This is a genomic window from Sulfolobus sp. A20, assembly GCF_001719125.1.
Classification (GTDB): Archaea; Thermoproteota; Thermoprotei_A; order Sulfolobales; family Sulfolobaceae; genus Saccharolobus.
Genome location: NZ_CP017006.1, coordinates 2,244,042 through 2,301,712, shown reverse-complemented (window position 1 = coordinate 2,301,712; position 57,671 = coordinate 2,244,042). Strand labels below are relative to the sequence as shown.

Here is a 57,671-nt window from a genome sequence, read left to right as displayed (position 1 = left end):
TTAACATAAATAACGTAGAGCTGATGTGATAAAGGGGAATATACAGTAAATCCTAAAGGTGTTATCAAGTTGTTAGGTGTATCCGTCCTTATTCCTACATAAGAGAAATTCCAAAGTACAGGGGTCAAGTAGTTTATTACAAATTCCTTACCATTTATAAACATATCTTTTACAAACGTAAGTCCATTATGCTCCTCAAGAACTACTGCATAGTTTACTAGAGTACTAACATTAATCCAATTGTCTATAACTGAACCGTAATAAGGTAAAGAAGATAAAGGGTTATACCAGCTCCCATTAATATGGTACCATAACCTCCCATTAAAAGCAATAAGTACTAAACTAAAATACCTTTGATCTCCTTCAGGTAAAGGTGGTTTAAAATTACCTCCATAAAGAACAATTCCTAGATTAGTGAAGTAGTAAGTATGATACTCGCCAACAAACGTTACGATTAGTTCGGTTGTATTGTTAGATATGTTTGCTGGAAACAGCAAATAGCCACCACCAGGAGGAGTCCCAGTGTAAGCTACTTCGCTACCGTTGTGAATGACCTCTACGCCAGAGGAAATTATTGGGAAATCAGTGGAGTTGATATAACTGTTCAAGAGCTGGAAGTATATGGTGATCTCTTGCCCTAAATATGCGCTACTGGGGTAATTAACTACTATAGTAGAGGACAACGTGATTATACTGCCAGCAACAAGCAGTAAGAGGGCAAAAGTCAAGATAAACCTCATTTTCATTAGCTAAAGTTACGCGATGAGGTTATTAAAAGTTTTCCGTGAGGTTAGATTGCCTAATTAAATATGCCGTTTTGTAGGCTGATAACGAGAAGGTATACTTTGTAATGAAACACCACTTTACCAATAGAAAACCTTTAATTTATTGAAGGTAAGAGGAAAAGAGAATGAACCCGATAAAGAACTGGCTTAAGTCCTTGAGCGTTACTACAGTTAACGTAATAGTCGCACTGTTCTTCTTCGTCGTTACTGCAAAAATCACTAACCCACAGTTCTTTGGTAAAGTGGCGATCATACAGCTATTGGAAGTAATTGTCTCCGCCGTGTTCTTCTTCATTCCTGGTTCCATTGTAACTAGGGAAGTGGCTTACACTTACGCTAGAAACGAACATAAGCCCTACGTTGAGAAGTTCCTAGCTATACCCTTCCTTGCCTTACCCTTCCTCCTCGTCTTATTATTTTTACCGACTTACGTGAAGTTAGCAATCCCTTACCTGTTCCTTTACTTGTTCACAGCCGTTGAAAACTCAATAATGGTTGGGATGGACATGTTCACTGAAAATGCAATCACTGGCATTACATTCATCATCATCAGGTGGGGAGTAGCAATTATAGCGGTACTAATGCGTGACATCTACATGTTTATAGGTGTATGGACTACAGGAGGAGTGATATCTGTATCTCTAAACTACATCTTCTTAACGAGGAAGTTGGGCGAGCTAATTGCCCCTCACTTCGACTTCAACTTCTTAAAAAGAGCGTTCAGGGAGGGTCTACCGTTGTTCCTATCTAACACCGCTGGTTTTTTGTCATCACAGGGTGACAGGGTCACTACTGCATACCTCTTGGGCTCTTATTATTTAGGCATCTACCAGTTCTCAGCCTTAGTCGCCTCAGTGCCATCAATGTTCTTAAGCTCTCTGTCTAACGTCATTTTACCGACCGCGTCCTTTTACAAGGCTTTAGGTAAGGATGAGAGGAGAATGAGTTCCATCTCCTTTAGGGTTACATCTCTCCTCACTTTACTTATTATAATGTTATCCGTACCTTTAGGTGAGATAATTATTACCCATTTCTTCCCAGACTACGCCTCTGGAATTCCCGCCTTCACCTTATTGCTTATGGCCTCAGTTTTGCCTTTCCCTATTAGCTCTTTGACTAATTTCATTGTGGCTTTTAAGAGGGATTTACGCCCGTTCCTTGTCCTCACTGTGCTAAACGCCTCAACTGTCTTGATCACCTCATTTCTGCTCATACCTAGGATTGGAATAATTGGTGGGGCTATTTCTCAAGTCATTGTGGCTATAGTCAGCTCTCTCTTCACTGTCTTTTACGCCTTGAGGACTAAGGTCTTCTTTCCGACTTTTAAAGAATACGTAATTCTATCTATCATTCCCCTAGTTGGGGTTTATGAGGTCTTCATAGACCCTAGGTGGTTGGACTTAATACTCTTCTTGACATTAATCTTAATTTTCAAGTTCTTGGGAATAATTGAGAGGGATTACGTTGAGTTGATAAAGGGTTTTTTGCCTCAAAAGTTAGCGTTTGTTTATAAGGTCTTAAGGGTTTTGAGTAAATAGAAAAGGTGTGCAGTTTTATAATTGTGGTTTACTGTTAACTGGGTGAGGAGTTAAGGCTATGTTCTGGACGGTGAATGGAAAAACATTTTTGTTTATTAAGAGTATTAAACAACATGAAGGTTCTGATACTGGGGGCTTCTGGACAGTTAGGCTCTGAGCTTTCTAAGCTCTTCCCCAACGCTATAAAGACTTATTCCTCTTCAGAAGTCATAGGTGGGGTAAAGATCGACGTCACTGACTTCCCCCTCCTAGAAAACTTTATACTTAAGGTCAAGCCAGACGTTATAATAAATGCTGTAGCTTATACAGACGTTGATGGGTGTGAGAGGGATAAAGATAAGGCCTTTGAGGTTAACGCTGAGGCGGTAAAGCACATAGTTAGGGCTTCTAGGGTAACAGAGGCATACTTAGTCCACGTGAGTACCGACTATGTCTTTGACGGAGAAAGGGGTAACTATGCAGAATCTGACACACCTAACCCAATAAACTACTACGGTATTTCAAAGTTAGTGGGTGAGGGCTATGCTTTGTCTTATGATGATTCTCTCGTAGTTAGGACTTCAGGCGTCTTTAAGCATAAGGGCTTTCCGATATTTGTTTACAAAACGCTTAAGGAGGGGAAAGAAGTCTTAGCCTTCAAGGGCTATTATTCCCCTATTTCAGCAAAGTTATTAGCTGAGGCTATAAAGGAGTTGATAGAGATAAGGAAGACTGGTGTTATAAACGTTGCAGGTGAGAGGGTCTCACGTTATGAGTTAGCCTTAAGGATAGCAGAGGCTTATAATTTGCCGAAAAACGTAAAGGAAACTGATGAGATAAAGGGTTGGGTAGCTAAGAGACCTTTCGACTCCTCTCTGGATATAAGCAAGGCTAAGAGGTTAGTCTCTATAGACTTCTATTCATTAGAGGAGAACTTAAAGTATATGGTGGTGAAATGAAGGCAGTAATTCTCCACGGTGGGCAGGGGACTAGGCTTAGACCTTTAACTCATACTGGACCAAAGCAGTTGATTAAGATTGCTGGAAAGCCCATATCTCAGTGGGTATTGGAACAAATACGTGATGCGGGGATTCACGATGTCATCGTCGTATTGGGGGATAATATGCCCAACAAAGTAATAGAGTACTACGGAGATGGGAGGGGTTTTGGCGTAAACATAACGTACATTTATCAAGGTAAGGCTAGGGGGTTGGCTGACGCTGTCTATAAGGTTAAGGATTTGGTGAAGGAAGAGAAGTTCATAGTGTATTTAGGGGATAACATAGTGAACTACGACTTGAGGAAGTTCTCCTCCTTTGGCTCAAATGCCTCAATATTGCTGGCTAGGGTGCAAGACCCCTCCCGATTTGGTGTTGCCGTGATAAGGGAAGGTAAAGTGGTCAAGCTCGTAGAGAAGCCTAAGGAGAGGCTATCTGACCTAGCCTTAGTCGGCGTTTACGGTTTTGATAAGAACGTCTTTGACGTGATAGAGACGCTTAAGCCCAGCTGGAGGGGTGAGCTGGAGATAACTGACGCGATCCAAGGTCTCATAGATAGGGGCTTTGATGTAAGCTATGAAATAGTTGAAGGATGGTGGAAGGACACTGGTACCCCTACAGACATACTTGAGGCTAACGCTTTCCTCTTAGACAGCAAGATATCGAGGAGTTTGAGTACCACATCGAGGGTAATAAACTCAAGCGTGGAGGGAAGGGTCTTCATAGACGATAATGCTACAATAGAGAACAGTACTGTGAGGGGTCCTGCATATATAGGCAAGGGGTCTAAAATTGTAAACTCATATATAGGACCTTACACCTCAATAGGGGATAATTGTTCGATAAAGGATAGTGAAGTTGAACACAGTGTGGTCTTGGATAACGTGAGTGTTGAAGGAGGGGTCTATCTGATGGACTCCTTGATCGGGAGTAACGTGACCATAAAGAGGGGTAATAGGTGGCAGAAGTTAATAGTGGGTGAAAACTCATGGTTAACTTTGTAGTCCTAGGAGGGGCAGGGTTCATAGGCTCTGCCTTCGTAAGGGAGCTGAACAAGAGGGGGATAAGACCATATGTCTTTGACGCCTTAACTTATGCAGGGAGATTAGAGAACTTAAAGGGGACTGAGCACGTTTTCGTAAGGGGAGATATTAGGGATATAAGTTCCCTCGATGTGGTGTTCTCTAAAGGGGTAGATGTGGTAATAAACTTCGCAGCTGAGACGCACGTAGATAGGTCTATTTACTCCCCAAAGGATTTCGTGGAGACTAACGTCCTAGGTGTTATAAACGTTTTGGAGGCTTCTAGGAAATACGGTTTCAAGTACGTTCATATTTCGACTGATGAGGTATACGGAGATGAACAGTGTGCAGATGAGAGTTCACCCCTAAGACCCTCTTCTCCTTACAGTGCGTCAAAGGCTTCAGCTGATATGTTCGTAAAGGCTTACGTTAGGACTTATGGGGTTAAGGCAGTCATTGTGAGACCTTCAAACAACTACGGACCTAGGCAATTCCCTGAGAAGTTGATACCAAAGACGATAATTAGGACTTTGCTGGGTCTTCCTATACCTATTTATGGTGATGGGAAACAAGAAAGGGACTGGATATACGTTGAGGACACTGCGAGGATAATCGCTGATATAATAGAGAAGTTCGCTAAGTGGGATGGTGATGTCTACAATTTACCTGGGAAACAGGTTATGACTAACCTATCCGTTGTGATGACGATAGGTGAGATAATGGGCAGGGAGGTTAGGGTGAAGTTCGTTGAGGATCGACCCGGGCATGATAGGAGGTACTGTATGAAGCCATCGATAGAATATGAGGTAACTCCTTTGAGGGAAGGGCTGAAAAAGACAGTGGAGTGGTATCTTAACAATAAGTGGTGGTGGGAGCCAATGTTGAGTGATAAGTTCTTCAAGGACGATTTACCATGGAGGTGACTTAAATGCCTTTTAAGTTTAAGCGTTTAGAGATACCGGAAGTTATCTTAGTAGAGGCTAAGCAGTTCTCTGATGATAGGGGCTACTTTGAGGAGTTATATAAGCAGAGCGAGTTCAAAGAGTATATTCCCTGCAACTTCGTACAGATTAATCACTCCTTTTCGAAGAAAGGAGTGTTAAGGGGGTTACACTTTCAGATAAAGCCAATACCTCAAGGTAAGTTGGTTACTGTGATATCTGGTAAAATATTCGATGTTGCTGTTGACTTAAGGAAAGGTTCGCCTTATTATAAAAAATGGGTTTATGCAGAGTTAACGCCGGGTAAGCTTTTATGGATACCCGTTGGTTTTGCACATGGGTTTTTGGCATTAGAGGACTCCCATGTAGTTTATTTAGTTACTAGGGAATTCGCTAAGGAGTACGATTCTGGAATACGTTATGATGATCCGGAAGTTGGCGTGAAGTGGTATAAGGTTGAAAATTTTATATTATCGGAGAAGGATAAGAACTTACCATTGTTGAAGGACTCTAACGCTAACTTTAACTATGGTGATGACTTGTGTTAATTTTTTATTATCTGACTTTTTCAAGAGATATATCCCAGTTGTCTTAACTCCCCAGCTTGGAATGACAAAGTTAAGGAAAGCCTCGCCCTTTAGGCAGTGAGGAGTATAATTTTAATGTTTGATGGGACTTGCACTAATTTGTGTTATTTTTATTTCCTCAGAAACTTTTATTAAATGATATTTCTATTAATGACCGAAATCCTTTTTAAATGTTATTCACATAAAAAATTGAGATGTCGAGCAGTTCAAGTGATGATAGAGTAGCATTTTCAGCTTTCATAGCAGTGTTTAGTTTTATCTATACTACTTTCTATTACATTGTCTCGGGCTTCTTACCAGCAATAGTTAGCGGTTCAATTAGGGGTGACCTTTTTAACAACGTTCTTAACGTCGTGAACACTACAAATAGCCCGATTATATATTCTAGTAGTGTAGTTAACAATAATGAGATCGTTAGGCTTAGCTTAATTGTCTACGCTATATTCGAAAACCCAGTGAGTGTATTAAATTTATCTATTTTACAACTTATACGAGGAAACAGTTTTCTTCTTCAATTAGGAGGGTTAGTTAACTTAATCTCTGGGTGGATATTTGCTTACCTTTATAGGAGGTCTAAGGGAGTTCTCATATCATCAATTTCATTAATAAGCAATAGTATTATACAAGCGTTTATCGTATCGAATATCTCCTCTGATCCTACATTTTATTCACTCTTTTCGATATCTGAAGCTCTACTTTTCGTTATTGGGCAAGTCATAGCAGGTATTGAGTTTTATAGAGAGAATAAGGTTAAGGCTATGCTGGTTTCCTTCCCCTTCTTCTCCTTATTAAATATTATAGGCTTCGGTTGGCTGGTTTTTGACGCATCTAATGGGAGTCAAACTTACTCAATTGGGGGACAGTCTTCTGTCTCATCTAGTATGACGCAAAACTATGACGTTTATAACGCTCTGATTCAAGCATTACGTAATAGAAATTACGCAGCGGCTAGAATGTACATTTCTGAGTTGGAGGCTAATGGATTTGCAATAGAGAATATATTCTCTCAATTGGTTGATGATGGGGAGTGTGGAGGGGCAATATGGGTCATGAATAATTATACTTTAGATTATAAAAAAATAACGTGTAATTTTAGTAGTATAATTGATTGTATAATCAATACTGGAAGAGTTCCTAAGAGCGCAGATAGTTTTCTAGAGTTCTTGGATAAGATTAGTGTGAATAATGCGATAAGGTTAGCTAAGTATATTTATTATAATCCTAAGATAAGGGATAATAGAAGGGATAAGGCTGAGGAAATATTAGTCAAGCACTCAATAATTCAAAAAATCCCTTCTCCATCTTCAATCCAACCTTCTCCTTTACCTAGTCTTGATAAGTGGGATGCTAATCTATGGGTTGGGAAGGAGGTTTATGGTTATACTGTTGAGAGTGTTTTGGGGATGGGTGGGACTTCTTATGTTTTGTTGGCTAGGTCTGGTAATGATTATTATGCTATTAAGATTCCTATACTTTCTTATTCGCCTACGCAAGCTACGAGGGTTAGTAAGCTGACTTTTGAGGATATTTATAAGGAGTCTTCGAATTTACAAAGGTTGTCTGAGGGTAGTGGTAATGTTGTTAGAATATTTGGTATTTTCCTTGATATGAATTTGTTGAAAAGGATTGAGACGGGTGAGGTTAAGTATTATTTGTCTAATCCTCCTGCTATTGTTATGGAGTACATGGGTGGTGGGAGTTTGAGTGGTCTAATTAATGAGGATGTGATATTCTTCTCCTCCCGTTGGGTTGATATTCTCAGGGTTGTGTTCTTTAAGGTTGGTAAGGCTTTGGATTATCTTCACAAGAGTGGTTATGTTCACTTGGACGTTAAGCCTCAGAACGTTTTCTTTAGTAGGCCTTTGGGTAGGACTGGTGAGGAGGTTTATAATAGTTTGATTAATGGTAATGCTGAGGTTAAGTTGGGGGATTTGGGTTCTGCCAAGAGGGTTGGGGAGAGGGTTACGCAGTATACTGCACAGTACTGTTCTATTGATCAAGTCAAGGCTATTATACTTGGCAAGGCTGACCCATCAATGGATGTGTTCTCTTTTGGGGCTTCTCTTTACACGGCTTTGACTAGGAGGTCTTTTAATCCCCCAGAGTTGGTCAAGTTGATGGATGATGCTTTAGATGATTATATGAGGAATGGGAGTAGGTTCTTGAATATCTTGAAGGAAGCTGAGGAGAAGTACATGAGATATTATAGTGGTGGGTTAATAGCCTCTCTTTCCGCTTATCCAGATAATTTTAGAAAGGTTATTTTGCTCACTACTAATCCAGATCCTAGTAAGAGACCTAGAATGGATTATATCATAAGCATATTCTAAAGGGTTTGAGGAAAGATTATTAATTATAAGTCTTGATTATTTATTAATTTTTATTTATAATGAAGTGTACCATTGAAAGTCTTCACTAGGGCTAAAAAGTGTTCTTCAATTTCTGACCTTCTCCCCGCCATAAATGACGAGGTCTAACCTTTGTGGGAGTTACTCCATTAGAAGAGACTAAAAAGGAAGAGGTTTTTTCCAATACGTTAACAATTTTCTTTATTTCTCTCTTCATTATGTTTTCCCTTAACGTCACTGTGTTAACAACAATTTCATAAAATTTTATTCTCACAAAGGAAGCCCTGCTATTTATGCTAAAGGAATTCTTATTTGTTCAACCAGTTGTCTTAACTTCCCACCTTAGAATGACCAGCTAAGGACGCGACAATTCCTATGCTAAGCATGGCTAAATGCTGATTTCCAGAGTAGAAGATAGTTGGACCTACAGCACCTCCTAAGTGACCTATACCATCAGCAATACCGTGAGGTTCTGATTCTGATCCGAAATACCTCTGAGGTATACGAATACGTCACAAAAGATAAGGAGCCTTTATCCTTTAGGGTGGGGAGGAAGTCAGTTTAGATAAAAAAGGAAGATCTCACGAAGAATAGGTCGGGAAACACTCCTTTTTCTCTCTTTTAAACCTTCTAGTGGAGAAAATATGAGAAAAGTTTAAATAAGTACATGGGGGTGTTTAAATAAATGGCGGGGGGTCAGGCTCACACGGGATCTTCACAGCTCGCTAACCTCTCATCATCCCCCCGCCACATCTGTGCGTTTAGATGAGTTGAATCAGCCTTCAGTTACCATATCGTGGTTGTCGCTAAGTGAGATGCCGTCACGTTTTTTGTCTAATTAGCGTACATCAAATAATTTACTGAAAGAAAAACGGTAATACATTTTGTGATCTGAAAAACAGAATGTCGTTTTAGGTAATCAAGGGATGCTATACCACTCCTTAACTCTCCTTGTACTACTCCTCATTATCTTCAGATCCACGTGTTATATACCTCACTACAAGTAGTCCTGCCAAACTGCTCCAGATGTCGACGTAACTTGGTTTATGCTATAAATTCGTCGAGTTTTCCCTTCTGACCTCCTCCGAAGAGCTGGTAAGGTTTGAGAAAGCTATTATTAGTATCTGACTTCCTCCGGCTAGGCTTTCGTCACTTCGCAAATAGTGGTTCTTTCTATTTATTAAACTTCTTATGTCTATACGTCTCTATGTTATACTCTTACCATAAACCGTTTATATCATTTAAGCTTAAATTTTGTGTTTCCAATAATAAAATGGGTAATTTGAGTCTTACTTCAATCATTAGAGCCGGTTTCGCAAGGGTTATAGTTGAAGCCATTCCTATCCCGAAAGACTACTTTCAAGGCTCTAGGAATTGCATAGTCGAACCTAAGACTAAAAATTACTCTATAGTAGGTACAGCTTTTGATTACCTCTTGAGGTCCTACCTTAAATTTCTGCACCCTGATGCCGTGGAAGTCTCAATAATAGGATTACATAGCTTTAAGTACGTTGAAAACGTAATAAAACTATTTGGAAAAGTAGAATTGAAAAATAAAACTCTAGGCAAAGACGATCTGAGGTCAATAGAGAGAGTAGTGAAAGAATACCTTAAGGAAAAAGAGGAATACTTGGCTAACGGTAAATTAACCAGACGATACGTGGAGCTGACCATAAGTTTCGCTAGGCTTGACTCAATATATAGGGCAAGTATGTACGATGACGTAGATGCGCCAGTAGATGAGAGGGATATAGACGACCTCATAGATCTGTACAACATTGTCCCAGACGAATTAAAGAACGGTAAAGGAAAATACTTGTTAAATCCAGACTTTAGGGAAGTATCTAGTCTAGTTGGGGGAGCAGACGTCGACTTGATAATTGGGAATACGATGATAGACGTAAAGACAACCAAGGAAATGAAATTAGATGAATACACTTGGTCCCAATTAGTAGGTTATTTAATGTTAGCTGACGAGGCTAGGTCAAGGTATAGCGATTTTCCTTATATAGAAAACATTGGGATATACTATAGTAGGTATGGTAAGCTATGGACTATTGGGGCTGATTATGTTAGGAGTAACTCAGATTACCAAGAGGTTAAGGAGAAGCTCCTTTCATATTATAAGGTTGAAAAATCTAAGCCTTCGTAGTTAAATTACTATTAAGGAGACTATTTCATTAACTTTATTGTCATTACTCTTGTGATAGGTATAGTCTGCTGAGAGTTACAGAGTTGATGAAAGCCTCTCTAGCGGGGAGGTCAGATTCTCGCTTTTTAAACACTTATTAGTACTGCGTAGTAGACGATGTATGATGCATTCAGTCCCAGTTGAGAGGATCTTCAGATTAATTTAATGTTGTGGAAAAACCTTTTTAGCCTGATCCTTAACTATGATTTGCTCAATATTTTTGCCATTAATTTTTAAGTCAAAAGCTGAAAGAGCCAAATGATTACAGAATAATCCCTTAAAGGGGTAAGTCACTAATCCTGACAAAAGGAATGACAAGCCTCGCCTTTAGGGCGGGGAAAAGGTCAGAATACACTGTGGTGAGTACGATGAAATTGCAAGTATTGCAGATGAGAAGAATGTTCAATACGGTAGCGAAAACTTCGTGAATCTCATGCGAGAGGTTCATTCACCGATGGTCATTGCTTTTGATCCGATGGGATTCCGATAGTGTCTACTAACGTGAGAGTAAGTAGGGCTAACTTTTTGAAGAAGAGATCAGTACAAATTACGTAAAGGGGTTCATTGAGTATGAAAAGAGTATGATAATAGGACTATACATTTCGGAACCCCTCTCTCTGAAATATCTTTATTAACTTTGATGAGAATTTATGAGTGTGGGTGTTGCAAGAGAACTATTAGATGAGATAAGCAAGGATGAGAAGTTGTATGATGAGTTAGTGAGGAAAGTTGCAATTGGGATTGCTAGGAATGATGAGGTTAGAATGTTAATACTTAATAGTATTATAAGGGACATCGCTACAAAGAAGGATATAGAAGATCAAGGTAACTCAATGAGGAATGAGATACAGAGTCTAAAGGAAGAGATGAGGAAAGAAATAGAGAGTCTAAGGAATGAAATGAAGCATGAGATACAGAGTCTAAAGAGTGAGACTGAAAAAAAGATTGATGCTTTGAGGGTTGAGTTGAAGAGGGATATAGAGGAAATAAAAAGTATGCAAAAGAAGGATATAGAGGAATTGAGGAATGAAATGATTAAGAAGATTGAAGATCAGAGGAGCGAGACTAGAAAAGATATCGAGAATCTTAGAATTGATACTAAGAGTGAAATAGAGAGTTTGAGGAGTTATGTTGATGCTAAGTTTGATGGAATTAATAAGAGGATAGATGATTTAAGAAGTGATATGAGAATGTATTTCTTCGGATTTTTAGGGAGCATATTAGCGACTCTTATAACGATAATACTAACAAAAGTATTCTAGATAAGTTTTTATAGAAACATGCTTTGAAATAGTCCAAAAGTCTATAAAAAGAGGATAAGCTAATCTGACCAACCCTAAAGGGTGGTGCTTATCATTTCTCTTTCAACGTGCTTGAGGAAATTATGTATGGATACATTGTTATCATACTGATAACTAAACTGCTATGGTTTTTTAAATTTTGACCCCATTTGTTTTAAAAAGAAACTTATGAAAAAGTTTAAATATAATTATCTGGTTATATTTCCATATGGGAAGATATGTAAGGTTGGTAATAATATTGGTATTAACAATGATATTGCTTCTATCTTCTTTAACGCCAGTAGTATCTCAGACAGTCTCTGCAATAAATATAGGGGGTAACCCTAGTTATGGGATTTACTATGACGGTAAAATGTATGTCGTGTTACAGGGAGCTTCAAAGCTAGCTGTAGTCCAAGATAACTCTGTTGTATCGACTTATAATTTACCAAGCTATTCTGGTGCCGTACCCTTTAGGATAGCTGCGGGAGGAGGACTTCTATACGTAGTTTATCAGAAAGGTCCAGTAATTAGGCTAACACCTAACGGGCAAGAGGTAGGTGTTGTGAATATATCTCATATTGGAAAATACCCTGCAGTATGTTACGCTGACGGTTACCTAATTGTTACCGCGTCCTATGGAAATACTGTATGGTTCATTAAGAACTTGAGTACGGAAAAGGTTAACGTTATGCCGGGTCCTCAAGCTCTAGCCTACGATAATTATACTAATGTTGTTTATGTTGGGGCTTATCAGAGTAATCTAATCTACGGTATTTCCTTGTCGAATTTTAAGATAGTTGACAATTTCACGATAAACGATACTACGGTTGATGCCATGGCTTTCGTACCTCCAGATATATTAGCTATTGCGACTTATGAACAACAAGTGGAATTCGTTAACCTTACCGACCATAAGATAATAGGAGTAGCTACCTTTATCTCCGGTGGGATAAACGGGTATAGCCAGATGATTTACGATCCAGCTGACCACTACGTAGTATTGTCATTAGCCCATAACGGCGATGAAGTGGCTTTCATTAACTATAGTGGAGACGTGAAGTATCTAATAACAGTGGGACAATCCCCTAACGGGGTAGTTTACGATCCCCAGAATCACTACGTGTACGTTATGGATTATGGGTCTAACCAAGTAAGTTACTTTCCCTCACTCGGAGTAACTCCTTCGTCTGTTAACACTGGTGTGAGCTTTACCTTTTATTACATAATAATCGGCGTAGTAGTAGCGATATTAGTGGTCATTGGAGTAGTCCTGTGGTTAAGGAGTAGAAACTGACTTATTCCCCGCCATAAATGGCGAGGGTTCCCCTCATCGATTCGGGACTACATCTCTCATATGAGGGGCAGTCGAGAGGGTCAGAGAACCCCTCCCATACAAGTTCACAATCGCAATTACATCCCTATCGTTCTCATAACCACAACTTGGACAATGGTAGCACCTATGTCCCGCTTCTTCCATTTCTTTCCCGCACTTAGGACAGCGAGTAGAGGAATGGTGTGGGTCAACATACACTACCTTCAGCCCATGTTTCTTAGCCTGCCACTCAATCCAGTACTGAAGTCTACGGTACTGCATCAAGTAGAGTTTATCCCTAAACTCTGTTGGTAACTTCTTCACGCTCTTTATGAGGTTGTTTAAGTCCTCTAAGAAGATGGCTGAAACACTAAATGACTTTGCTATCTGACCTCCTCCCCGCCCTAAAGGGCTAGGCTTGTCCTTCCTTTGTTAAAACGTGAGGGTTGTTCTATAAGAGTATTATTAAATTCGGAAAAAAGGTCTTTTTCCATCATAGGCTAAAGGTAGTGTATGTTGACCCTCTACTTATTGCGGTAATAAGATGGTGGAAGTAGCCCAAAGGTTGTATTGATTGTGAGAACGACCGTGACGTCATTGCGGTAATGAATTTATATGGTTCTCTTACCCTCTCGACATATGAGAGATGTAAACACGAATCGATGAGGAGGAAGTCAGCTCTTCCCGCTCTAATCGCTCTTTTGCAATTCGAATATTAATTCCTTCATCCACTCCATTGCTCTAAAGTAATCCTCCTTATATATGTGCTCGTTGAAAGAATGTATGTTCGAACCGGTATAATCAACTCCTACTCCATCAGCTACCTGATTGTTGTTCAAGATTCTCGCAAATGATTCCATAGGTCCAGTTCCCGGAGAATTAGGTAAAACTGTAGGTTTAACCTTGTAGACCTTCTCTGCTGATGATATTAATGATTTGGCTATTTGACTGTTTATCGAAGTCCTATATGGTCTGACCTTACCCCAAACCTTGAGCTCTAAGTTATTGGGCAATATTCTTCTCAGCTCGTTAAGTATCTCCTCTGGATCTTGATCTGGGACTAACCTAAAGTCTATTTTGGCGAAAGCGTAAGATGGTATTACGGTCTTTGACCCCTCTCCAGTATACCCGGCGTAAATACCGTCAATGTTACATGTGGGGTTCTCTACGAGTTTTCTCATGAAGTCATCCTCTATCCTTTGTCCTAACGCTTTTTCCATCTCCTCCTTTAGACCCTTTAAGTACTTCACCTCGTCTTCACTTAGCCACTTCACTCTATCGTAAAACCCCCTTATGTTGACTTTTCCATCTTCCTGCCTTATCTTAGATAAGAAGTAAACTATTTCCCACGCTGGGTTTCTGACTATTGGAGCGTACATCGAATGTAAGTCCTTTTCTGTTCTAGCCCTAATTTCAACGTAAAGTAGTCCCTTAACTCCTAACACTATTTCTGGTGAATTATCAGCCCCCCTTCCAGCCCCCTCCCATAGTATGTAGTCAGCCTTAAGCCTATCCTTATAATCGTTTAAGAAGTCGTCAATGAACGGACTTCCAATCTCTTCAACTCCTTCGTAGATGAACTTAATGTTCATTTTTAGCTTTGAATCTTTCATCAAATCTATTATTGACTGTAACCTAGCCATCAGAGTCCCCTTATCGTCTGCAACTCCTCTAGCGAAAATCTTACCGTCCTTTTCTGTTGGGGTAAAAGGGTCAGTGTTCCACCTATCTAATGGTTCTACTGGTTGTACATCGTAGTGGTTATAGATGAGGAGTGTTCTCTTCGCTTTTAGGTTTATCTCCCCTATAACATATGGATTAACTGCTTTATGTCTTATTATCTCAGCCTCTATTCCGTGGTCATTCATGTAGTCTGCAATGAATTTAGCGCCCTCTTCTCCCCTTCCCTTAGCTGAAACTGTGTCTATTTTTAAGAACTCATACAGTTCTTGGATCTTGTCCATGTATTTAATGAGATGAGAGAGTTGAAAAATCTTGTCCTCGAGATTTTTGTTAGAAGAAATATTTTAAGGGCTTTGGATTAACTTTCTTTACGACTCACTTTGAAAAATATGAGTAGAGATATTCCAACATAGAGCACTCCTACAAGGAAGAGAACCATTAAGCTATTACCATTGGGAATCCCCAAGTAAGCTAAGGCTATTACACCAATGGCTATTATAGTAACCACTAAGGGTACCAACATTTTATCGGTATTATTGTCCTTCCAACTCATGTGAGGAATACTATTAACTAAGTATATAAATATGCGTATACGGTTAGAATTTATTGTCACATTGAATATAACCGTTTTATAATAGTAGCTATTTCAAATTATAGGAAAAGCCTTCTAAACTGCTAATATTTATACGAAATGAAAAATTTTCATTGTCGCATAGCTTCTTTATTCATTATTCAATTCTCATAGATCTTATCTGATCATTTTTTATCTTTTTTCCCTTGTCAATTAAGGTTTAGAAATTTTTTAAGTGTAGGTGGTAAAACTCAGTTGAGTTTAACTTATGCTGAATGTCCTTTAGAGCCTTCTCTTTGAGCTCATTAATCCTAACCTTATCGAGTTTTTCATTTTTCCCTAAGCACTTAACGTTAAATAAATAGGTATCCCTCATATTTCCCAACTCTTGTGAAATCTCCTTCAGTAAAGAGGAGTCTAAGTTCAGACTTTCCATTAAGAACCTCGTCTCCCTTATTATTTTCCTAATAGAGTGAAACTCTTCCTCTACCTTTAATGTATTGTAATTCAAGAAAATTTTTTCAGCTATGATCAATCTACTTCCGAAAATTTTTGGTAAGTAACAGTTTCTCAAAGAGATGAAGGAATTAACAACTTTTTTAGCTAATCTGTCCCTTTCATTGAGCTTTACGCAGAACATTATGTCCATGTCTCTCACTTTTCCTAATCCTCTCATTATCTTTTTAGCTCTTATTATACACTCTGCTTTCAAGTGCAATTTATAGGTTGCTTTAGCAATGGTTAAGTACTTTCTTAACTCTACTCTAGCATCATGTATCTCGTCCTCAGATATTCCAGAATAGGAGAGGAACTCGCTTAAGTGTAAGTTAGCGTATTCCTCAGGTTTCAATTTCTAATACCTCTTTCACGTATTTTTGTATACTATCATTTACTTCGTCTACATTTCCCTTAGTTACGATTACGTTTTTTGAGATTGACTTCAAGTAAAGCTGGAATTCGTTAATGTACTTCTTGTAAGAGAGAAATACGTCATCTTTAATGCTCAAGTCAATGCTCTCACTTAAGGGGTCTAAAAAGCCTTTCTTTTTAATTATTCTTCTTATTATTTCCATTGGTGGAGATATCAGTGAGATTGAGAGATTAGCTACTGGTAGAGCTGAGAGGACTCCTTCAACCCACTCCTTATCCAGTTTCCTCGTTAGAGCCCAAGCCTCTAAGGTTAAAGTGTAGCCATCGGCAATTGCTATAAAACCGGAGTCTAAGGCTGGTTTAACAACGTTTTCAATTTGGTCAGCTAAGTCAGTTACGTAAGCTAGGAATAACGTTCTTCTCTGGTAAAATATTTCCCTCTTAACGTTAATTATTGCCTCAGATAAGAGCTTTGAGGAGAGTATTCCGAAAGTTATTACACCATAACCTTTATCTTCAAGGAAATCCTTAAGGCTAAGCACGTGGGTAGTCTTACCAGAGTTGGTAATCCCTTCAATGGCTATTATTTTTCCCATATTTCCATCACTTTCCTTCTTATCTCCTTTTGGACTTCTCTAGGATTTCTAACCCCTTCTATAATTGTAAAACCGTTTTCCTCAGCTATCCTATCGTAAACCTCAGTTATAGCTGACTGATATTTTAGAAAACCCTCTTCTGGGGTTAAGTTTGGGAAGACGTCAGCTCCAGCCTCAGCGGGTTTTATTTGCCTTCTAGCATTCTTTAATCTCTTTAACGCTATCTCCGGGGGAACTCTAATGTAAAAGATTATATCTGGCTTAATGGCGAAACTATATAACTTCTTAACCCATTCCATGTTCACTCCCCTAACAGTATCTCTAGCGTAGGCAGTGTAAATGTATCTATCAGCGATTACTATAAAACCACAACTCAACATGGGTAAAATGTACTTCTCATACCTATCAGCGAAGTCAGTGGCGTGGATTAGACTAAAAGTTAAAGGGGTTAGTAAGTTCTTCTTCTTAGCCTCTTTTATTATATCGTGAATCCACTCTGAGGAGTTCCACTCAGTCAAATACGTATATTTCTTCTTTGATAACCAATCCCTTAGCAATGAGGCTTGGCTAGATTTCCCAGAACCGTCTATGCCTTCAAACGCTATGAGCATACCTCTCATAAGACACCAGCCACAGATGACTCTACTATTTTCCTTATTTCCTTACCTTTATCTAGAAGTTTGTTCTTATTCAACACTTTTCTAAGAGGTCCTAAGTTCTTCTTCTTCAGTTTCCCAGACGAGGCTTTACATAATAAGGATATCATGAGTATTTCCTTCGCTGTAAAGCCTGGAATAGTTATATCTCTTAGCAATTTGTAACAAGTGTCGTAAGGATCTAAAAATCCGGTCATCTTGATAACTGCCAGTATATATGAGGTTACCTTCATATAAAAATCGTCAAAGTAATTATAAACTTCCCACGGAGGATCAACGTTAAACCAATTAGCAAAAGCTTCAAGCCATTTCTCTCTAGGATTTTCTATAATACTCTCCATTAGTACGCCCTCTCTTAAACCAAAGGACGAGATGAGTATGGTTGAGCTATCTAAAATTTTTCCCAACTCCTCAATTATCACGGAGGCAGTATGTACCGTGTAAGATCTCTCCTTACCAATGCCGGGCAAATTGCTCCTCTCTTCTGCATCAAGATTCATGAGAACTTTGGAGTACTTTGAAACTTGTTTAATGTATAGCTCGTACCCGTGAATTGACTTTATGGGAAAAGCTGAGAGTTTTGCGTCCATCTTTCCTAAAGCCCTAACATTACCTCCAGAACCAATAATAACCCCATTACTGGGTTTCAGAATTGAAAGCTCATTTCTTACCTTCTTCCTCAATTCATTCTCATCACTGAAGTCCTTAGCTAACTTCAAGGCTCCGAGAGGAAAGTGATAAACTTCCTTAATTTGCCTTGAAGAGAAGTAAACTACCTCTAGGGATCCTCCACCTAAGTCAAATATAACTCCGGAATCGACTGGTAATGTGTTTAAACTACCCATTGCTGAGAATTTGCCCTCTTCCTCACCAGATAATAATTTCATCTTAGCTCCTATAATTTCTGACAATAGTTCAGCCACTTGATTTCCATTTGACGCATATCTAAAGGCACTCGTCCCGACTAGTTTTATGTTGTTAATCCCCTTCTTGTCGAGTATCGTTTTAAATGACTTAAATACCCTCTCAGCTTCACTTACTTTTTCCGCTGGTATTGGTAAACCTTCCTTAACTCCTTCTCCCAATCTTAGATAGGCTTTCTGTGAGCCTAAAATCCTGAACGTCTTATTTGGAAATAGATCATAAATACATAACCTAGTTGAATTATACCCAGTATCAATTACTGCATATCGCATTTAAACCAGCTTCAAAACCTTTTGGTTTAGGAGTAACTTTAGCTGACCCCTCCCTTCTTTAGAGTCATACTCCACTATTGCTAATCCTCCCTTCTTGATCTCAACGTTTCCCCCTGATATACTTTTAATGAGTTGGGATAAGTAGGGCTCATGACCAACAATAAGAAGGGTGGAATTGTCCATTTCCTTGAGTTTACCTAAAAACTCCATTGGATCCTTATCTGGGTTTAGCTCCTCTAAACTCTCTATCTTTTTATCATCTTCACCCAGCTCATCTAAAATTATTTCTGCCGATTGGTAAGCCCTAATCAAAGTGCTGGTCATGACTCTATCAATTGTGTAATCCATCTCATCTAGGAAGTTAGCTATCCTTCTCATCTGCTTTATTCCTTTTTTAATCAATTTTCTATCTTTATCATTAACCCCATCAACTTGAGGTTCAGCTTCACCGTGTCTAACAATTATTAAGTTTAGCATATGATAGTAAGAGTGTCGAAAAGTAATAAGCTTTTTCTACATATTTTCTATAGAACTAAATTCGATATAGAGAAATATGAGAAAGAACTATGCATGAGTGTAATGAAGTCTTATGGATCTGTCCTCTTCCCCGCCTTAAAGGTTTTTTCGTGTGTAAAAATGCGTAAGATAGGATTACGTTACCTATAAAAAGATTTAAATATTATATTTTCATAAAAATATTTTGGTGAAAATATTACCACGGAAATATTGCGAAGAGAATATAAAGAGCTTGAGAAGATTGACTCGTGGACTTTGATATATGGGAGGAGGAAGGTGGGAAAATCCTTCCTTGTAAGAAAGTACGTTAAGAGCGACATCTACTTTATAATAACCAGAGACCTTCAAGCATACTACTTAGATGGAAGCTTCAAGAGACTTGACGAAGCTTTCTCCCATGCGATAAAATACCTAAATAATGATAAGGTAGTAGTAATTGATGAGTTTCAGAGGATGCCGGAGAAGTATTGGGATGGGTTAGCTGGGGCTCACCCTAAAGGTAGGTTAATATTAGTTGGTTCAAGTTTTAGGATTTCTAGGCAAGTTCTCGATAAGAAGAGTCCTCTATTAGGTCTCGTTTTACCTTTCAAGATTGATATCATAAAATATTCCGATACTCTAAGCCAAGTTAAAGACCCTCTTCTCTCAATGATCTATAGAGATCCTTGGACTATAAACTTCGTAAGGGGGATCGATGATTTAAGGGATAAGGCTTACCAACTCTTCACGGTCACAAAAGCGTTAATTGGGGAGATATTTGAGGAAGAGGAGAGGCAGTTGACAAATTTATACGAGGCAGTACTGTTATCTTTAGCAGAGGGGGAGTGGAATACCTCGACGATTTCGGGGGTCCTAACGAGTAGAGGGTTTAACGTTACTCCTTCAACTATTAGTAGTTATTTAGAAACGCTAGTAAATATGGGTTTAGTGGAGAAGCTTCCAATATATGGGGAGAAGAGGAGGGCTAGGTGGTACTATAAGATCACATCCCCAATCATCTCACTTATGTTTTACGCTGAGGCAAAGTATAATGTATCCTTTACTCAAGATGTTGGAGAACTACCTCTGGGCAGAGAAATCCAGTTCTCCATTGGTGAACTTTTGGCTGAAAAATACAATGCGACCTTTGCGTATTCTCCTTATGAGGATATAGACGTAGTGTTGTTGAAGAAAAATAGACCAATTATAGGGTATGAGGTAAAGATCGGTGAGTTCAGCAGGGCTGATGCGGAGAGGGCTATAGAGAGGATAAGAAGTGCTGGAATTCCTAAAGCTGGTTTAATAAGTTTAAAGGAGAGGCCGAACTTTAATGCTGATGAAGAATTAGGACCTGAGGAGTTGATTAATTACGCTGAAGAAGTATTTAAGCGAAATGTTTCAGAGCTTATTTATTAAGGATTAAAGGCTAAGGAAACGCTCCTAATGAACTTATCCTAACTTCCTCAACGCCCTAAAGATCCCCTTAGGGCGGTTCACATTGATTTGTTCATTTGGGGCTTTAACGTCCACCTTACTCTATTAGTTCAGCGATAGACCAACAGCTGGGATAATCTCTCCACTTTCCTCTGGAATTAGCAAGGAGAGGGGAACATGTTATAAAATTGGGAAAAAGAAAATTAAAGAAAACCGTTAACGTACTGAAAACCTCTTTCCTTCCTCGTAACGTCAGACGAAGTGACAAAGGGGAATAGAGCTTCAGACCTCTGCAGAACCCCTAGCCCTTTATAGCAGGAGGGAGATAATACCAAATCTGTATTTTTAAAATTTAAAAACGTTCATTCGGATGTAAGTAGTATGGATAAAGAGAATAGACGACCGGAAACTATGCTTCCGGAATCACAAAAAATACTCAATATAATAAATGATATAAGAGCGAACCTCGCCAGGAAGAACTTCGACGGCGTTGCTGATGGATTAATACAACTATATAGTTATCTCAACCGGAAATTTGATGTTTTGTACGAGCTTTTAAATAAGTTACCTCTTGAAGTGTTGAAGAAATATGAGGAGCTTTCGTCGTTGCTTGAAAGGATTGAAAAAGTCCCTGTCACTCTCGTTGACTTCGTTCTTCCCTCGCAAGACCTTGCTGCGGAGGTTGAGACAAAAGAGGACGAAGATACCGAGAAAATTACGAAAGTGAGAAATGCTGAGTACTCGAGACAGATAACCAGACTAAGGAAAAGGTTCTTTGACACGTTGAAGAAGATCGCGGATAACTACAATTCTACAAGAGGTTCAAAGGGCATCTGGATCCTAAAGCAAGGTATAGATAAAAAGGTATTGCGTGATACACAAGACGAGCTCAACTCGATACTCCAAGAGATGTATAAAATAGTGAAAGAACAGTATATCGCAGTAAATGCAAAAGTCCTTGAGAAGTTGTTGAAGGAGAAGACGATAGATGAAGAGACGTACAAACTTGCGTTGAATGAACTGCCAAGGGTCGCAGATAGGGAATTAAGCATAAAATACGTGATCCGGCTGATCGACACCACGATGTCGGCGCGCGAGCTCTATCTAGATAGACTTAAATCCTTCCTGGGCTCATACGTGACTAAAGGCGTGACATCCCCATTCTTCATACTTCTGAGCGACCTGGTTAATAGTGAGCAGCTTAAGGAGTTAGCGGAAGAGTCGTTGGCAGACTTCATTAAAGACAATCCATCTAGGCAGAAAGAGCTAGCAGAGTTTTTATCGCAAGCAGGAGATGGAATAATCGCTACGGTAAACTACATAGATGAAATAATTAAGATAATTCAGAAGATTTTAGGAGAACAAGGAAGAGAAGGACAAACAACATAAGAAAGGAAAAATAAGGACGACAAAGACTTATTATTAGCTTAGATCGTTTTAAAGGCCAGATTTAAACTTTTTCCCATAATTACTATTTGGTATAATTACGATGAACGTGATAAAAGAACGGCAAACCTCGCCTTTTAAGGCGGGGTAAATGTCTTTAAACTCTTTTTCCCACCTTTTCCTATGACACTCCCTTCTGGTCAACTTCAAGAAGATGAGGAGCCGATCATTACTCCTGCAATATCAGAGCTTCCGCACAATCGTAGTTAGACTATTCCCTAACAGTTTTCAGTAAAGGAAACTAATTAAGTTAGCTGACGTATTTGCTAAGATGTGGAACGAGGTAAACTACGAGAGAAGACAACAGTTCTTCCAACAGAAAAAGAGTAGGACTTCAAGGGTACTTGGGACAAGTATTATGAGAAGTATAAAGGTGAATTAGGCGTTGACGCTCAAGCAGTATTGCAGAAAAACAATGAAGTTTTATTCTTTTCATTACTGAAGAAGAAAGGCTTACCACCCTTCATTCAACAGGATCTAACGTTACCTCCTCAACTATTAGCTGTTATTTAAAAACGCTAGTAAACATGGAGAAGCTTTCAATATATGGGGAGAAGAGGAGGGCTAGGTGGTACTACAAGATCACATCCCCAATGATCTCGCTTATGTTTTATGCAGAGGCAAAGTATAATGTATCATTTACATTTTATTGTCATATCGTAATACATTAACCCTTTAAGGAATTAAAAGGTCTTATTTAAAACTCGCAGGTATAAGATGAGGTTCGCCCTTAACGCAGGAATTAAAAGTATTTAAACTCCCTTTTCTCTCTTCTTTGTGAGTAGTAGAGCTATTAGTAATGTTGAGTTAGGAATAATTAGGCTAGTGATTAGCTCTAAAGAGAGGAAGTTTTTTAGGAAGGGGAAAATAAGGCATTGTTAACCTCAACACGGATCCTTGTCTAGTTTGATGTTAACCAAGTACATATTATTGGCATAACGCTTAAAGTTGAGGAAAGGGCTATTTTTAATACTTCTTTTTACTATATACATTAACATGGAGTTTGATGACCTCTTCAAGTTAAAGCCCGTATATGACTTTGATGTCATTAAGGGAAAGTTAGCTTACGTAATTTGGAAAGATAAACCTATAGCATATATACATAATGAGGGAGAGATCAGTGTTGATGGATATGTTGATGAAGTTAAGTGGGTTAATGATAAGAAGTTAGCTTTAGTTATAGACCCTAATGGAGGAGAGGTTAGGCAAATATGGTTAAGAGAGAAGGACGGAAAGTTAGAGAAAATATTGACTGATAAATATGATAATTCATCACCTTACTTTATAGATGAATATAAGTTCCTCTTTATATCAAATAGGGATGGGAAAACCCTACACTTATATTTGTATGATAATGGAGAAATTATGAAAATTAGTGAAGGAGAACTTCCCGTAACGGATTACTGTTCTGACAAAAACAAAGTAGTTTATTCTCAAGGGATATATGATAATGACTTAATCATATTCGACTTGAAGAGAAACGTTAGAGAGAATATAATTTCATTTCCCAACTCTGAGGAGTACCCTGCAAGTAATAATTGTGTTGGAGATGATGGGAGTATTATCTTCATTTCTAACAAGGATGACTTCTTTAACGTAGGTATGTGGAAGGAAGGAGAGAAATGGCTGATTAAATCCAATCATGATAAGCTCGAAGCTACGTTCTTTAAGGGTAAGTTATTTTATGTAGAGGACATTGAAGGAACATTTATGCTTAAGAGTGATGATAAAGTTATTTTCGAAGGTGGTTTGATAGGCTCTCTGAATGTTGATGAAAGCTTATACTTCTTAGCATCTACTTATAATAGGAGCTATGACTTATATCGTTATGATGGAGTTAAAGTTATGAGAATAACTGATTCGATGAATGGTATTAAGACAAGCGAATTCGTAAAGCCGAATAAGGTTAAGTATAAGTCATTTGACGGTTTAGAAATAACCGCATTACTTTACTCAAAGGGAAACGAAGATAAGGGAGTAGTTTATATTCACGGTGGACCGGATTGGGAGTGCACTGAGTCATTTAATACGGACATACAGTTTCTAGTTAAAGCCGGTTTTAAAGTAGTATGCCCAAATTATAGGGGTTCCACTGGTTATGGAAGGAGATTTAATCACCTTAATGATAAGGACTTAGGTGGAGGAGATTTAAGAGATGTAGTTGAGGCTGTTAAAGTGTTAGGAGTGAACAAGGTAGCAGTAGTTGGAGGGAGTTATGGTGGTTATCTAACCATGATGGCTATAACTAAGTATCCAGAGATTTGGTGTTCGGCTGTTGCAATTGTGCCTTTCGTTAATTGGTTTACTGAAAAGCAGTTTGAAAGGGAGTATTTAAAACAATACGATGAGATAAAAATAGGTAATGATGAGGCTTTATTAAGGGATAGATCTCCTATATTCTTTGTGGACAAGATAAGGTCACCCCTATTGTTATTAGCGGGGGAAAACGATCCTAGATGTCCTGCTGAGGAAACAATGCAGGTTGTAAATAAGTTAAAGGAATTGGGAAGGGATGTTGAATATAAGATATATAAGGATGAGGGGCACGGATTTGCTAAGAAGGAGAATGAAGTTGATGCCGTTAAAAGAATTGTAGAGTTCGTCTCCTCCCACTGTAAGCGTATGGATTAAAGTTATTTAGGAACTTTTTTAAGTGATAATTTTCCAAAAGACTCTTCGCAATCACTCTTAAAAGGGCTACAATTACTGATAAGAAGTATTGATAAAAAGAAGGTAATGCGGGAGGGGATCAAAAGTACAGTAGAAAGGGCTTCATGTTTGTTGAAGAGCTTTATTGTTAGTTTCAAAAGAGTTTAAGAGCAAACTTTTTAATTTTTCAAAATTCTTATCATCTCGTGATATTTGAAGTATTTAATTACGTTAGGAATAGTTGCTTTCGCGATTTCTGGAGCTTTAAAAGGAATTAAGAAAGACATGGATATTTTGGGGGTATTGGTCTTAGGCTTTTCCACGGCTTTGGGAGGAGGGATAATTGCTGATTTATTATTAGGGAAGACTCCCCCTATTAACTTAGTTTACTATCCCTATCCTCTAACCGCCTTTTTATCAAGTCTCGCCACTTTCATTTTCTATAAGATTTTTACTAATGTTAAAAAACCACTAATTTACGCTGACGCTATAGGATTAGCTGCATTTGCTTCAGCTGGAGCGTCGTTAGCTTACTCGATCTCTCCAAATCCTTTATTAGTAATGTTCATAGGTACAATTACAGCTGTAGGAGGAGGAGTTATAAGGGACATTTTATCAAATGAGACTCCTCTGGTATTAAGAAGGGAATTTTACGCTACTGCAGCCATAATAGGTTCATTAATCTACTTCGCTGTAAGAAGTGTTTTTAATGAAGCTAGCGCATTGGAGTTTTCCTTCTTAATAACACTAACGTTAAGAATATTAGCCATAAGGTTTAACTGGGAGTTACCTAGGAGAGAAATTAATTCTTCATGAATTTTTCTCAAATGTTTAATGCTAAAACACGTTTTCACGATCATTTTTAACGTTTAATAAGCCATAAAATCTTCAATGATAGATAGTATTATGTTTAAAAGAGTGGACTGATAATTAAACGTAATTTCTCAAATTATAGAATTATCCTAAATGAGTTAAAGTAGAGGAATTTAAAGTTTATTAACCAAATTAAACAATATAAACATATGAGTGGAATAGATAAGATATTAGCTAATCTAGGAAAAGAAATGAGCTTTCAAGTGTTAGGTGTGACGTGTGATAACTGTGTTAATAAGGTTAGGAGAGCGTTAAAAACTGTTAAAGGGATAGAGGAGATATCAATCAAGCCAGATTATAGTCACTTCATCGCTCACGTAACTATAAGGTACAAAGGAGAAGTGGATAAAAAGGAGATTGAAGAGGCTATACAAGAGGCATCAGATGAGACTCCTTATCATGAATATAAGGTTAAGTGGGAATGAATTGATCTAAAATTTTTTATCAAAATTTTTTGAGATATAATTCATGTATAAAGATTAAAAAGCCTCTAAAATAAAAAGCTGCTGAGATCTAAACACTGGAATAAGTGAAAAGTATAACGAGCATTTTCCACTAAAATTTTCTCTACACTCGTGAGAGAAAGATTAAACGTAATTTTATGAAGTGTGGAAAGGATGTCTGACCTCTTCCCCTTAGAGAGTTCCCTTAGTGTGGTTAACTGGTTTACCACCTTCATAGCTACTGGGCTTTTACGCCCATTCGTTCAGCGAAAGCTTGGTCTTCAGCCATATTACCCTATCCCTTTTCCCCACTCTCCTTAAGGCTATTATTGAGGAGGAAGACATTCTCATTACCTCTTTTTGACTTCCCTCAATGATTTTCCTTCACTAAAAGCTTTTCCCAAGGCGAGGCTTTCCCTACTTTGTAAGTTTATGGCTATATTAAGCTGTTACAATATAGTTGTATTTGAATGACCATAAACTTTTAAAATTACAACTGGAATTCATATGTATGCCTAAAGAACTAACACCTTTGGAACAATTACAACTCCTTGTGCCAGGCTATAGGGGATATAAGGTAAAGGACTTAATTAGACAAGACGATTTTCTAATTAGACAATCTACTATTTCTAAGTTACAAAATGCGATTAATAACTTGTCAATGATCGAATCGCAAATAGTTTCATCAAATCCGTTTTCTCCTATACTTAAGCGTATAGAGTTCATAATTTCTGAGATTAGAACTTTGATTGGAATCATCTTATCTTCTCAAGGTGGAGGAGCTGATGTTTATGCTAGGTATAAGATTCAGACTGAGCAATTAGATGAGATAGTTAAAAATGATTTGGAAATGATTTCCTTAGCAAATCAAGTTTATAACTTGTCTTCATCTCTTGATAACTTAGAGCAAATTCCCCTGCTATTAAATCAGATAAGACAAGTATTAATTTCTAGAGATAAGCTATTTTTCCCACAAGAATATAGATAGAAAAATTTTTTAATTTGAACTCAAAAATGGAAGTGATAAATATGTCGATTTCAATCAGAGGACAAGTAATAAGTACTGAGTTAGAAAATGGAGCATCTTACATGGCTCCGGATGTAATAGTCTTCAGATATCCTAAAGAAAATATAACCTCTAAGTCGATAATAATCGTACAGCCCACTGAAAACGCTGTAGTAATAATTCAAGGTCAAGTTCAAGCTGTTTTACAGCCTGGTACACATAACGTTCAGTCTCCTCAAAATCCTCTTTCTTCCATATTATCAAAATTTAGGTATAACGCACTTCCATACGATAGTATTGTCTATTTCGTCTCTTTAACTAGACATGAGGTTAGAGTTTCCGGAGTGAGTCAGACTGACGATTTAGTTCCCCTAGAGTATGAGGTAGCTGTGTATTATAAAGTATCTAATCCCTCTTTGTTAGTTACCAACATTCAGTTTGGAGCTCAGTACTTTAAGGATGCTGATTTAGCTATGTATATATCTCCTATAATAGATCAAGAGGTTAGCCAAGTATTAAACCATGTTAAATTGGTCGAAGTGTTCAAGAAGTTCGCTGACATATCAACGGCTGTTACAGCGGGATTAAAGACGTTCTTAGCAGAGATTGGAATAGAGTTAATATCAGTGAGGATAACTAAGCTGATTCCACAAGATCCAGAGTTAAGGAGAATTCTACAGTTAAGGGATTTAGGGATAGAAATTTATGATGCTGTAAGAATGGGGTTGGCTAGGATATTAGCAGAGAGTAGAGATCCTTCAAGTGTAAATATGGCATTAGGAGTTCCTTACTTCCCACAATTATCTAGCATAGTAATAGGAGGATATTTGCCATTCACTTATCCCGGAGCTGGTCAGCAACAATTACCTCAACTGCAGACGTTATTGAGGCAAGTGTTAGGAGGAGGGCAGACTAGCAGTGGTGGAGGAGAAGGCAACAAGTAGGATTTTAGGCTGGAACGTGTTAACGGGTATTGGATATAGTTTTATTTTAACTATTATCATGGGAGTATTGGCACTAATAGTTAAAGCCTTTTATCCCCCAACCGTTATACAAATATCTCCAATAGCTTCGCTAATAATTTCCCCCGCATTAGGTATCATACAATTAATAGTCTTAGCCCTCTTCATAGCCTTCGTTAGTCCATTAAGGAGTAAGGTAGCTGAATCAAACTTAAGACAAGTAAGAAAAATAGGAATTTACACTTCTCTAGGATATTTAGCATTTTCCTTATTGCCATTTGCATTTGTCGTACCTTATATTCAAACGTATATAGGATTAATTATAGCGTTTAACGTTCTCAATGGCAGTTTCGGTGGAGCCCTTGCAACTTTCTTTTAAAAACTAATTTTTTCCATTTTTGAATTGAGTTGGCGAGATTTATTGTGTTTAAGCTTTTCTATAAGGATTTTATTTAATTAAAAAGATCATAATCCGTATAAGAAGAGGAAGATGACGACTCCTAAATAAATAACTGAACCTGTTATTAGGCAAATTTTCGTGTTATTTACTATACTCTTGGGTAAAAAATTGTCCAAACAGTACTTACTCCCCCCATAAATTATAAAGTATACGTCTAAGATCATCATTAATAAATTCAATCCGTATTCTTCTGCCCCTGTCCAAGAAGCCGATAAGAAGTAAATTAGGTTAGTATAAAAGGCAGTTGTAGAACTCAGCTTTACACCTAAGCCTAACAGAAGACTTATACCAAAGCTTATTTCTCCTATCATGACTAGAATACCAGTGAGTATAGGATGGGGAAAAGCTACAGCGTATAAGAATCCCCTAATTATTGAGCCTTGTGAAAAGTATTGTATGGTCAATCCGACGTATTGATTAGAGTTAGGGTTTAGGAATCCAGGGTTAAGTAGCTTACCTATAACTCCTGCATAAAGCCATATTGAAGCTAAGGATATCCTCACAATAGTGTTCCAAATTTCGTCAGAAGTGAAAACCCTACTCACCTATCATCACTTCATTTATACGTTTAGATATTACGTAAATGTAATATAATGATATAGATGATATAATTACTCCTATTAAAACTGGAGACGCTAACATGAAGGCTTGCAATATCCCCCCAGTCCAGGCTCCAAATAAGAAAGTTCCGTATTTCCACGCTAATCCCTTGGTAATTGGTAACGTGGCTGACGATAGATAAAGTAGGGAATTTATTGCTGTTGGCGTTAAACAACATATTCCAGCTATAGTGCCTATAGAAGGTACGGAGGCAGTTAGGAAACCACCCGTAACGTTTAAGCCATAGATTCTAAGAGTTTTAGGGATGGGGAAATTATAAAGATTTAATGAAACGTATATTAGCGATATAATGTAGTATGAGAGTATGAGGGAAAGGGTTAGGAATATGTCTACAAGAGTTCCAAAAACTAGGAGTAGTGGATTTAAGACGAGGTAAGTATTGCCTATTAAATTTATCACGTTAATACCATAACCTTCGTAACTCGTAACTGTAAGAGAAGTGAAATAGGAATCTACGTTTATCCCGGGTATAATTAAAATCCCAGAGGTTATCATAAAGGAGATTAAGTATGAAATAAAATAGGTTAATACTAGTAACTTACCTATCTTATCTTTGAGGATAGCCCTTATAACGCTTCTAACCCTCATTGGACCTCTGATTAGGATAAACCTATTCCCCTTCCTATTATACAAGATTGTCCCTATAATTAATGATAGAATTAGGCTGACAATAGAGAATGTAAGGAAGGGATAAAGAAATGTAGCTTGTCCAGTATCTGATAAGGGAGAGTACCACAATTCCAAAATTCTTATACCATTAACTATTATTGGTAAAATTACGGTAGCATCAAAGAATATGAAAAAATAGAAAATAGGATTGATTGCCTTCCTCATCTTATCACCTAACAGTGTAATCCAGTCACTGGAGGTAACAGGACGTTATTTACTAAATAGTTACCCGTTGAAACTTGAACTGGCAATGCTATTGCTGGGGCAGTGGTTAAAGGAACTTCATATGCTACACTTAAAGAGGATAGGGATATTAGGACTATAATACCCCCAGTCTGAACATTACCGTGGATTATCACGAACGCATAGCTTCCTCCAGGGGTTAAACCTATCTCAGCTAATCCTGGGGAAGAAGTCTGAGGCAAAGTTATGTTCTTCACTACGTTAAATGATGAAGTGGAGATGACTACTACTTGATTAGCATTTGATGGGGCTTCTAAATAATATTCACCATTAGGTGTGAACACACCTCTTTGGGGAACTAAGCTTCCGGGCATCTTCACAATCCCTAATAAAGTTAAGTTTGGAAGAGAATAGAAACCTATAGAATTATTGCCAGCATACTCAACTGCTAACATGTTGCCTTGAGTATTTGGGCTTAACATGTAAGGCTGGGAACCTGGTGAGGCTGATAACACTTTAATTACTTCTCCACTTGTAGCATTTATTTCATCTACACTATTGTTAAACCTCATTGGGACTAGTATTATATCTGGATTGGCTGGATCCCATCTTATATCGCACGGATAGTACGTCCTTCCAGTAGGTGAAACGAATTTTTGACTCCACATAACTTGTAAGGTGTTAGCGTTGATAACTTCTACTACTCCAGACGGACCATCAGCTATTGCGATATATCTCATATCTGGGGAATAAGCGACTCCAATAAACCCAATTGAGTTGCCCACTGTGAAGCTTTTTATTACCTTCATATTTGAAGTATTGAAAGCATACACTGTACCATTATTTAACGGCATTAAAACTATTTGGTTCAGGTTTATCATGGAGTTGTAAGGTAATTCCTCCCAGTAATAGACTTGTGTCGGTACATTAGTTGAAACGTTAATAACGTGTTGGAAGCCTAGAAATGAAGACGATGTAGAGAATGGATTCACTATCATTCCGATACCTTTTTGTGTCAAGACGAGGAAATAGAAGTTATTGTTTACTGGCGTTGACGTTGATGTAGAGGAAGTAATAGTAGGTGTAATTGTTGTAGTGGTTGAGGGTTTTAACATTAAATAAGCTGCTCCAAAACCTATAGCTATTATAACCAAGAACCCTATCAAGAGGAGTAGTTTATAATTCATATCTTGTGTTAAATAATTAGTGCATAAAAATCTAACCTATTTATAAACCCATTTTTTCATTTTTGTGCAAAATTATAGATTAAGTTATCTTATTCCTTAGTTAATAGAACCCTCCTTCTTGAGTATCTGAGTAGGGGAGATAATAAGAAGGTTACGAATAAGAGATACAATTAGCCTTATGATTCCCTTATCCCTCCCCACTCTACCTTCTTGGAAGGTATGAGATAGGTTTAAAAATTATATGCCTTCTCCCCCGCCCTAAAGGGCAAGGTTTTCCTCACCTTTGTAAGTCAGAGAAGAGCCTAGGCAGGAACTTCATAAGGTGACTTATCAAGTTTTAAAAGAAGGATTTAGTCTTCATCACAAGCCTGATTTCTTCTAGGTTTTTAAAATAAGTTCCTTATTAAACACTATTTCATTTATTAACTTAAAAATAGGTTGCACTAATTTGTATGATTTATATACCTTTTAATGCAATATAATAAACAGAAATGATTGTTAAGCTAAACATTAACGATTACAGTCCTATCCTAGACGTGGAGAAGTACGGAAGATTATTTTTATTGAGAGAGGTGAAGAAGCTCGACTTCGGTTATTCTGCTAAGATGAGTATACTAAAGAAAAATTTTAATGTCTTAGTAAACGTTAAAAGCGATTCCATAAGCATAATAGAAAATGATGGAAGATTTTACATAAATGTAAAATTTAATAAAAAAGGAGAAGCTGAGATAAACGTCAATGCCTCGCCAGTCTTACGTTTAGCTTTATCCGCCATAGAGTTGAAGATAGCCAAGAACTTAGAGGAGTACGCAAAGTATATTTGTAAAACGGTAACAGTAGTTAACAAGAGTAGTAATAATTTTATTCTTGAGTTATTTAGAACTAAACCCGTAAAGACGATTGACTTAAGGGGGACTGTTTGTCCAGTACCAGAGATTGAGGCTAAGAAAGCTATAATGAGCTCTAAGCCCTACGATCCGATAGAAGTATTAGTAGATCATCCTGGAGCAATAATTTACACCTTACCGGAGGTGGCTAAAATTTTCAACTGCAGATACGAGGTGAGGAACATGGGAGATTATGCTTCTTTTATATTCATTTGTGGTAAAATAGAGAGTGACTCATTAAAAATTGACTTAAACGATGTGAAAAATATTATGAGAGATGAGAAACAAATAGCTAAATTATATACTTATTTCGATAAGATTATCAAGCAAGATAAGGTAAACAAGATCACTAATGATCTATTTAACGTAGAAGGCTTAAAATTAATAGTAGCCTCTCCAGAGGGTAGAGGATGGCTTTTTACGGGTCTGTTTAAGGACGGCAAATTATTGTCTGCTAGGTTAGAATCTGACAACGTAAGATTATTTGATGAAGAAGCCTTTTATTACATAATGGGACTAGAGGGCATGATTAACGTTTATTATTTAACACACGAAGGTTAAAAAACTAGTACTGCTTTAGATTCTGAACTCTTAAGGGCAAACTCTGAGACTCCACTAATCTTAACCTTAAACAAGAGATCTTCTTCCTTTATACCTTTTACCTTCATACCAAATTCACAGGCTACTATTTCAACATCATCCTCTCCCAACTCTAACAAGTTGTCGATATAATACTTTAATGGTTTAGCGTTTGGCAATGAAATTTTTTCAACCTCTCTTGTTAAAGCCTTTAACGCGTCCATTGTGAAGAACATGTAAACTCTACTTCCTGCTGAAACATAACCAATAGCGGTTATGAATCCCATGTACAATTTTTCTAATTCTCCAGAGACCATAAAGAAAGAATATAGTTCACGCAAGAACCTTCACCCTCACATATTTAACAAAGGAATACCAGAACCACATTAGACATGCTATTACCGAAGTATAACCAGCTAACCTAACAAACATGTTTCCACCTATTATTGAATTACCTATTACGAATAGTCCCATTATCTCTAAGGCTATAGCTATTGGAGATATGAGGTCAATGACACCAAAAGATGATTTAACGTTCTCAGCTTGCTGTACTATTTTAACTAAGTTATACCAGAATAATGACAAACCTACAAATACTAAGAAATAACATATCCATAAGGTTGCGGTTAAATATCCCTCAAATTGTTGTGGAATTACGTAAACTGCTAAGTTTCCATTAGATAAGGCTAGACTATTTGAACTAGTTAGATAAATTTCAGAGAACTTATACCAACCTATAGCGAATAATGACAAAACGATTGGAGCTAGGAGTCTCCTAACTGTCTGCATTTCTCATAACCTCTCTTGAACCTTAACTGCTAAATAAACTCCGCCTAGCATTCCAAAAAGGAATATAATCCCATCGTAACCTAGTTGTGTGAAATTTGTCCACATCAAACCTACATTACATCCTAAAGCCATTCTAACACCTATGCCCACTAAAACTCCACCTAAAAAGCCTATTAACAATCTCTTCTTCTCCCTAGGAATTCTTATCTTGAAGTCTCCACTTAAGTAAGAGGACAGGAAAGCTCCTACACATAGCATGACTACCATTAATACACTAGGGTCAACTATCGGTAATGAGTCATTAAACCAAGGAGTATTCAAAAAGAGATGAACATTACCCAACATTAATAAATACTCAAAGAACCTTCCACCATCTGAGGAAGTAATAACTAAGTAGTTGAAAGTATATCCTGCCCCTATTATGAAAACCATAATCATATCCAAGGCTAGAATTATGGTTGATAAGTTAGTCCCATAGGGCTTTCTAAGGAGCAACATATCCTTAGCCTCTTGACTTAATTTAACCTTTTGTGAAGGCACAGTTGGAAATGGAAGATTTCCAAAGGATTTGATAGCTGATAAGGATGGTAAGCCAAATCCGCTACGCCCCCATTTCATCTTCGTATAACGTTGCAAGTATAAACCTATTCCTATAAGGGGTATTCCGAAAATAAAAGCCGTTATGAGGACAGATGTATCAGACACGTTATGAAACAATAGATAAGGAACGTACTCTATGTAACCACCAGAGGTCGTAGATAGTATTCCCTTTTCCATAGTGACCAATTGGAATGGCCATATTCCTATTGCGAAAATATAAGTACCAATCATCATACCAAATAACTCTATCCAGTTTTGCACATATCCAGAAGCAGCCCTATACAGCATTGATAAATTACAACCCCCAGCTAATGCTGCCCCAAAACCAAAAATAAATGAGCCTACTAAAATATACCAGCCTGCAAAGTAATTGAAATAGTATTGATCACTAGCTGGTATTATTCCCAATCCTACTAATATTCCAGCCCCTAACGCTGATAGCCCAAAAAGTATGAGTAAAGCACCAAACCTCTCATAGCTCTTAACGGTGAAGATTGAGGTCATCGCATTTACGAAGCAATAGTTTCCCCTTTGGGCAGTCCAACCTAGGATAAAGCCAGATAATGCAAAGACTGCAAAAACAACTGACCAACTGTAGGAAAAAACGGGATTCAATACCATAGCTGGCATCTTATTAACCCACCTTTAGTATCCTAAACTTATATACCTCACCATCTTTTATAATAACATAAGGATAACCTTGAGATTTACAAAGTGAAGGTAAAGTAACATCTACAGCAGGCTGATGATCCGTTAAAACTTCAAGGATTTGACCAGCTTTCATCTTTTTAAGTTTTTTACTCGCCATCATCTCCGGAACTGGGCAAGACTCCCCTCTAACGTCAAGAATTTCATCTGGTTGTCTTAACTTTAACTCTTCACTCATTTCAAACACCTAAATAAATGAGAAGGAATTAGCTTATTTAAAATTTGAGGATTTAAATACCTTTGATTTACTTATTGTGAAAATTACTTAATTATTTTATCACGGTATAAATTGTGGTATCTCCCTTTCTAGTGACGTGTACATTTACACGAAAGTACTCTAAGACTTTTATTATATCTTGTTCCTGCGAGCTGTTAGTTTCTACGATAATTTCAAGTACATCACCTTCTCTTAATTTCTTTAACTTGGAATAAACCAACATTTGAGGAACGGAACAGCATAAGCCAATTAGGTTTAATGTAGTTTTCATTTAATATAAACTATCCATTGCCATATAAATAACTAAAGAGATACCCTTTCCCTCTTTTATAATTCTTCTACATGAGAAGATATGACGATTGAGGAGCTATTTTAGTGATAAGAGAACGGCAAACCCTAAAGGAAGATAGATGGATGAAGAGAAAAGAGTTTAAATTACGCCCTAAAGAACGAGAATTTCCTCAAATTCGTAAACGTGATTGTAGAGGAATATAGGGAAAGAATACTAAAAGGGAAGACACAGAGAGAATAAAGAGTGCCTATTAGAGCTAAACAGTTTTATGCTTATTTAGACGGTGAGAGATCGAGAGAAAGAGAAGGATTGGCAGTTGTAGATTCTTCAGTAGTCATCAAGTGATTTGCTAAAGAGGAGAACAGTGAAGACGGAATTAGACTCAAGAAAGCTTACAGTGAAAGCATTATAGATCTTAAAGATCTTTTTGAAGTCATTAACTAACTTAAGCACAACTAAAACTTAGGAGAGAAATAACTTGCAACAGTCTAAAAATAAATGTTTTTTAACTTCTCAAGGTAGTAGATTAATATAATGTATACTAAGACAGTCGCCTTGCTTCTTACGCTACTTCTCTTATGCCTTTCGTCAATCTCGATTCATTCCACTCAAGAGATAATTTATGGACCTACAAACTATGGATATGAATTTGGATACGTGAGAATGAACGGAATCCAGTCTATAATAAAAATGTATAATTTATCTGTAACGTCTGGCTCACCGTCGATCTCCATACAACAGAATATTAACCTAAATATCAACGGAGAGGACACGTTCGTCCAGAATGTAGTACAACCTTTAACTATCAATAAATCTATGTGGACTACTAGTATTTACTATAACGGGCACTTTACCGTCTCCTTTTTTTCCTACCTTATAGGAAGTGAGATAAACTTGACCACTATTTGGGCTCCAAAGGGAAACATAACCACAATAACCTTTTACGCATCAAACGGGACCTCAACCTTCAATAAGAGTTACGTCTTGGAAGGAAAGTTTATGGACATAATATATGACGGTTATACTATTGGGACTGTTGTAGGGGGATACGGGAATGGGGAGACAGCTTATCTGGCTAAGGGTTTTAATATATCAATAGCAACCTTCTACGAGTACAATGGAAGCTGGTATGTCCCACCAGTAGTTTATAGCGGTTTTCCAAACACTGGAGAACAAGCCTTTAACGGTAAGGCGTATTTTTACGACGGAAAGGTCTGGGTTGTATATGGTAACGTCTCTGGCCCTCAACTACTGTATAACTTCAGTGTTGTCATAGTCAATAACACAGTATATACTTTCCCTCCAAACAGCTTATGGGTTTTAAACAATCAACGCTTTTTCGAAAATCAAACTTCATTTGAAATTGGAGATAAGTTAAGCCCATTCATGACCATAAACTATACATTTATCCTAGAGAAGAAAATAGAATTGACTTTTCCCCAACCCGTGGAAATAGACGGTGTAAAGTCGAAGGTGTTTTATCTTCCTTGCCCTGAGACTGTGTACATAGACGAGGGCGGGAAGCTTATCGCAGAGTACGTTAACTCTTCTATTAACTTTAGTTCGTTATCATATACCACAAGTTCGTTACCGTCAGAGGGTTTAGTATTGTATGTCGTTATCATAACTCTAGCAGTGGTGTTGTTGTTACTCCTTCCGACTAAATACGTGAGAAGGAAAGGAGGCTGACTTACTCGCACAAACGATGAGGCTTTATTTATTCGAACTGGCTTGCTTTTTTCTTATCCCTTTAGAATTCTCGCTAAGCGTCTCTCCCTAGAAAGCAGTATGGACAGAAGTATAATGAGGATTAATGATGTGACTGATTCTAGAAAGAATATCCCTCTAGCACTGGAAATCACACTATAATCTCCGTAAGCAAAAAGGGTGAGGGCGATAACTCCCAATACTATGTGCAAAATTGATCTTCTATATAAACTGAAAATTGAGAGAAAGGCTACAAATAAACTAACGTATAATAATGTAACTGAAGGGTAAATCAAAGAGTTGTAAAAGAGAGTGTAGTTAACATTGCCTATGAGTGAGGCAATAACGGCTACTAAACCTAAAATATAAATTGTTCTCCTACTCACGTTAAAACCGTGAGATAAAAGATTATTTAGCATGAAAAATTCCGCAAATATTAAACCAATATTACCTAAAGCTGTACCATAAACTGCAACACTATTCTGTACTAAAAAAGAACCATACAATAAGAAAATAGAGGAAATACCATACCCTAATAGAACATAAAACGAGAACTTTCTCTCAAATCTTACAAAGGTGGAAAGGGTTATACACACTACTACTAGGGATGAGGATAATATGTTCAAGAACAGTGAAGATAGTTGGACAGGAACTGTACTTACGCTAAATTTCCATCCTATGGGCAAGACTAAGGCCATCTGAGAAAAAGCTATTGCGGGAAAGGCGTAATACGAGTATTTACTTAAACTCAATCCTATTGCAACTAAAGAAACTAAAAGAGTAACAAGTGTTGCACTTAAGCCATCTAAGTTGAGTACGTAGTAAGACACATATATTGACGTATAAATAACGTATAAGTAATAGCTTATTATCCAGCTTATTAGGAATAAAATAGATAAAACGTTCTTCTTTAACGTTTTAACGTAATTATATAAGCCCTCATAATCCCAATTAACGTTTATTAAGGAATATGTCAGGAATGCTATAACCAAACCCAAAACGAGAGAAAAAACAGTTATGAAGGGAGAAAAGTGGAGAGAAGCTAGTATTCCAGGGGCTAAAGTGGTTAGAACTAGAGACAATATTATTATTCCTTTATTCACGACATAAAATAGCACAATCTAAAGTTATATCATTTTTCCCAGATCGTTAGATGTTAAAGTTGAGGAAATGTAGTTAAACCTTTTATCGATCATAAAAATTATAGAGTTGAGGAAAGCCTTATGACAAGGAGAAAGTCAGCAGGTCCAGAAAAGGATGAAGTGAGAGAAAAGGGGTACTTAACAATTGCTGCGGATAAGTGCTAAATAGCATGCCAACTGTAAAGTGATGAAAATGAAGGTGGTAAACCATAAGCCCATGAAGAGCACTAAGGGAACCTTTAAAGAAGTGAGGAGTTCAGAGATTAAGTTTAATAACCTTCGAGGCGTAATTAGTTTTATGAAGATAGTAATATTCTCGTCAAGTAGAGAAGCTGAAATGGAGGAACCGGTTTTCTGTGATAGAGATACCGTGAGAGTTGATGCTAGCAAGTGTACTGGTAAGAGTTTAGGGATAGCCCCTTTCATAGCTAGATACTTAAAAGATTTAGGTTTTTACGTAATCGTGGTTGATCCATTTGCAGATGAAGCTTCTTATGAGGCAGATGAGGTAATAAAGGGAACTACTTTCCAAATCCCGGATGAAGTAGTTAAGGACAACTATGTGGTAGTGGCAACTAGGCACGTTTATGATACTTGGGCTATCATGAAATCAATATTAGGAGGGGCTAAAGAGATTGCTGTTATTATGAGCTTGAAGAGAGCTGAGGTTATACTGAAGAGACTAATGCAGGCAGGAATTGAAAGAGAGAAGCTCAGAAATCTCAGATTACCTGCAGGACTAGACATAGGGGCAAAAACCGAGAAAGAAATAGCCTTATCTATTGTCGCTGAAATACTGGCTGTGACTAGGAATACTACCGCAAGACCATTAAGGGATGTAAAAGGTTTCGAGAAATTGTTAGAGAAAATTACCTAGAGCCTCTTTCTAATATAAACGCTTGAAGCTAACCCCGTTAAATGAAACTAGAAAGGAAAGAGTCTATTCAACGTTCTACCTTATTTATCTTTTTCAAAGCACCATTAACTTCGCTATGAAGTCCATCAAATAGAGCTTTTTCTGCAAAAAGGATTTAACTCTTTAATAAGTAAAGGGCTTTTAGAGTAGGAACTGACCTCCGCCCTAAAGGAGAGAGCTTGTCTTTTGTCAGATGCATAAGTTGTTATACCTATTAAAATATGAAAAATATCATCTAGAAAGACTATATCTTCTCTTAGCTAATATTAAACTTGTTATTAAGAAGCCTACAAGTGATGATGCTAAATAATATTCACTAACATACTGATATATGTTATTAGTCTCATAAACGTAGCCTGATATTCCTAAAGTTAATAAGAAGATAATAAAAGACGGCAACAATAGTACTTTCTTTTTGAAAGAAGCTAATAGTAGGGCAAACGAGATTATTATTAGTGGTAATAGAAAGCTCATTTCTGGCATGTTGTATACTTGAGCGTAACCCCTATACTGAGGTACAATAGCGATGAATCCGTAATGAATAGGGTATTGTAAGGGAATTGGATAAGTCCAATTCTCTGGAGTCAATATTATAGGTGGTCTAGGCTTCATAGAGAAGTTAAAGCTTTGTAATAATCCATCAACTCCCATCTCTGCCAAACTCGTTATATACGGTAGATGAAAGTTATAATCGATGAAGCCTAATAGTGTGTAACCGGATAGTGTATAATTATTAATATACGCCTCTTTCGCGTAAGGTGAAATTATTAATAACGGAATTCTTTGACCTAAGCCATAATGATTTATTGCGGGTGGTATTACTTGATCATAATACCCGCCTCCCTCATCAAAAGTTATAAAAATGACTGTAGAGCTCCAATACTTGCTCTCCATTACTGCATTTATCACCTCAACTAATTTTTCTTCTCCATATAATAGGTTAGCTGGTGGATGCATATCGTACATATCACTCCCTCCCCCTAAAAACATTACCCATGATACTTCTGGCAAATTACCGCTCTTCAAATCGTAATAAAACTGTGATAAACCAGCGAAGTGTGACCTATATTCAGATATTCCAGTAAAAGCATTTAGAGGCCAAGGTACTCCACCTTGATAATCATAAACGTAATACATCCAACTAATGTTATATGAGCTAAGCTGATAGAATATACTTTCATTTACTGGGATTACAGAACTTGCATCATCACTATAAAACGGTGGTGGAAACCCTGTTAAGTACGCTATTCTATTAGGTTCTGTTAACCCCATGACTGGAGCGAAATAGTTGTCAGCTAAAACGTATTCCTCAGCGTAATCCCAAAGGGGAGACAACTGCTGATACGAGAAATACGCTAAGGATTGTGGGCCAGAATAGAGAACAAAACCGTTTGGAGTATCAAACCAATAATCACCGTGATATGTAGTCCATCCTTCATTGGGATCAACCGTAGAGTTAGCATTAGCGTAATAAGGATGTGAGTAACCTAATATTGGTAACCAAGGTATGTTTGGGACTGAGATATAAGTTAACACTCTGTTCTTTGAATTTAGTAATTGCGTGTAGTTATCATAAAGTCCTACTGGCTCCATTACCGAAAGTGTGATATTATTAACTATTGGAGGATAACCAAACGGATAAGTGCCAAATAAATTATCAAACGAGTGATTTTCTTGAATGATTATTATGATATGCTTTATTGGCGTAACTGTATTATTATTAACTCCTATACTTAAGTGAATTGAAGGTAGAATTAATATGACGAACGAAAGGATTATTATTCCTACTTTTCTCATAACATAAAATTATGTTTTGGGTTATTAAATTTTAATTCTATAGGAATATATTGAAATATATAGGCTACATAAATTTTTGAAAGAGATAAGAGTGACAACAACGATTTGGTATGAATTGAATTTTTATTGCACAAAACGTGTTTTTAAATAAATTATTTATTCTGGTTTAAGGCTAATAGAATTGATTTCCTTTTTAATGATAGACCGACGTTTTACACTTTGGATGGAATTTCACTGGCCTCTTATCTTGTTATGCTTACTCTGACCATTAGATCCCCTCATCGATTCTCACTTGAGGAACAGTCGAGAGGCTCAGAGAACCATATAAGTTCATGATAGCAATGATCTGACCTCCTCCCCACCTTAAAAGGTGAGGTTTGCCGTTCTTTTATCATTTTTAACGTGTGCATTCTTAACTGATAGAGAGGCTTTCCCTCTCTGATTTATTAAATTAATTATTGCTTACTTTCTCCTCGCTAATTTTCCCCATTTTGTAAATTAAGAGGTTAAGGAATGTGCTTTATCCTTAATTTTTCCTAGAGACTACAAGCACATTTTTTGGTTATATCAAAATGTAATACTAAAATCTTTCAGAAATTAGTAGTATCGTTTGAAATTTTTATAAAAAAGTGGACTTTACGTTAATGTTAAATACGGCTTAAAAAGTATTAAAAGAAGTAGAATCAATATTTATATATAATACTATATAGTTTTCATTTCTTTTATAGATAAAGTTTATTAGATGAAAATAATAATGGTAAATATGGGTTTTAACGGGATAAAAGGTGAAATCAACGTACCGGGAGAAATACCTTGGGAGATAGTTGTAGTATACTTCGTTCTGGCCTTATTCTTCGTGTTCTATATAGGTAAAAAATATGGGGGATTAAAGCAATTTACTACTTTAGACTTAGTGTACATAGCAGTCGGTGCAGCCTTAGGTGTAGCGTGGGAGTTCTACATAGGGTCTTACTTAGGTAGGGTACTACCCTCCTCCCCATTTATAGGCGTAGGATTTTGGGGAAGGATTCTAATAGTTCTGATCTTCGTGGGTTTAGTCAGAAAAGTAGGTTCTGGGATGCTGTCCCTACTTATCTATAATATATTAAGTGACCTATTTCATTATGGTTTTGGAGGAGAACCAATCTTCACTATATACGAAACTCTAACTTATGGCTTATTTATAGACCTTATGATAGCATTAACGGGAGGAAAGATATTTGGTATTGGATTAAAGCCTTCAAATAATACAAATCAGCCCGAAGAGATAGTTCTGAAGAGCTTGAGGAGAAGACAAACCATTTTGGCAGTAGTGGAGGGAATAGTCCTAGGAATACTTTTTGCTATACCAGATCCAATATTTTACCTAGCCTTCTTCAGACCTTTCTTATATGGAGCTATAGTCAATTGGCAAACCGTGACGTTTGACTTAATAGCTTTCATACCGGGGGATGTTATAATAACTATAATTGCAGGTTTATTAGCCCTCAGAGTTTCAAGGGCTGTTGGACAATGAAATTTGTAGAAGTTAAAAATCTTTCAATAACGTATCTAGGTAACATAAGGCCTAGTCTGACTGTAGATCATTTAGAAATAGAGGAAGGAGAAGCTGTATTAATAGTAGGAAGATCAGGCTCTGGGAAATCAACCTTAGTAAATGCTATAAACGGGGTTATTCCCCACTTAATACGCGCTGAGGAAAAGGGAGAAGTAGTAGTTTTTGGAAACGATGTTAAAACTACTCCAATTCACAAAATGAGTAAGTATGTTGGAACTCTACTGCAAGACCCAGAAAGTCAAGTTTTTAATTATAAGGTTATAGATGAAGTAGCTTTTGGACCAGAGAACTTGATGTATCCACCTATGGAAATTAAGGAAAGGGTTTACAAATCGTTAAAAGTAACTGGTATTACTCACTTAGCTGAGAGAGAGATAAGTAAATTATCCGGTGGGGAATTACAGAGGACAGTTCTAGCATCAATCCTAGCTTTAGATCCCAAAGCACTAATCCTAGATGAGCCAACTTCAAATATTGACCCAGAAGGGACTAAACAAGTTTTCGATTTATTAAGGGCATTTAGAGAGGAGAGGAGGAGTCTGATAATTGTAGAACACAAGGTAGACAGAGTTTTGCCATATGTCGATAGGGTCATCCTAGTTAACAATGGTAAAATAGAATTAGATATTCATAAAGATGAAATAATAGAATATTCTGATAAACTTTCAAGCGAAGGCATAGAAATTCCAGAGCATTACTTACATTTGAAGAAGCTTGGGGCAACGAAGATTGATGAGGAATTATTAAAGGGGTACAAGCATACTATCCCATCTAGGAGAGATGGAGGAGATGAGGTATTTTACGCTAAGGTTAAGGTCTACACTAAGGAAGGGATGAGAATAGTTGACACTGAGTTGAGGTTAAAAGGTGGTCAGATAGTAGCATTAATGGGAAGGAATGGGGCTGGGAAGAGCACTTTACTGAAGGCAATTGCGGGGTTATTGGATAGGAAGTTGAAGAGCGATGTAAGGATTTTTGTCAATAGTGAGGATATCAGCAAAAAGCATATAATAGAAAGGGGTAAATACGTAGCTTACTTACCTCAAAACTTCGATCTAATATTCGTGAAGAGAAAGGTTAAGGATGAAATTACTTTTACAATGAAGAATCACAAGGTTTACTCTGAAGATAAGCTTAATCATTTCTTGAAGATATTTTCATTGGAGAAGATAAAGGAGGAAGATCCCCTAATCTTGTCTATGGGGCAGAGGAGAAGAGTTGCCATGGCTTCTGTTTTAGCTTCTGGAGCTAAGATTATATTGATGGATGAACCGACTAGTGGTCAAGATTGGTATCATAGAGAAATGTTGGGCAAAGAGCTTTTAACGTTAAGAGAGATGGGTTATACTATACTTGTTGTAACTCATGATTCAAGATTTGTTGACAAATTCTGCGACTTAATATACATTATGAGCAATGGCGAAGTTGTAAAAATTGGCAAACCAGATGAGCTTTTCATGAGTGAAGGAATAGAGGATTTAGGCATTTATCCGCCTACAGAGTATGAGGTGATGAGAAATCATAGCCATTAACCCTGTAATTCAACAATTAGTGAGCTGGATATTGTTCCTTTATGGATCAGTCATTCCTGCTTTAATAGTACTATTACTAATAGGAATTAAGGGTTTTGTGGAAATAACGAGGTATGAGAATGGTAAGTCATTTTATTACAAATTAAACCCATTGACAAAGATTGTTTTTGGAATTATCGTCATGATAGTTGCTTCAGTAACAGTTTGGTGGATAGGAGCTATTCTAACTTTGGTATTATTATTATCTTATTTAACATTAAATGACGGTAAGAGGAAATTCATGTATGCCTTTTATTTGTTCCTGTCAACCGTAATAGGAGGTACGTGGTCTGTGGCACCATATACTACCTACTCTGTATTACAATTGGCTGGATTAAGCGGAAATACGATAATTTGGACTTGGCCAACTTATTTTGAATTCTTTGGCTATGAACCATATTTAACTCTTCAACAGTTGATTTATGGTGTACAAGTTTCCTTTAGAATAGCTGCAGTAATAACAGCGTCTCTGATACTAATCCTTACCACTACTGCTTCTGACCTCTTTAGGATGTTTAATAAGATTAGAGTTCCATTACCTATTACTTTCGCCTTAACTGTAGCGTTTACAACAGTTCCAAAAATCTTCGACCTAATCGATACTTCCGTTAAGATGCAATTCTTAAGAGGTTTTGGATACGGTAAGCCGTTTTTCCTGAGACCGTTCTACTTATTAATAGCTGCGATTCTGGCTATCCCTCCAACGATAATATATTTGGCGAGGAATGCTAGGAATTTAGCTATTTCCGTAGACACTAGGGGATTTAGGGCTTATAATAGTAGGACTAGCCTAGTTGAAATACCTTTCACTAAGTACGATGAAATTATGTGGGGGGTAATAATATTGCTAATTGTCCTAGCCGTTTTGGCTAATGTACTAGGATTTGGTAGGACAATCCCATATACTGGGCTATAGCTTTTTTACCTTGTAATTTAAACGTCATGTTATTTTTTCGGTTAAAAGCAATGAATCTTAATAGAGGATTTTTATATTTCTATTCATTATATAATAACATGGCTACAGATTTAATTTATTCGTCTCTAGTAAAAGTGAGAGAAGGTTTATTGTACGCCATAATAACGGTTTTTATAGGATTTATCGCACTGATAGGATTTTTTGCAAATATTGTGATAGGAATAATTCTATTCATTATAGCCCTAATAATAGGTATATTATCGCTAATAAGACTTTATGGTGGGTTCTCTGGTCTTTCATCTTCTGTAAATAATATGGGACTAGGCAAAATAGGAGCTATATTCTTAGCAATTCCATTTCTGGACATATTAGGTATAATCTTTGTAGGAATAGCAATATATTCTATAGGAGATAAATTTAACAATGGTAATACCAAAATAGGTGGAATTTTAGGTGCTATACCTATAGGTATAGTGGCTTTTATAGGTTATATATTAGCCTACATAGGGATAGGAGAAATATTGAGAAGTTATACACCAGCATCTAATGTACAGCCAACTATGCAAGGGCAACAGCTGCAAGCTATGGGTAATTTAAAAGGAAATATTGCTAACGTTACGATTAACTCCCCTTTTAAAGCGCGGATTTTAGATGCTACATTAGAGGAGTTCCAGTTACACGCGTTAAACATCTCACCTATGGAATTAAATAGTGGAACAAATTTCGTTACAATAACGTTTCCTCCCCTTCCCACTGGCTTAAAACCAGGAGGATATTATAAAATAAAGCTTACGTTGGATAATAATACGATTATTTACGCTACGTTAAATTACCAACCTTAACTTTTATTACATTAAGAGTTAATGATATAGTTATTTTGATATAAATTTTTATACTGTAGGAGAGTGCTTTTAGGGTGAGTATATAAGGAAGAGGGTAAGGGAGGAGTACATTAAATACATCTACGTAAGCAAACGTCCTAGAATTCTGATTGCTTCTACTAGTGACTAAACTTCTCACCTTTTTAGTACTGCAGTCCTTGGAAAAAATTCAAGCTATGGCTGAGGAATTGAGTACATTATTTTTTTCTCTCTATCATCCCTCATTAATTTAGCGTTACCTATATCTTCTCCGATTAGGTTTAGAGCTTTCAATATTTAGCCTTGATGAGAATATTCTAGAAAAAATTAGAATTCTTCAAATGTAGGTCTTTTCTTCTTTACGAAAGTTCCTACTCTCAAATCTCTTAAAGCTTCCATTATCTGATCTTCAGTGTTCATAACTATTGGACCATACCAGGCTACAGGCTCGTTAATAGGTTTGCCAGAAAGTAAGATGAATCTACCTTTACCACTTATATCCACTTCGTCTCCCTCTCTATCAAATACGATTAAAGTCCCTTCCCCTACGGAAGTGTTAGCTGTATTAATATCCCCGCTAACCACGTATACTAGAACAGTGTAGCCGTTCTTTACCGGTATTTTTACCTGCCCATCTAGAACTATGTCAAAATACGTGGGATCAACTGGACTTTTTACCCTTACTGGACCTTCAAAACCTTTGTATTCTCCAGCAAGTATTTGAATAGTTCCGAAATCATAAGTTTCCTTAGGAATTTGTTTTACATCTCTATAAACTGGGTCAGTCATCTTCATGTAGGATGGTAAGTTTATCCATAATTGTAGCCCATTCATCTCCTCTGGCTTCTGATTGTATTTCACAATTTCCCAACCTTCTAATGGCATGGGCATCTCTTCATGAAAGATACCACTCCCTGCAGTCATCCACTGTGACTGTCCCGGATAAATTACACCCCTATTTCCTTCACTGTCTTGATGCTCTACTTTCCCCTTATATAACAGCGTTACTGTCTCAATGCCTCTGTGAGGATGCCACGGAAAGCCGGCAATATAGTCAGATGGATCTGATGAGCCAAAGAAGTCTAGTAATAGGAAAGGATCAGTTAAATTAACAGTTCTAGGTCCTCCGAAGACTCTGTACAGCTTTACACCGGCACCGTCCATTGTATATTTTCCTTTTATTAATGTACTTATGCCTCTTTTCATAATATAAGAATATTTTTCGTTGCATTTAAGTTTGATCCAACTTAGTCATGATTATCTAAGCTTATGAGTTTAAGGGAGAGGATAAACAAGTTTTATGCTCAAAATTAAATTCCCCTCTTTCAATTATAAGGTATATGAAATGTAATCTAGAAGTGTACCCGTTACCTAACGACTTTCCCAAGGACGAAGTAGACGTTCATAGGGTTATCCACAACGATGACAAGTATTTTATAAGGATAGATTTTAATAATTCGCCTAATTATATTACAATAGATAATCAGAAGATAGTCTTTCATTCTGAGTTTCTGGCTAGCCTAGCGAAGAATGCAGAGGAATGTAGCGTAACAGAAATAATGAAAGAGGTTATATACGGTATTCTTTACGAGTTTGGTTCTAAGAGAATTGAACTTCACAAAAGAATTGAAGATTTATTCCAAAGGATTGCTGAGGGCAAAATAACTGATACCTCAAATATAATATCAATACATTCCTCAATAATTACGCTCTATTCCGATTCTTCATCCCTATATTATGTGGTGAAGAAGTTGTCTAAATTCTTAGATAAGGAAGTCGAAGAGGATTGCTTATTCGCCTATGATAGGGCTGAAATATTGGTCACAAGGGAATCTGATCTATACAACATATACTTAACTGAAATACAGAATAATTTAAATATAATTATAAAGAAATTAACTTCCATATCCTTTATCTTTCTACCCATTACGGCAATAGCGAGTATATACGCTGTAAGCTTCGTGAACTTACCCTCTAATTTCATGACTTTAAATTTTGTATATTTTACCATTCCTTTAGTATTAATTGGAATATTGTTAACGATTTATTTGAGAAAAATTGGATGGCTATGATAAAAGAACGGCAAACCTTACCCTTCAGTGTGAGGTCAAATTTATTGTTAAAGAGAATAAACAGTTCAGATTGAACGTTTTAGGCGTTTTTTAATTTTGAACAGGATTACTCTAATTTGAATCCTCTTTATAGAATACTATACGATCTAACTTGAGTAAAATTTTAAGTTAACTCTCATGATAATTATAACATGGTAGATAGGGTAAGGACTTACATTCCCGGACTAGACGAGATATTGTATGGTGGTATTCCGGAAAGGAGCATTGTATTACTTTCCGGTGGCCCTGGAACCGGGAAGTCAATAGCAGCTAAACAGTTTATATATAATGGATTGGTTAGAGATGAGGCTGGAATCTATGTCACCTTAGAGGAGCATCCAGTATCCGTCTTAAGGAGTTTTAAGCACTTCAATTGGGACGTGATGAAATATGAAAAGGATGGAAAGTTTGCAATAGTTGATGCATTTACTGGAGGAGTTGGAAGTATTGCTCAAAGAGAAAAATACGTTGTCAAACAAGTTGACAGTGTAGATGAACTTTCTGAAGTATTAAGACAAGCAATAAAGGATATTAAGGCAACTAGATTAGCTATTGACTCAGTCAGTACGCTTTATTTAACTAAACCAGCCATGGCTAGAAGTGTTGTAATGAAGTTGAAGAGAGTCATATCAGGCTTAGGTTGTACAGCTTTCTTCGTTAGCCAAGTATCTGTAGGTGAAAGAGGTTTTGGAGGACCAGGTGTTGAACACGCTGTTGATGGAATAATAAGGCTAGACTTAGATGAAATAGATGGTAAGTTATATAGGTCAATAATTGTGTGGAAGATGAGGGATACTAAAATATCTATGGTTAGACACCCTATGGAGATAGCTGACAACGGAATAGTAGTTGAGTGGGATAAATATCTTAGGATAGCTCCAAATTCTGCATCGATTTTGCCGTTAAGCAAAGAGGAAATTGAGGAGATGAAGAAATCTGTAGAACAGGTTGAACTTAAAGGTAAAGAGAGAAGAGTAATAGAGGAAGAAGAGGAGTGATTCACTTTTCTTTTAGCCTAAAGTTAATTAACTTTCCCCTTAGAAGTTTCATAATTTCTAAGTTAATATCGTCTATTTCTCCAATTAAGTTAAAAGGTGCTACGTCTAAGTCCCTTGTAAATATCCATATATCTCTTCCCCTCAAAGCTACGGAGTTCCTAAATATTTTAGTATAACACTTACAGTTAAGGGGAAATTGCTGATCAGTTATTGCTACAATAGCGTATTCTCTATCCTCATCTTCCACCCTAAACTTGTTTTTAGTCAAATATTCAATCACATCTTCTCTGTAAACCTTTATCCTCACAACGTTCCCTTCTAATCTAGCTACTTCTTGAACTTGGATTAGCCATTCCTCTTTAGGAATTGGGTCCCCTATTAACACCCTATCAACGTATTTAAAAAGGTAGTTTGCGGAATCAAATGGTTCTATAAATCGCAATATTTCTAATGTAGTTCTCAAGTTAAACATAGGCGTGGATATGAAAGCACCTATTTCAATACCTTTCTCCTTAAGCAATCTATTCTTTTCATGAAAAATCTCTCTAGAAATCCCAGAGTATATAACAGGGTAGTAATTATGTATGGCCTTTACTCTTTCTGGATCGGCATTCCTTGTAATATACTCTAATTCTTCTCTAGTTACTAACATTGGATTCAGCTCGACGATTAATTGCCTACTCATTTCAACTATCTCTTCCTTCTTGAACCCATAATCAGCCCTAACTCCCTTAAAGCCAGCCTCTTTAAACTTAGACAGATCTCTCGGAGAGGAGTTGAGTTCCTTCAAAATTTCTGGATTAATATCTAGAAAAGCGTAATAGTCATCAGCGCCCCTTAATAATTCTTTCGCTATTTCAAAAGCTTCTCTAACTGGTGTTTTCCAATGTGTTCCGGGACCTATACCCATGAAGATCTCAGAAAAGCCATAATCTCTAGCTATTTTCATTAACTTAATCTGTTCCTCCTTAATCTCCTTCCATCCCGGAAATATCGAAAACCCAATCTTCTTCATAATTGGAGAAATGTGTGATTAGTATATTACTTTTTCTTTTCATGTTCAACGGAAACACCCTTTATCGAAACAACTTCCTCCTTGCCCTAAAGGGCGAGGTTTTCATAACTTTGTAAATATTTTAGATACTAATAAAAAATAACTAGCCTTTTAAGGCAGGGGATAAAGTTTGAATAAACAATCTTAAAGGTTATTCTTGTGCCTTAGTTGTTAGTAAACACTTTAAGCTCATGGATATTGTGCTAAAGAGGTTGATAAAAAAGATGGGCAACTTTCAAGGTATTTGATGAACTTGGAGGGAAGCCATAGAGGGTAGATGAGAATGCTCCTCAGTACATGTAAATATAAGTCCAGAGAAAGGGGTAATGTAGCTGAGGACCTAACCATCACTGGACGAATGAAGCGTGTATTAAAAACGGCTATGAAGGAGATAAACCTTCGAATAGGTCTATGGGAACTATAGCCTTTCAAGATGGGAGGAGATAAGTATAAAGTTGAGGAAAGTTTTGCCATTTACGGCTTGGAGGAAGTCAGTTCATTTACGGTCTTTTTAATAAGATATTCTACAAAAAAGTTATATAACGTTAGTCACGTATTCAGCTTCAATTATATCCGAATTAAATATAGCTTTAGCTATTTTCCCATCAAGTTTAGCCCTTAACGAATGCCCTGGACTTTTACCAGCTCTTAACGTGATCTCTTTTAGCCTACCTTCCCTTAACACGTGTAGGATAACACTTTCCCTTACTTCTAAGGGTTTTGCGGTATTATCTATACTAATGATTTGGTCATCTGGCATTAAACCAGCAAAGTCTGCTGGGGAATCATCCTCCACAAACCTCACTTTGTTTCCATCTAGGATAATTCCATAATATGGTTTGTCCTTATCAAAAACCTCTAAGTGTATATAGTCCCTTAAAGCTTTAAATATCTCATAAGCCGGTCTATATGCTAGGTAGAGTTCATCAAATCCCAAATTGGTTAAGATTCTGTCTAAGTCTTCAAAAGTGTATTTACCCTTATCTCGTAATGAAATGAAAACTTCATCTATTCTTTTACCCCTCTCAATCAGCTTTAGGTCAGTGTAAAATCCTAAGGCTAAGCCACCATCGTAATATGATACTGATGAGTTTAGGAAGTTTTCGTCTTGCTTATAATACTTTATCCATGCCGTTTTAGATGCTTCAGAGAGACTCACTCTCTTACTCCCTGGGAAGGTTAAGTTATGAAGAGAATTAAGTATTTTCTTCAACCCCTCGTTAGGCTTGATCAGATTACTTCTCAACGTGATTAACAAAGCCATGTAATCAGTGAAGCCTTCAGCGAACCAAAGGAGATCAGTATATACTTCCCTCTCGTAGTTGTGCTCTAAGTCCTTAGGTATTAGAACCTTAACGTTAAGTCTATGAAAGTATTCATGAGCGAAGAGTACAGCTAACTCCTTCCTATCCCACGATACGACTATGGCTGATGAGTTCTTGTGCTCAATACCGCCGTAGTTTTTATCCGATCTTCTGAAGTGAAAAACATATTTATTACTAGGCTTGATCACTTTATCAGCTTCCATTACTATTTTTCTTATCATTTCCTCATCTATCTCATCAATTGTTGAAACGGAGTGATAATCATCTATTATCAATTCCCTCAAATAGGGAGAAGCTTCAATTGGTGAATCAGCGAACTCATGGTAGTTTTCAGCACAATAATAATCTCCTTCTTTCTTTAATGTAGTGACCACATTCCAATGAACTAGAACCTTTACACAATACTTTTCATGCAAGTCTTGAAAAGGAAATACTGCGGGGGGATTAATAAATAAGTAGTCGTTGGTGGAAATGGCTTCTCTCTGATCCTTACTTGAGGCGTAATATAAGTATTTAAATTTGTCTTTAACGTAGAACTTGTTCTTAGAAATTCTAAATCCTTCTATTTCCACAACGTTTCTCTCTAAATCCCTTATCACGTATGAACCTGGAACATACGTGGGAAAAGTTATTACTCCTTCTTTACCTTCTGCTAAAATTTCTAAATACCTATTTCTAGGCTTTACTGTGAAGATCATAATAATGAAAAGGATAATCGTCTAATAAGCTTTTCAACGAAAATGAAGATAACTCCCACTATTAATGTCAGAATAATTTCAAAATATATCTTATAATTTACATAATAATCTTTATTCACAATTTCCACATAGCTGGAGTTCACAGCATAAGCGTTAGCATAAATGAATTGAAAGTGAGAGGTAGAATTGGTAACTACGAATTGAGGATTATAGGCATAAAGAAATACTACGTACTTATAAGTATTATTAACGATAATGTAAAGAGAAGGATTTACTTCATAGTACCTAATCGGATGTAATATTTGAGATAAGTTAATATATCTTAAATCTTTTAATGTAAGGTTAGAGATATTATAGTTAGTACCCAAGATGAGAGAGGAATTAACTTTGACTTTATAAACATAATAAGGGGTAAAATTACTTGCTAATGAGAACAGTTGAGTGTAATTCTCTAGATTAGAAATGTAACGAGATTCGAAAACAAAACCCTCTACATCACCCTGAATCACTAAGTATTTTACGTTAATAATGAAGAGGAGATTCCTAAGAAAAGTTATGTTAGATGCATTGTATGTAAACAAGTTATCATTTATTAAATGATAAATATAACCTAAGGCAGGATTAGCGTAATCGTATCCTCCACCTATGAAGACTGGTTTATTTAAAAATAATGGAAGAAGGTTAACTCCATAATACCAATCCGTTTGTGTCCAGAGATAGGATTGGGGAATTGCATAGACGTTAAAATTTCCTTGCTCATCATTTATATAACTCACAGTTTTTATGAAATAATTTGGGACATGAATTATAGCTAACCCTTGACCGTAGACAGATGGGAAGAAAGCTAAAATGGCTAAGAGGAGAAAAAGTAGAGAAGTAAGCTTTTTTCTATTAAACTCGTTAATAACGTAGGATAAGCCAACTGGAATTATAATGGATAGTATTAGTCCTTGAATCCAAAAAAGAGCTACTGTAGGTGTTCTAAAATCTACAAAGTACTTAAAGTGTAAAAATAAGTAATTATATACTTCACCGAAAGGTGAGTCTAAGTTTGAGGCGAAGGTTGCAGATATTAAATACAGTATTACCCAAAATAACAGATTTTTATCCTTGTAAGCTAAGATGAATGGAATAAGTATTAAGGGTACGGTGAGAATCAGAAAAGGGATTAAAGTTTTACTTACTTGAAATATTCCTAAGAAAACGTAAGCAAAGGGTCTTGAATTGCTCACAAAGAATTGATAGGATAATTGAAGAAAACTCGAATCATTCAAGAAAGAGTTTACCGTAGGCACAGTTATGAAAAGCCAATAGGCATTAGCTAAGATGAAGAATATGGGAATTAGAAATAGGTTTATTAAGTTTATTTTTGATCTATTAAATATAAAGAGACCTACTATCAATATTCCTAGAAAACCTACTATTTCCCCGAAGTTCGCAAAATTAGATATTCCCCCTATTATACAGAAGAGGATAATCAATATGCCGTAATATCTCAATTTACTCAACATTTTAGTCTCCTCGAAGGCTTTCTTCAAGTAATAAATCAGTGGTGGAAACAGAGAGTAAAGAAACACGTTGGTGAGTATTACTATCCCGGCTAGTCCATTATAATCAGAGAAGTAAAACGCCCAGTTAGTCATGTACACTATGCTTACTATTAAAGGGGTTATCACATTATCCCTATATCTAAGGTAAGGGGTTACTATTTTATACATGTAAGATGCTCCGAGGAAGAAGAGTAAAATCAATAAAAGGTATTCACTATAATAGAATCGAAGTGCATTAAATAAAGCGAAAGCCCCACTAAACCATATGCTAGGGGCAGAGATTGTAGGACCAGATAGAAAAGGGAAATTGGATATGGCGTAAAATAAGTTATTAATGAAATTTGACTCCGGGACATAGGGAAATGATAGTGTACCTTGATCACCTCCGTACCATAATCCTCCCTTCAGCCATATTACTATTTGAAGGATGACGTAAGCTAATATGACCATGTAGTCTTGTCTAACTCTTTGAGATTGCATTCATCTAGTTAGTGAAATAGGAGAATATATTACTTTTCTCGATATTCAAAATGGTTGAGCGATTTTATTGTGAATATTGAAATTAAAAATACTCATTAATTCATCTATTGCTGTATTATAATATTCTTATATTGCAGAAAACGATCTTAAGCTTTTTATTTTCATTTACTATTCGTATATCTATGAATAAAGCTGAGATGCTCTTTGAAGCGTATAAGAATAGAAGAGAAATTGAGCCTTTTCCTCTTGAGAAAGATGAGGCATTGCAAGTATATAATGAATTCTCTAGAATGTTAGTAGAGAATGAAGGTTTAGGTGGATATAAAATCGCTCTACAAGGTAAGGCAATTGGTGTATTAACAAAACCCATGATCACGTTTAACAACGAGATTGACTTATGGTTTAAGACTCATAAATTGGAGGTTGAGATAATAGCTCTAGTAAAGAATGGTAAAGTAGAGAAGACGTTTCTAGGTCTTGAGATACCTGCTACTAGGTTTAATACATGGGATTTAGGGGAACATTATATCATAGCAGATGACGCATTTGCAGGAAGATTGTATGTAGGTAAGCAGATAGAGCCACCTTTTGGAACGTTTAAGTTAATAATCAACGATGAGTTCGTAGCTGAAGGAGGTCCTACTTATAATCCTTCTGATGTAGTTAAACCTAACATGGAGGGTTACGTCTCCTTAGGAGTGTTCATAGGACCTTATAAGATAAGTAAGGGAGATAAAGTAAGGGTTGAAGGAAAGAAGACGATAACAGTGAAGTTTTCATAAAAATTTTTACTGATTAAATTCTTTTTCTAACCACTCCTGCCATTTTATTCCGTTCTCATCCATTCCTCTTTCAACCTCATACCCCATAGCCATCCATAGAGCCATTCCTCCTATCACGTAATAAGCCCTTCTCTTATAAATATGTGGCATTCCATAAGTCGCATATCTTGCCCTATTCCCATGCTCACAGAACACTGCTACGTCCTTATGTTGGGGAATATACTTTGCCAATATTTCCAAGTAGTCTAACGGTACTAATAATGCCCCGGGTATGTGATGATCTTCATATTCTTCTGGTGTTCTAACATCTAATATTATTACTTGATTTTTCTTCCACAACTTTCTTACCATCGATGGAGGTAAATCAATTATGTTTTTATAAAATGGTGAGGCGTATTGCTCTACCACTTGCATATGCTAATATACTTTAACAGTGTTTATAAGTTTGTCTAGAATATACTAAATAAATTTTGTTTTATAAAAAGTAATTAAAGGAAATTTAATCAATAGATAAATACGAGCTGGTAAAAATAATTGATTATATCCTCACGTCTACTACTCTGACTTCCTCTCAGCACTAAAAGGCGAGATTTCATCATCAAGTCTAATTATGAGCGTGTATCGTTGCTATCAATTCCATTATCGATAAGCTTCTTTGAAAATTGTATCGTCGATTTTCCTCTCCTTCTTATTCCAGACAACGCTATAATGTTTGTAGATTTTAATAACCTAAAAATATTATTAATATATCCCTCTCTTTGAATACCTACATCTATTTTTCCTCCTCAGAAGTCCAACTCTGACAATATTGATAGAAGTTCAGTATCATCTACAAATTCTTTTACAATACATAACCAATATCTTTCTATACATGTAGGAAACGAGCAGATAAAATGTTAGGCTAATTACTTTTATACTACTCTAGTGTATTTTTGGAAGTGGACTATGATAGTAAAGTAGCGTACATGCTAATAAACGTTTTTTATCAGCTAGTTATTGGAATGATATATCCCTTATTACCTCTTTTTATGAAATCGATTGGAATAAGTATTATTGTGATTAGTATTGTTATTTCTGGAATATCGATTATATCCTTTGCCTCATCAATAATTATCGGTTATTTTTACGATAGAATAAAGGGAAAGAGAAATGGTATGATAATGGGTATAATGGGTGAACTAATATTAATATTTTTATCGTTATTTTATCGTTTAATACTTGCTTTTCCATTATTAGGTTTCACTATATCAGCTATGTATCCTATGATCATGGTCTCAGCTTCTGAAGGAACTGAGGCTGAGAAGAGGTTTGGTTTCTTTTGGTTAGGCGGATCAATAGGATGGTCTATAGGTACTGGAATAACGGGAATTGTTTTTAAGACCTTAGGTATTAACTATATTTTTGGCATATCAGCCATCTTTTATGCAATTATGGTATATCTTAGCTTATCTCAGTATAGTAGTAAAACCAAAGTAGTAAGTGGAAACACGCCCGTACCCATTAGTCAAATGATTACGATAATCTCGTTTTTAGGAATATTTGTCCTCTTCTCAATAGATACTATTAAAAACCTCTATTTGCCTACCTACTATACCTTTGACTTAGGAGTTAGTTTACCCCTATCTACACTTACATTAAGTGTTGAGGCTATACTAGAAATACCATCGATCCTTTTCTTTACCTATTTGATTTCAAAGAAAGTAAAGAATTCAAAGGTATTCTCATTAAGTTTTATGCTTGCCTCTCTTTACCTCTTACTAAATTACATTGCATTTAATACTATTTCAGCATTTATAGCTATGTCATTTTATTGTCTAGTTTGGGGAAGTTTCATCGTATCAAGTAGTATAATTGTGGCAAACTTAAGTCAGAAGTTTAGAGGTTTAGGATTTGGAATCTTTAATTCTCTATATCCATTATCCGGTATTATTACACCCCTATACATGGGAGTTATGATAAAGACTTTGGGATATAAGCAATCTCTTCTCTATTTATCCCTTATTCCCTTACTAGTTGGAATATTTTATTACCTTATTCAATATGAAAATAAAGTAAAATGAGAGCTAATATTCATCGTAACATTTGGATTGCGTAGAAAATTTTGCGATTTTTTATCTAGTGTGCTGACTGAATCCTCTTTATTGACAAAATCATTTATTGAAAATCGACTGTGGGAAGGTTAATGAGACCAAAAAAGTTTGTCAAATCCTAGGAATAAGCTATTTGTTGAGGTGAACTGAAAAGGTAACATAAAGGCAGTCGAGATTTAAGGAGGAATTTATAGGATACCTTACAGCGAGGTGAGAGGATCTTGAAGGGGACTGACGAAGATAGGGCATTGATTTCCACTTCCCCAGAGAGCCTTTCCTCATTTATTTAATTGCTTCAGTGCTAACTCTATAGCCTTATCTAACTGAGTGTCTTTCTCATTTGCATAGTCTTCTGGCTTTATTTCTACTTCAATATCTGGATCAACACCGTAATTTTCTATCCCCAAACCGATATCGTCAAAGTGTAATGCAAATTCAGGTTGAGTAACAGTGGACTTGTCTGCTAATCTATGCCTTGGACTTATTCCGATAACACCACCCCAAGTCCTCTTACCTATCAGCACTCCTAACTTGTACTTTTTGAACAAGTATGAAAATACATCACCATCTGAGCCGGCATTCTCATTGGTAATGGCTACTAAGACCTTAGGTGAGGAGAAGAAGGGAATGGGATTTTTCTTCCCATGTCTAGGAACGTCGTATCCTTCCCTTTTAAGCAATAATTTCTGTAGGATTAACCCAGAGATAAATCCTCCTCTGTTAAATCTCACGTCAACTATCAATCCGTCCCTGTCAAACTCTGACCTAAATAATCTATAAAATTCAGCAAAACCTTGAAAACCCATGTCTGGAATGTGGACGTATCCTAAGAGACCTTTACTCTTCTCGTGCACATACTCCCTATTTTTCTCCACCCAGTATCTATATAATAAGAACTTCTCATCATGAAGAACCTTAACACTAACTCTCCTGCTCGCTCCATCCTTAGTAATTACATCCAAAATTATTTGATCTTTATTGAACAAATAATAATAAATATTTTTTATAGCATTATTTCCCACGTCTTCTCCATCTATTGCCTTTATGCAATCCCCTACAT

General features: G+C 36.7%; 52 protein-coding genes and 1 pseudogene (2 of these 53 cut by a window edge). 28 read left to right on the top strand and 25 right to left on the bottom strand.

All coding sequences use genetic code 11. The features are described 5' to 3' along the window. On the bottom strand, positions 1–746 hold the 5' portion of the coding sequence (locus BFU36_RS11900) for a hypothetical protein (RefSeq protein WP_083216402.1). The gene continues 244 nt to the left of window position 1, outside the view; the window shows 746 of its 990 coding nt (coding positions 1–746); it begins with the start codon at positions 744–746; its stop codon lies off the left edge, out of view. A gap of 164 nt (positions 747–910) precedes the next feature. Here BFU36_RS11900 and BFU36_RS11895 point away from each other — a divergent pair, with 164 nt between their 5' ends. From BFU36_RS11895 to BFU36_RS11850, 9 genes are all read left to right on the top strand, one after another. Then, on the top strand, positions 911–2,323 hold the full coding sequence (locus tag BFU36_RS11895) for an oligosaccharide flippase family protein (protein WP_069284226.1): 1,413 nt from the start codon (positions 911–913) through the stop codon (positions 2,321–2,323). A gap of 113 nt (positions 2,324–2,436) precedes the next feature. Further along, complete coding sequence (locus BFU36_RS11890) at positions 2,437–3,261, top strand: NAD(P)-dependent oxidoreductase (protein ID WP_069284225.1); 825 nt, start codon at positions 2,437–2,439, stop codon at positions 3,259–3,261. Then, positions 3,258–4,304 carry a glucose-1-phosphate thymidylyltransferase gene (locus BFU36_RS11885; protein WP_069284224.1) on the top strand — a complete coding sequence of 349 codons (1,047 nt, stop codon included), beginning with the start codon at positions 3,258–3,260 and terminating at the stop codon, positions 4,302–4,304. Before BFU36_RS11890 ends, BFU36_RS11885 begins: the two co-directional genes overlap by 4 nt. After that, entirely contained in the window at positions 4,289–5,245 is a 957-nt protein-coding gene (locus tag BFU36_RS11880; protein ID WP_069284223.1) for a dTDP-glucose 4,6-dehydratase, read from the top strand. The genes BFU36_RS11885 and BFU36_RS11880 overlap by 16 nt, the downstream gene beginning before the upstream one ends. A 5-nt stretch (positions 5,246–5,250) precedes the next feature. Next, on the top strand, positions 5,251–5,811 hold the full coding sequence (rfbC, locus tag BFU36_RS11875) for a dTDP-4-dehydrorhamnose 3,5-epimerase (protein WP_069284222.1): 561 nt from the start codon (positions 5,251–5,253) through the stop codon (positions 5,809–5,811). 233 nt (positions 5,812–6,044) lie between these two features. After that, positions 6,045–8,180: a protein kinase domain-containing protein gene (locus BFU36_RS11870; protein ID WP_069284221.1), complete on the top strand. Its 2,136-nt coding sequence runs from the start codon at positions 6,045–6,047 to the stop codon at positions 8,178–8,180. A 1,300-nt stretch (positions 8,181–9,480) separates the two neighbouring features. Continuing rightward, the gene (locus tag BFU36_RS11860) at positions 9,481–10,350 is read left to right on the top strand and encodes a hypothetical protein (RefSeq protein WP_143576840.1); all 870 of its coding nucleotides are present in this window, start codon (positions 9,481–9,483) and stop codon (positions 10,348–10,350) included. Positions 10,351–11,045: 695 nt separating this feature from the next. Next, positions 11,046–11,651 carry a hypothetical protein gene (locus tag BFU36_RS11855; RefSeq protein ID WP_143576841.1) on the top strand — a complete coding sequence of 202 codons (606 nt, stop codon included), beginning with the start codon at positions 11,046–11,048 and terminating at the stop codon, positions 11,649–11,651. Positions 11,652–11,898: 247 nt separating this feature from the next. Then, positions 11,899–12,966 carry a hypothetical protein gene (locus BFU36_RS11850; RefSeq protein WP_069284217.1) on the top strand — a complete coding sequence of 356 codons (1,068 nt, stop codon included), beginning with the start codon at positions 11,899–11,901 and terminating at the stop codon, positions 12,964–12,966. Positions 12,967–12,999: 33 nt separating this feature from the next. Here the strand turns inward: BFU36_RS11850 and BFU36_RS11845 are convergent. The 8 genes and pseudogenes from BFU36_RS11845 to sixA all read right to left on the bottom strand — a co-directional run. Continuing rightward, a pseudogene (locus tag BFU36_RS11845) lies at positions 13,000–13,410 on the bottom strand (zinc ribbon domain-containing protein); the annotation flags it as partial. Positions 13,411–13,673: 263 nt separating this feature from the next. Next, a complete protein-coding gene (locus BFU36_RS11840; RefSeq protein ID WP_069284216.1) occupies positions 13,674–14,948 on the bottom strand; it encodes a M20/M25/M40 family metallo-hydrolase in 1,275 nt (424 codons plus the stop codon). Between the two features lie 77 nt (positions 14,949–15,025). Then, a complete protein-coding gene (locus BFU36_RS11835) occupies positions 15,026–15,220 on the bottom strand; it encodes a hypothetical protein (RefSeq protein WP_069284215.1) in 195 nt (64 codons plus the stop codon). Between the two features lie 238 nt (positions 15,221–15,458). Further along, positions 15,459–16,088 carry a hypothetical protein gene (locus tag BFU36_RS11830; RefSeq protein WP_069284214.1) on the bottom strand — a complete coding sequence of 210 codons (630 nt, stop codon included), beginning with the start codon at positions 16,086–16,088 and terminating at the stop codon, positions 15,459–15,461. Continuing rightward, positions 16,078–16,704, bottom strand: a complete 627-nt coding sequence (locus BFU36_RS11825) for a thymidylate kinase (protein ID WP_069284213.1) — start codon at positions 16,702–16,704, stop codon at positions 16,078–16,080. Before BFU36_RS11825 ends, BFU36_RS11830 begins: the two co-directional genes overlap by 11 nt. Then, entirely contained in the window at positions 16,692–17,324 is a 633-nt protein-coding gene (gene tmk / locus BFU36_RS11820; protein ID WP_069284212.1) for a dTMP kinase, read from the bottom strand. Before tmk ends, BFU36_RS11825 begins: the two co-directional genes overlap by 13 nt. Then, the gene (locus BFU36_RS11815) at positions 17,321–18,556 is read right to left on the bottom strand and encodes a Ppx/GppA phosphatase family protein (protein ID WP_069284211.1); all 1,236 of its coding nucleotides are present in this window, start codon (positions 18,554–18,556) and stop codon (positions 17,321–17,323) included. The genes tmk and BFU36_RS11815 overlap by 4 nt, the downstream gene beginning before the upstream one ends. Beyond that, complete coding sequence (gene sixA, locus BFU36_RS11810) at positions 18,557–19,033, bottom strand: phosphohistidine phosphatase SixA (protein WP_069284210.1); 477 nt, start codon at positions 19,031–19,033, stop codon at positions 18,557–18,559. 249 nt (positions 19,034–19,282) lie between these two features. On the opposite strand from sixA, the gene BFU36_RS11805 reads away from it, so the two are divergent. From BFU36_RS11805 to BFU36_RS11770, 8 genes are all read left to right on the top strand, one after another. Then, entirely contained in the window at positions 19,283–20,467 is a 1,185-nt protein-coding gene (locus tag BFU36_RS11805) for an ATP-binding protein (RefSeq protein ID WP_231961148.1), read from the top strand. A gap of 399 nt (positions 20,468–20,866) precedes the next feature. Continuing rightward, positions 20,867–21,874 (top strand): hypothetical protein, encoded by a 1,008-nt coding sequence (locus BFU36_RS11800; RefSeq protein WP_069284208.1) that lies wholly within the window; start codon positions 20,867–20,869, stop codon positions 21,872–21,874. Positions 21,875–22,927: 1,053 nt separating this feature from the next. Then, positions 22,928–24,562 carry a S9 family peptidase gene (locus tag BFU36_RS11795; protein WP_069284772.1) on the top strand — a complete coding sequence of 545 codons (1,635 nt, stop codon included), beginning with the start codon at positions 22,928–22,930 and terminating at the stop codon, positions 24,560–24,562. Between the two features lie 231 nt (positions 24,563–24,793). Beyond that, positions 24,794–25,396 (top strand): trimeric intracellular cation channel family protein, encoded by a 603-nt coding sequence (locus BFU36_RS11790; RefSeq protein ID WP_069284207.1) that lies wholly within the window; start codon positions 24,794–24,796, stop codon positions 25,394–25,396. Positions 25,397–25,602: 206 nt separating this feature from the next. Then, positions 25,603–25,878 (top strand): heavy metal-associated domain-containing protein, encoded by a 276-nt coding sequence (locus BFU36_RS11785; protein WP_069284206.1) that lies wholly within the window; start codon positions 25,603–25,605, stop codon positions 25,876–25,878. Positions 25,879–26,407: 529 nt separating this feature from the next. Further along, complete coding sequence (locus BFU36_RS11780) at positions 26,408–26,884, top strand: hypothetical protein (protein ID WP_069284205.1); 477 nt, start codon at positions 26,408–26,410, stop codon at positions 26,882–26,884. 41 nt (positions 26,885–26,925) lie between these two features. Then, positions 26,926–27,846, top strand: coding sequence for an SPFH domain-containing protein (locus BFU36_RS11775; RefSeq protein ID WP_069284771.1), 921 nt, complete (start codon positions 26,926–26,928; stop codon positions 27,844–27,846). Beyond that, positions 27,821–28,243, top strand: a complete 423-nt coding sequence (locus BFU36_RS11770; RefSeq protein ID WP_069284204.1) for a hypothetical protein — start codon at positions 27,821–27,823, stop codon at positions 28,241–28,243. The genes BFU36_RS11775 and BFU36_RS11770 overlap by 26 nt, the downstream gene beginning before the upstream one ends. An 86-nt stretch (positions 28,244–28,329) precedes the next feature. Here the strand turns inward: BFU36_RS11770 and BFU36_RS11765 are convergent, their stop codons facing one another. From BFU36_RS11765 to BFU36_RS11755, 3 genes are read right to left on the bottom strand one after another with little or no spacing between them, the layout of a single operon-like run. Further along, positions 28,330–28,869 carry a TQO small subunit DoxD gene (locus tag BFU36_RS11765; protein ID WP_069284203.1) on the bottom strand — a complete coding sequence of 180 codons (540 nt, stop codon included), beginning with the start codon at positions 28,867–28,869 and terminating at the stop codon, positions 28,330–28,332. Next, entirely contained in the window at positions 28,862–29,779 is a 918-nt protein-coding gene (locus BFU36_RS11760) for a hypothetical protein (RefSeq protein ID WP_069284202.1), read from the bottom strand. The genes BFU36_RS11765 and BFU36_RS11760 overlap by 8 nt, the downstream gene beginning before the upstream one ends. A gap of 8 nt (positions 29,780–29,787) precedes the next feature. Next, positions 29,788–30,984, bottom strand: coding sequence for a YncE family protein (locus BFU36_RS11755; protein WP_069284201.1), 1,197 nt, complete (start codon positions 30,982–30,984; stop codon positions 29,788–29,790). Positions 30,985–31,475: 491 nt separating this feature from the next. Here BFU36_RS11755 and BFU36_RS11750 point away from each other — a divergent pair, with 491 nt between their 5' ends. After that, positions 31,476–32,432, top strand: coding sequence for a sulfurtransferase TusA family protein (locus tag BFU36_RS11750; RefSeq protein ID WP_069284200.1), 957 nt, complete (start codon positions 31,476–31,478; stop codon positions 32,430–32,432). On the opposite strand, the gene BFU36_RS11745 is transcribed toward BFU36_RS11750, so the two are convergent. From BFU36_RS11745 to BFU36_RS11725, 5 genes are all read right to left on the bottom strand, one after another. Then, the gene (locus BFU36_RS11745; protein WP_409349243.1) at positions 32,429–32,767 is read right to left on the bottom strand and encodes a DsrE family protein; all 339 of its coding nucleotides are present in this window, start codon (positions 32,765–32,767) and stop codon (positions 32,429–32,431) included. The two genes, BFU36_RS11750 and BFU36_RS11745, sit on opposite strands and share 4 nt — an antisense overlap. 16 nt (positions 32,768–32,783) lie before the next feature. Next, positions 32,784–33,239, bottom strand: a complete 456-nt coding sequence (locus BFU36_RS14550; protein ID WP_069284198.1) for a hypothetical protein — start codon at positions 33,237–33,239, stop codon at positions 32,784–32,786. A gap of 3 nt (positions 33,240–33,242) precedes the next feature. Next, positions 33,243–34,469, bottom strand: coding sequence for a YeeE/YedE family protein (locus BFU36_RS11735; protein ID WP_069284197.1), 1,227 nt, complete (start codon positions 34,467–34,469; stop codon positions 33,243–33,245). Between the two features lie 4 nt (positions 34,470–34,473). Continuing rightward, complete coding sequence (locus BFU36_RS11730) at positions 34,474–34,725, bottom strand: sulfurtransferase TusA family protein (protein ID WP_069284769.1); 252 nt, start codon at positions 34,723–34,725, stop codon at positions 34,474–34,476. Between the two features lie 91 nt (positions 34,726–34,816). Continuing rightward, positions 34,817–35,035 carry a sulfurtransferase TusA family protein gene (locus tag BFU36_RS11725; protein ID WP_069284196.1) on the bottom strand — a complete coding sequence of 73 codons (219 nt, stop codon included), beginning with the start codon at positions 35,033–35,035 and terminating at the stop codon, positions 34,817–34,819. A 555-nt stretch (positions 35,036–35,590) separates the two neighbouring features. On the opposite strand from BFU36_RS11725, the gene BFU36_RS14105 reads away from it, so the two are divergent. Then, positions 35,591–36,745, top strand: coding sequence for a hypothetical protein (locus tag BFU36_RS14105; protein WP_069284195.1), 1,155 nt, complete (start codon positions 35,591–35,593; stop codon positions 36,743–36,745). 53 nt (positions 36,746–36,798) lie between these two features. On the opposite strand, the gene BFU36_RS11715 is transcribed toward BFU36_RS14105, so the two are convergent. After that, positions 36,799–37,866 (bottom strand): hypothetical protein, encoded by a 1,068-nt coding sequence (locus BFU36_RS11715; RefSeq protein WP_069284194.1) that lies wholly within the window; start codon positions 37,864–37,866, stop codon positions 36,799–36,801. A gap of 337 nt (positions 37,867–38,203) precedes the next feature. Here BFU36_RS11715 and BFU36_RS11710 point away from each other — a divergent pair, with 337 nt between their 5' ends. Next, a complete protein-coding gene (locus BFU36_RS11710; RefSeq protein WP_069284768.1) occupies positions 38,204–38,782 on the top strand; it encodes an XdhC family protein in 579 nt (192 codons plus the stop codon). A gap of 270 nt (positions 38,783–39,052) precedes the next feature. Here BFU36_RS11710 and BFU36_RS11705 read toward each other — a convergent pair whose 3' ends face one another. After that, positions 39,053–40,618, bottom strand: a complete 1,566-nt coding sequence (locus BFU36_RS11705) for a phospholipase C (protein ID WP_069284193.1) — start codon at positions 40,616–40,618, stop codon at positions 39,053–39,055. A 763-nt stretch (positions 40,619–41,381) separates the two neighbouring features. Between BFU36_RS11705 and BFU36_RS11700 the strand changes: the two genes are divergently transcribed. From BFU36_RS11700 to BFU36_RS11685, 4 genes are all read left to right on the top strand, one after another. Next, complete coding sequence (locus tag BFU36_RS11700) at positions 41,382–42,134, top strand: hypothetical protein (protein ID WP_069284766.1); 753 nt, start codon at positions 41,382–41,384, stop codon at positions 42,132–42,134. Beyond that, entirely contained in the window at positions 42,131–43,708 is a 1,578-nt protein-coding gene (locus BFU36_RS11695; protein WP_069284192.1) for an ABC transporter ATP-binding protein, read from the top strand. Before BFU36_RS11700 ends, BFU36_RS11695 begins: the two co-directional genes overlap by 4 nt. Next, a complete protein-coding gene (locus tag BFU36_RS11690) occupies positions 43,704–44,663 on the top strand; it encodes an energy-coupling factor transporter transmembrane protein EcfT (RefSeq protein WP_069284191.1) in 960 nt (319 codons plus the stop codon). The genes BFU36_RS11695 and BFU36_RS11690 overlap by 5 nt, the downstream gene beginning before the upstream one ends. Positions 44,664–44,761: 98 nt before the next feature. Continuing rightward, positions 44,762–45,505, top strand: a complete 744-nt coding sequence (locus BFU36_RS11685; RefSeq protein WP_197490530.1) for a DUF973 family protein — start codon at positions 44,762–44,764, stop codon at positions 45,503–45,505. Positions 45,506–45,850: 345 nt separating this feature from the next. Here BFU36_RS11685 and BFU36_RS11680 read toward each other — a convergent pair whose 3' ends face one another. Beyond that, positions 45,851–46,729 (bottom strand): pirin family protein, encoded by an 879-nt coding sequence (locus BFU36_RS11680; RefSeq protein ID WP_069284189.1) that lies wholly within the window; start codon positions 46,727–46,729, stop codon positions 45,851–45,853. A 134-nt stretch (positions 46,730–46,863) separates the two neighbouring features. Here BFU36_RS11680 and BFU36_RS11675 point away from each other — a divergent pair, with 134 nt between their 5' ends. After that, positions 46,864–47,595, top strand: coding sequence for a CorA family divalent cation transporter (locus BFU36_RS11675; RefSeq protein WP_069284188.1), 732 nt, complete (start codon positions 46,864–46,866; stop codon positions 47,593–47,595). A 191-nt stretch (positions 47,596–47,786) separates the two neighbouring features. After that, the gene (locus BFU36_RS11670; RefSeq protein ID WP_069284187.1) at positions 47,787–48,632 is read left to right on the top strand and encodes a KaiC domain-containing protein; all 846 of its coding nucleotides are present in this window, start codon (positions 47,787–47,789) and stop codon (positions 48,630–48,632) included. A gap of 1 nt (position 48,633) precedes the next feature. Here the strand turns inward: BFU36_RS11670 and BFU36_RS11665 are convergent, their stop codons facing one another. From BFU36_RS11665 to BFU36_RS11655, 3 genes are all read right to left on the bottom strand, one after another. After that, positions 48,634–49,647, bottom strand: coding sequence for a MupG family TIM beta-alpha barrel fold protein (locus BFU36_RS11665; RefSeq protein WP_069284186.1), 1,014 nt, complete (start codon positions 49,645–49,647; stop codon positions 48,634–48,636). A gap of 574 nt (positions 49,648–50,221) precedes the next feature. Then, positions 50,222–51,709 carry a M61 family metallopeptidase gene (locus BFU36_RS11660; protein ID WP_069284185.1) on the bottom strand — a complete coding sequence of 496 codons (1,488 nt, stop codon included), beginning with the start codon at positions 51,707–51,709 and terminating at the stop codon, positions 50,222–50,224. Continuing rightward, on the bottom strand, positions 51,706–53,739 hold the full coding sequence (locus BFU36_RS11655; RefSeq protein WP_069284184.1) for a hypothetical protein: 2,034 nt from the start codon (positions 53,737–53,739) through the stop codon (positions 51,706–51,708). Before BFU36_RS11655 ends, BFU36_RS11660 begins: the two co-directional genes overlap by 4 nt. 182 nt (positions 53,740–53,921) lie before the next feature. On the opposite strand from BFU36_RS11655, the gene BFU36_RS11650 reads away from it, so the two are divergent. Then, positions 53,922–54,521 carry a 2-keto-4-pentenoate hydratase gene (locus tag BFU36_RS11650; protein ID WP_069284183.1) on the top strand — a complete coding sequence of 200 codons (600 nt, stop codon included), beginning with the start codon at positions 53,922–53,924 and terminating at the stop codon, positions 54,519–54,521. Between the two features lie 6 nt (positions 54,522–54,527). On the opposite strand, the gene BFU36_RS11645 is transcribed toward BFU36_RS11650, so the two are convergent. Then, on the bottom strand, positions 54,528–54,935 hold the full coding sequence (locus tag BFU36_RS11645; RefSeq protein ID WP_069284182.1) for a rhodanese-like domain-containing protein: 408 nt from the start codon (positions 54,933–54,935) through the stop codon (positions 54,528–54,530). Between the two features lie 524 nt (positions 54,936–55,459). On the opposite strand from BFU36_RS11645, the gene BFU36_RS11640 reads away from it, so the two are divergent. Beyond that, positions 55,460–56,581 (top strand): MFS transporter, encoded by a 1,122-nt coding sequence (locus BFU36_RS11640; RefSeq protein WP_231961308.1) that lies wholly within the window; start codon positions 55,460–55,462, stop codon positions 56,579–56,581. 308 nt (positions 56,582–56,889) lie between these two features. Here the strand turns inward: BFU36_RS11640 and BFU36_RS11635 are convergent, their stop codons facing one another. Further along, on the bottom strand, positions 56,890–57,671 hold the final stretch of the coding sequence (locus tag BFU36_RS11635; protein ID WP_069284761.1) for a S41 family peptidase. The gene runs 2,254 nt beyond the window's last position; only the last 782 of its 3,036 coding nucleotides appear in the window; its start codon lies off the right edge, out of view; it ends in the stop codon at positions 56,890–56,892.

Coding starts and splice junctions, on each gene's coding strand:
- BFU36_RS11780 (WP_069284205.1), top strand. CDS start 26,408: ATGCCTAAAGAACTAACACCTTTGGAACAATTACAACTCCTTGTGCCA.
- BFU36_RS11785 (WP_069284206.1), top strand. CDS start 25,603: ATGAGTGGAATAGATAAGATATTAGCTAATCTAGGAAAAGAAATGAGC.
- BFU36_RS11745 (WP_409349243.1), bottom strand. CDS start 32,767: ATGGTCTCTGGAGAATTAGAAAAATTGTACATGGGATTCATAACCGCT.
- BFU36_RS11755 (WP_069284201.1), bottom strand. CDS start 30,984: ATGAATTATAAACTACTCCTCTTGATAGGGTTCTTGGTTATAATAGCT.
- BFU36_RS14105 (WP_069284195.1), top strand. CDS start 35,591: ATGTATACTAAGACAGTCGCCTTGCTTCTTACGCTACTTCTCTTATGC.
- BFU36_RS11750 (WP_069284200.1), top strand. CDS start 31,476: ATGATTGTTAAGCTAAACATTAACGATTACAGTCCTATCCTAGACGTG.
- BFU36_RS11710 (WP_069284768.1), top strand. CDS start 38,204: ATGAAGATAGTAATATTCTCGTCAAGTAGAGAAGCTGAAATGGAGGAA.
- BFU36_RS11685 (WP_197490530.1), top strand. CDS start 44,762: ATGGCTACAGATTTAATTTATTCGTCTCTAGTAAAAGTGAGAGAAGGT.
- sixA (WP_069284210.1), bottom strand. CDS start 19,033: ATGCTAAACTTAATAATTGTTAGACACGGTGAAGCTGAACCTCAAGTT.
- BFU36_RS11895 (WP_069284226.1), top strand. CDS start 911: ATGAACCCGATAAAGAACTGGCTTAAGTCCTTGAGCGTTACTACAGTT.
- BFU36_RS11800 (WP_069284208.1), top strand. CDS start 20,867: ATGGATAAAGAGAATAGACGACCGGAAACTATGCTTCCGGAATCACAA.
- BFU36_RS11890 (WP_069284225.1), top strand. CDS start 2,437: ATGAAGGTTCTGATACTGGGGGCTTCTGGACAGTTAGGCTCTGAGCTT.
- BFU36_RS11885 (WP_069284224.1), top strand. CDS start 3,258: ATGAAGGCAGTAATTCTCCACGGTGGGCAGGGGACTAGGCTTAGACCT.
- BFU36_RS11850 (WP_069284217.1), top strand. CDS start 11,899: ATGGGAAGATATGTAAGGTTGGTAATAATATTGGTATTAACAATGATA.
- BFU36_RS11840 (WP_069284216.1), bottom strand. CDS start 14,948: ATGGACAAGATCCAAGAACTGTATGAGTTCTTAAAAATAGACACAGTT.
- BFU36_RS11645 (WP_069284182.1), bottom strand. CDS start 54,935: ATGCAAGTGGTAGAGCAATACGCCTCACCATTTTATAAAAACATAATT.
- BFU36_RS11655 (WP_069284184.1), bottom strand. CDS start 53,739: ATGCAATCTCAAAGAGTTAGACAAGACTACATGGTCATATTAGCTTAC.
- BFU36_RS14550 (WP_069284198.1), bottom strand. CDS start 33,239: ATGCAGACAGTTAGGAGACTCCTAGCTCCAATCGTTTTGTCATTATTC.
- BFU36_RS11725 (WP_069284196.1), bottom strand. CDS start 35,035: ATGAAAACTACATTAAACCTAATTGGCTTATGCTGTTCCGTTCCTCAA.
- BFU36_RS11660 (WP_069284185.1), bottom strand. CDS start 51,709: ATGATCTTCACAGTAAAGCCTAGAAATAGGTATTTAGAAATTTTAGCA.
- BFU36_RS11735 (WP_069284197.1), bottom strand. CDS start 34,469: ATGCCAGCTATGGTATTGAATCCCGTTTTTTCCTACAGTTGGTCAGTT.
- BFU36_RS11680 (WP_069284189.1), bottom strand. CDS start 46,729: ATGAAAAGAGGCATAAGTACATTAATAAAAGGAAAATATACAATGGAC.
- BFU36_RS11835 (WP_069284215.1), bottom strand. CDS start 15,220: ATGAGTTGGAAGGACAATAATACCGATAAAATGTTGGTACCCTTAGTG.
- BFU36_RS11825 (WP_069284213.1), bottom strand. CDS start 16,704: ATGGGAAAAATAATAGCCATTGAAGGGATTACCAACTCTGGTAAGACT.
- BFU36_RS11730 (WP_069284769.1), bottom strand. CDS start 34,725: ATGAGTGAAGAGTTAAAGTTAAGACAACCAGATGAAATTCTTGACGTT.
- BFU36_RS11880 (WP_069284223.1), top strand. CDS start 4,289: ATGGTTAACTTTGTAGTCCTAGGAGGGGCAGGGTTCATAGGCTCTGCC.
- tmk (WP_069284212.1), bottom strand. CDS start 17,324: ATGAGAGGTATGCTCATAGCGTTTGAAGGCATAGACGGTTCTGGGAAA.
- BFU36_RS11675 (WP_069284188.1), top strand. CDS start 46,864: ATGAAATGTAATCTAGAAGTGTACCCGTTACCTAACGACTTTCCCAAG.
- BFU36_RS11795 (WP_069284772.1), top strand. CDS start 22,928: ATGGAGTTTGATGACCTCTTCAAGTTAAAGCCCGTATATGACTTTGAT.
- BFU36_RS11695 (WP_069284192.1), top strand. CDS start 42,131: ATGAAATTTGTAGAAGTTAAAAATCTTTCAATAACGTATCTAGGTAAC.
- BFU36_RS11665 (WP_069284186.1), bottom strand. CDS start 49,647: ATGAAGAAGATTGGGTTTTCGATATTTCCGGGATGGAAGGAGATTAAG.
- BFU36_RS11815 (WP_069284211.1), bottom strand. CDS start 18,556: ATGCGATATGCAGTAATTGATACTGGGTATAATTCAACTAGGTTATGT.
- rfbC (WP_069284222.1), top strand. CDS start 5,251: ATGCCTTTTAAGTTTAAGCGTTTAGAGATACCGGAAGTTATCTTAGTA.
- BFU36_RS11775 (WP_069284771.1), top strand. CDS start 26,926: ATGTCGATTTCAATCAGAGGACAAGTAATAAGTACTGAGTTAGAAAAT.
- BFU36_RS11705 (WP_069284193.1), bottom strand. CDS start 40,618: ATGAGAAAAGTAGGAATAATAATCCTTTCGTTCGTCATATTAATTCTA.
- BFU36_RS11670 (WP_069284187.1), top strand. CDS start 47,787: ATGGTAGATAGGGTAAGGACTTACATTCCCGGACTAGACGAGATATTG.
- BFU36_RS11700 (WP_069284766.1), top strand. CDS start 41,382: ATGGGTTTTAACGGGATAAAAGGTGAAATCAACGTACCGGGAGAAATA.
- BFU36_RS11650 (WP_069284183.1), top strand. CDS start 53,922: ATGAATAAAGCTGAGATGCTCTTTGAAGCGTATAAGAATAGAAGAGAA.
- BFU36_RS11760 (WP_069284202.1), bottom strand. CDS start 29,779: ATGAGGAAGGCAATCAATCCTATTTTCTATTTTTTCATATTCTTTGAT.
- BFU36_RS11870 (WP_069284221.1), top strand. CDS start 6,045: ATGTCGAGCAGTTCAAGTGATGATAGAGTAGCATTTTCAGCTTTCATA.